Here is a 47,800-nt window from a genome sequence, read left to right as displayed (position 1 = left end):
CGCCATCAGAGATGTGTATAAGAGACAGCGTCCGCGCTGTTCGGCGAGCTCTCGGAGATCCACGTCCTCCACGGCCCCGGCGAGGCGTTCGCGCACCTCGATCACCTCGCGGACGCCGGCGTCGTCGAGCCCGAGGGGACCGCCTACCGACTGATCGACCCGGAGCCGGACGTCGACGCGCTGTTCCCGACTACCCCCCTCGACGACGCGGTCGACGGGTCGGAGGGGTAGTTCGGGGCCGCGGCGTCTCCCCGTCCCTGTTTCCCGCCGTCTCCCAGCCCCCGTTTTCCGCCGTTCCCCGGCCCCCTTTCTCGCCGAAAGCTATTCCTCCGGGACGGCGTATCCACGGACGTGAAGCGGGACACCCTCCTCGCGGTCGTCCTCGCCCTCCTCGCGGTCGTCGCGCTCGGCGTCGCCGCTGCGACGCTCGACTCGGCCGTCAGCCTCGGCGGCGGCGGGTTCGGCGGCGGCGAGGGCGACGCGCCCAGCGCCGGCGACGAGTCGGGCGACCCCGGCCTCTCGCCGTCGCCCGGCGGCGAGCTCTCGCTCGCGACGCAGCCGGTGTGCTACGAGTTCCTCCGCGAGCCCCCGGCGCTGATACTGCTCTTCGGGGTTCTGCTCGGGATCGCGGCGATTGCCTACCGGGACACGCGCTCGCCGCTCGCCGCCTTCGCGGCCGCCGGCGCGGTCGGCCTCCCGGTCGGGCTGCTGTGGGCGGCGCTGGCCACCTGCGGAACGGGGTCGACCGAGGCCGAGTTCGATATCGGCGTCGCCGGTCCCGACGAGGGGATCCTCCCGGAAGGCGCCGCCGGCGGCGGGGGAGCCGGCGGGGGCGAGGGGGCGGCCTCGGCGCCGGAGCTCCTGTTCGCGCTCGTCGTCGTCGTCGCCCTCGTCGCGAGCGTCGGAGTGCTCCTCCTCGCGGGCGGCGACGACGAGGCGAACGGGGGGTCGACGGCCGCCGCCGGGGACGACCCCGGAGAGCCGGAGCCCGACCTCGCCGCGGTCGGGCGGACCGCCGGCCGGGCCGCCGACCGGATCGAGGCGTCGGACGCCGACAACGAGGTGTACCGCGCCTGGCGCGACATGACGAGGGTCCTCGACGTGGACCGGCCCGCCTCCTCGACGCCGGCGGAGTTCGCGGCCGCGGCGGTCGACGCCGGCGTCGACGAGGAGCCGGTCGAGGACCTCACCGGCGCCTTCGAGCGGGTTCGGTACGGCGGCGAGGACGCGACCGACGACCGCGAGCGGCGGGCGGTCGAGGCGCTGCGGCGGATCGAGGAGCGACACGGCGGCTCGGCGGCTCCCGGAGGTGATCAGTAGTGCGCCCGCTCGCGCTCGTCGGCGTCGCCGCGGTCGCGGTCGGGTTCGTCGCCGTCGCGAACCGGTCGATCGCGGCCGCGATCGACCCCTCGACCGTCGTCGTCACCCTCATCGGCGCGCTCGCCGTCGCGCAGGGGGCCCGGTACGCGAACGAGCGCCGCGGCCGCGACCGGCGGACCGCCGACCCCGGCGAACCGGAGCGGCGGGCGCCCGCGACCGTGCCCGGGGCCGAGCTCGACGAGCGGATCGATCGGATGACGGCCGCGTCCCTCGGGGGGTACGCCTCGCGCCGCGAACTCCGAGAGCGGGTCCGGGGGGTCGCGGTCGCGGCGGTCGCCCGAGAGCGGAACTGCTCGACCGGAGCGGCCGACCGCGCCGTCGAGCTGGGAACCTGGACCGACGACCCGACCGCCGCCGCGTTCTTCGCTGGCGACGCGTCGTATCCGGTCGGCGTCCGGGTCCGCGCCGCGCTCCGCGGCCGGTCGCGGTACGGGTACGGGCTCCGCGCCGCTATCGACGCGGTCGAGCGGCTCGACCCCGACGGTTCTGACAGCCCCGACGGTTCGGCGGGGGCGGCCCGATGAGCGCCGGAGTCGACGCCGCGGGCGATGAGGCCGCGACCAGTGACGCCGCGGGCGGTGACGGCGGAGACGACGGCGATCCGATGACGGCGGACCCGACGACTGCGGACCCGATGACCGAGCGCACCCCCCTCAGGCGGTCCGAGACGGCGAGGTGGGACGGGATCGCCGGGGTCGCCCTCGCGCTCGTCGGAATCGGCGTCGTCGCCCGGCAGCCCGGGCTCGTGTTGACCGGCGCGGTCGGCGTGGGATACGCCGTCTACGCCCGGATCGGCGAGGCGCGCGAGGCGACGGTCGAGATCGAGCGGACCGTGAGCGACGACGGGCCGGAGCCGGGCGACGAGGTGGTCGTCACGGTCCGGGCGCGCAACGTCGGCGACGCCCCGCTCCCGGACCTCCGGCTCGTCGACGGGGTGCCGCCCGGGCTGGCGGTCGTCGACGGCCCGGCGCGGATCGCGACCGCACTTCGACCGGGCGCGACGGCGGCCTTCGAGTACACCGTCCGGGCGAGCCGGGGGGAGCACGAGTGGGAGCCGACCCGGGCGATCACGCGGGACGCGGCCGGCTCCCGAGAGCGCACGACCGCGCTCGCGACCCCCACGCGGATCGTCTGCACGCCGGAGCTGTCGGCGGGCGGCGACCTCCCCCTGCGGGGGCTGACGACGATCTACCACGGCCGCGTGCCGACCGACGTCGGCGGCGCCGGCGTCGAGTTCCACGCCACCCGCGAGTACCGCCGCGGCGATCCGGTCAAGCGGATCGACTGGAACCGGCGGGCGCGGACCGGGGAGCTGGCGACGCTCGAGCTCCGCGAGGAGCGGGCCGCGACCGTCGTCCTCCTGATCGACGCCCGCGAGTCGGCGTACGCCGCGAGCCGGCCCGACGCCGACACCGCCGTCGAGGCGAGCGTCGAAGCCGCCGGGCAGGCGTTCACCGCGCTGCTCGACGGCGGGGACCGGGTCGGGATCGCGGCGCTGGGCCCGCGCGACTGCTGGCTCGCGCCGGGAGCGGGCACGGCGCACGCGGCCCGCGGTCGCGAGACGCTGGCGACCGACCCGGCGCTGGCGCCGACCCCGAGCGAGGGGCAGTTCTACCAGTCGCTGTGGCTCCGGCGGTTCCGACGGAGACTCCCGGCCGACGCGCAGGTGCTCTTTTTCACCCCGCTGCTCGACGACTACGCGGCGTCGCTCGCGCGGCGGATCGACGCCCACGGCCACCTCGTCACCGTCCTCTCGCCGGACGCGACCGCCGGCGGCACGCCCGGAACCAGACTGGTCGCGTTCGAGCGCCGCGAGCGACTCCGGGAGCTGCGCGCGGCGGGGATCCGCGCCGTCGAGTGGAGCGACCGATCGTTCCCCGTCGCGGTCGCGCGGGCCACCGGGAGGTGGTCGCGGTGAGCCGGGGGGCGACGACCGGCGATCGGGAGCCGCCCGACGCGCCCGAGGACCGCGAGCGCGACGCACGCCCGCCGACGAGCGCGGTCGTCGCCAGCCTCGTCGCCGGCGCGGTCGCGGCGCTGTCCGCGTTCCTCGCCGCGCCGACCGGCGGGGCGCTGGTGGGCCTCGCCGCGGCCGGCCTCCTCGCCGGATCGCTCCGGCGGTCCCCTCGGGTCCTCTCGTGGGCGGCCGGGGTCGGCGTGGCCGGAATCGCGCTCGCGGGGTACCTCCGCGGCGCGGTCGAGCCCCTGCTCGCGGCCGGGGTCGCGCTCGCGCTCGCGTGGGACCTCGCGGACCACGGGATCGCGCTCGGCGAGCAGGTGGGGCGGGAGGCCCGGACCCGCCGGAACGTCGCCGTCCACGCCGGGACGAACCTGCTCGCGGGCGGGCTCTCGGTCGCGGTCGTCTACGGGGTCTACCTGGCGGCCGCCGGGAGCCAGCCGGTCGCCGCGCTCGCGCTGCTGCTGTTCGGGGCGGTCGCGTTGGCGTCCGCGCTGCGGTGACCGCCGCCGATCGCGGGTCCTTTTGTACTCCCTCGCCGACGCTGCGGTATGCACACCGCAGCGACCGCAGCGACCGCGGCGACCGCGGCGACCGCGACGGCCGCGCCGACGAGGTGGTCGGCGTGACGGACCTGGTGACGTTCGGCGAGACGATGCTCCGGCTCTCGCCGCCGCGCGGCGAGCGGCTGGAGACCACCGAGACCCTCGGCGTGCAGGCGGGCGGCGCCGAGAGTAACGTCGCGGTCGGCGCCGCGCGGCTCGGGGCCGACGCCGTCTGGCTCTCGAAGCTCCCGGAGTCGCCGCTCGGCCGCCGGATCGTCGGCGAGCTCCGGAGCCACGGCGTGCGGACCGGCGTGTCGTGGGCCGACCCGGAGACGAGCCGACTCGGGACGTACTACCTCGAACACGGCGGCGAGCCGCGCGGGACGACCGTGATCTACGACCGCGCGGACGCCGCGATCACGACGGTCACGCCCGCGGAGCTACCGACCGGGGCGCTGGAGGCGGCCGAGCGCTTCCACACGACCGGGATCACGCCCGCGCTCTCGGAGCGGGCCGCGGAGACGACGACGGCCCTGCTCCGCGCCGCGGGCGAGGCCGGGACGACGCGGTCGTTCGACCTCAACTACCGGTCGAAGCTCTGGGACCCCGAGACCGCCCGCGCGGCCTACGAGGACCTCTTCGAGCACGTCGACACGTTGTTCGTCCCCCGGCGGGACGCCCGCGAGGTGCTGGACCGGGAGGGCGACGCGGTCGAGATCGCCCACGGGCTCGCCTCGGAGTTCGGCTTTAAGACGGTGGTCGTCACCCGCGGCACGGATGGCGCGGTCGCGCTCCGGAACGGCGCGATCCACAAGCAGGGCGTCTTCGAGGCCGACACCTACGACGCGATCGGCACCGGCGACGCGTTCGTCGCCGGCTACCTCGCGAAGCGCGTCGACGGGGGCAGCGTGGCCGACGCGCTGGAGTGGGCCGCCGCGGCCGCCGCGCTGAAGCGCACCGTCGACGGCGACCTCGCGGTGATCACGCCCGGCGACGTCGAGACCGTCGTCGACGGCGCGGGCGGGATCGACCGGTAGTGTTACTTATAAACAACTCTGCGGTGGCGCGTGCCGCCGAGCGCCCGCAGGGCGCGAGGTGCACGCGCGAGGGAGTCAGCCGGCCGGAGCGAAGCGAAGGCCGGCTGACGAGGCTGGGGAGGTGTGAGGCTGCGGTGGCGGTGCGGGGTGGGACTCAAAGGGGCAGCCGGTGAGGCGGGCGCAGGGGACGCAAGGACCACAGGGAGTGAGCGAAGCGACCGACTGAGGACCGCAGCGAGCGTGCGCCCGCCTCACCGGCTGGGGCTTTGGGGCGTTCACCGTCGATCCGCGATCAGACATTTATAAACGAGCGGCTGGGGCTTTGGAGGTGTTCCCCGTCGATCCGTCGAGAGCAACGATCATTTATAAGCGAGCGCAAATCTCCTATAACCGCTCGCCGTCGTAGTACTGCTCCTCCACGCGCCGATCGAACAGCCGCGAGATCAACGCGGTTAGCGGCCCCTCGACGCCCTCGCCGTCGCCGTCGACGCGCAGCCCGTCCACCGTCTCGACGGGCCGGAGCTCCCACGTCGAGTTGGTGAGGAAGACCTCGTCGGCCTCGCGCACGGCGTCCGGCGCGTACGTCCCCTCCTCGACCGGTATCCCCTCCGCCTCGGCGATCTCGATCACGGTGCGGCGCGTCACGCCGGGGAGGATCGGCCCGTCGAGCGAGGGCGTCTTGAGCGCGGTGCCGTCGGCGAAGAAGAGGTTCGAGGTCGCCCCCTCGGCGACGTTCCCGTCGGGGTCGAGCATGAGCGCCTCGTCGGCGCCGGTCACGCGCAGCTCCAGCCGCGCGAGGATTCCGTTGAGGTAGTTGTGCGTCTTCGCGTCGGCCGGGAGCGCCCGCGAGGCGGGCTTGCGGGTCTTCGTCGTCTGGAGCGCGGCGGGGCCGTCGTGGACCGGCTCCGAGTCGACCCCGCCGCGGGGGAGCGGCTTCGCGATCACGACGACGGTGGGGTCGACCTCGGGCTGCGGGTCGAGCGTGCCGGGCTGGACCCCGCGAGTCACGGAGAGCTTCACGTACGCGTCCGCGAGGTCGTTCGCGGCGAGCGTCTCGTCGACCCGGGCCCGCAGGTCCGAGTCCGCGATGCCGTGGTCGAGGCCGAGCGTCTCGCAGGTGTCCGCGAGCCGCGCCGCGTGGTCGTCCCACCGAAATATCTCGCCGCCGTACGCGCGCAGCGTCTCGAAGGCGGCGTCGCCGTAGGCGAACCCGCGGTCTTCGACCGAGACGGTCGCCGCCGAGGCGGGGACGACCTCGCCGTCGACGTGGTAGCGGAGTTCTTCACTCATGCGTCTCGCACACCTCCACGAAGTTCCGCACCAATGCTTTCCCGCGCGGCGTCAGGATGCTCTCGGGGTGGAACTGCACGCCGATATGGGGTTTCTCGCGGTGACGGACGCCCATCACGACCTCGCGCTCCTCGTCCGTGCGCGCGGTCTCGACCAGCTCGTCGGGGAGGTCCTCGCGCTCGACGCACAGCGAGTGGTACCGGCCGACGCGGAGCCGGTCGGGGAGCCCCGCGAACACGCCCGCGCCGTCGTGGGTGATCGTCGAGGGTTTCCCGTGGACGACCTCGGGCGCGTGACTCACCCGGCTCCCCCGGCTCGCACACAGCGCCTGGTGACCGAGACAGACGCCGAACACCGGGCGGTCGAGCTCGAACGCGTCGATCGAGACGCCGGCCTCCGCCGGGGTGCCCGGCCCCGGAGAGACGACGACGCCGTCGGGGTCGAGCGCGCGGATCCCATCGACGTCGACCGCGTCGTTGCGCCGCACCGCGACCGCGCCGGCGACCTCGCCGACGTACTGGACGAGGTTGTACGCGAACGAGTCGTAGTTGTCGACGACGAGAACCCGCGCGTCCGAATCGCCCGCGCCGGGTCGCCAGCCGGCCCCCGCCGACCGATCGGCGTCGTCAGTCATCCGCGTTCCCCTCCTCGACCGCCATCCCGCCGGCCGCGAGCGCCTCGTCGACCGCGGTCACGAGCGCCCGGGCCTTCGCGAGCGTCTCCTCGTACTCCGCGTCGGGCTCGGAGTCGTGGACGATCCCGGCGCCGACCCGCAGGTGGTACTCCGCGGCGCGTCGGACCAGCGTGCGGATGACGATGTTGAGCGTCGCCCGCCCGTCGAAGCCCGCGGCGAGCATCGAACCGGTGTAGGGGCCCCGACGCGTCTCCTCCAACTCGTCGATGATCTCCATCGTCCGCGGCTTTGGCGCGCCCGTGATCGTCCCGCCGGGGAAACACGCCGCGATCGCGTCGGCGAGCCCCACGTCCGACCGCGCCTCCCCCTCGATCAGGCTCACGAGGTGCATCACCTCGCTGTACCGGTCCACGCGGCGGTACTCCGCCACGTCGACCGTGCCGAACCGCGAGACCTTCCCGAGGTCGTTGCGCTCCAAGTCAACGAGCATGGCGTGTTCCGCGCGCTCCTTCGCGTCGCCGGTCAGCTCCGCCTCCATGTCGGCGTCCGCTCCCGCCGTTTCGCCTCGGGGACGGGTGCCGGCGATGGGCTCCGTGACGAGACGGGTACCGGAGTCGCCGCACTCGGCCGGAATCCGCTCCAACAGCAGCTCCGGGCTCGCGCTCACGAGGTCAACGCCGGACGGGCCGTCGTCTCTCTCGTCCGCGCCACCCTCGCTCGCGCCCTGCTCCCGCGAGAACTCGATCAGCCCGGAGTACGGCGCGGGGTTCACCCGCCGGAGGGCGTCGTACGCCTCGACGGGGTGGACCGCGGCCGGCGCGCGCAGTCGCTGGGAGACGTTCGCCTGAAAGGTGTCGCCGTCGCGGATATACGCCTTCACCCGACTGACCGCCTCGGCGTATCCCTCCCGGCCGACGTCGCTCTCGAAGGTCGCCGTCGACGCATCCGGATCGGGTGCCGACCCGACCGCGGGGTCACCCGACTCGATCCGGTCGATCAGGTCGCCGGCGCGCGACGCGCCCTCGTCGAACAGGGCGTCGAGCGCGTCGCGGTCGCCGTCGGGGTCGTCGAGCCCCTCGAGAACAGGCGGGCAGGCGGTCACGCGGAGGGTGACGGCCTCGGCGGCGTCGGACGCGGGACACTCCCACGCCGCCACGCGGTCGAACACGCCAACTTCCAGCCGGGGGAGTCCCCGGTCGTCGACCGCCCCGGGACCCGCCGGCGCCGACTCCGCGAACGACTCCAGCTCGCGGGCGGCGTCGTACGAGAGCCACCCGAACGCGCCGCAGGGATAGGGGACGTCGCAGTCGCCGCGCGCGAGGGCCTCACCGTCGATGACCCCCTCCAGCGCCGCGAGCGTGGGGCTCGGCCGTCGGTAGTCGCCGGTGGACCCACCACTCCCGCCCTCGGACGCGATCACCGCGTCGCCGGAGACTGTGAGCCGCTCGACCGGGTCGACGCCGAAGTACCCCCAGCCGGACTGGCCGCCGGTGGTCTCGTAACAGAAGCCCCCGGGGCCGTCGCGAGCGCGCCGGTAGGCCGCGAAGGGGTCGTCGACGGCGACCCGGCGCTCGACCGGGACCCGGGCTCCCGCGGGCGCCGCGGCGGCGACCTCGCGGAACCGGTCCCGGTCGGTGTGTACCGATCGCTGCATGTCTCTCGGTACGGCGGGGCCGACGAAACAGTTGCGGTCGGTCGCCTCGGAAACGGTTGCGGTCGGTCGCCTCGGAAACGGTCGCAGTCGGTGGCCTCAAAACTCCTTCGCGCGGTCGATCCACGTCGCGGCCCGCTTCTCGCCGACGCTCGTCCCCTCGGCGACCGCCTCGGTGTCGGCAGCCGCGAGGTCGGCGACGGTCTCGATCCCGATCTCGGCGAGCCGCTCGGCGTAGGCCGGCCCGATGCCCTTGAGTTCCTCGACGTCCGCGCCCGCTTCGTCGTCGACCGCACCCGCTTCGTCGTCGACCGCACCCGCCTCGTCCTCGACCGCACCCGCCTCGTCCTCGACCGCACCCGCCTCGTCCTCGACCGCACCCGACTCGTCGGCGTCGACCGCGACCTCCTCGTCGGCGATCCCCGCGGCCTCCGCCGGTTCGGCCGCCTCGGACGGGTCCTCGGCGGCCCCCTCCTCGTCGACCAGCGAGTCGGTCGAGGCGGCCGCCTCCGTGTCGGTGGCGACGGGCTCGTCGCCGTCCGACTCGTCGTCCGATCCCTCGTCCGCAGCGGCGTCCTCGGACGCGGCCGACGGCTCGGGCTCGGCTTCCGGCTCGGACGCCGGCTCTGCCTCCGGTTCCGGCTCCGGCTCCGGCTCGGACGCCGACTCTGCATCCGGCTCGGGCTCCGGCTCAGACTCGGCCTTCGACTCCGACTCCGGATCGCGCTCGACGGTCACTTCGGGGTCCGATTCCTCGCGTTCGGGGGGACCGCTCCCGAACCCGAGCTTCTCTTTGAGCTTCTGCAGTAGGGCCATCGACGGCAAATACGAACGTCGGATATTTAAAAGCCCTCGCCGCGGGGACGTATCGCGGGTCTCTGTTGCCCGGGACGTACGCGAGATTCCCCGACACCTCCGATCGCTCTCCTACCCGTTCGATCGCTCCAACACCTCGCGTACCGGCTCCGTCCACCGTCGACCGCGTCCCGCTTATTTATAAGGATCGCCGGCACGCACGGGAAGTATGAACGCTCTCAACCCGGTCATGTGGTCGGTCCACGTCGGCTTCGCGGTGCTGTGGACCGGCGGCGTGTTGTTCGTCGCGCTGGCGGTGCTACCGCCCGCGCTGCGCGGCGAAATCGACGGCGGCGCGCTCGGTTCGATCGTCGGCCGCCTCCGGTGGATCACGCGGATCGCCGCGCTCGCGTTCGTCGCGACCGGCGGCCACATGGCGGGCACGCTCTACAGCGTCGAGTCGCTCACCAGTAGCACGCGCGGTCACCTCGTGTTGACGATGATCGCCTTGTGGTTCCTGATCACCGGTCTCGTCGAGGCCGGCAGCGGAAAGCTGACCGACGGGCTCGACGCCGGGAAGCTCCGCGAGCCCGCCCGCGACGCGAAACCGTTCTTCTACGGCGCCGCGGGGCTCTCGGTGGCGCTCGTCGTCACGGCCGGCCTCCTCGCGAGCCCGAACCTGTTCTGACGGGCGCCGCGCGAGCCGCCCGGAGGTCGCCCAGGGGGTTCCGACCCGTCGCCGCTCACTCCAACTCCGCCCGCAGCGCCGCGTTCATCGCGTCCACCGGCGCGTCGGCGCCGGTCCAGATCTCGAACGCCTCGACTCCCTGGAACAGCAGCATCCACGCGCCGTCGATCGTCGTCGCGCCCGCGGCAGCCGCCTCCCGCAGGAGGCGAGTGTCGATCGGCGCGTACACCGCGTCGAGCACGGCGAGGTCGCCGTGGAGGTGGTCGGCGGGCACCGGCGTCGCCTCGGGCTCGTCCATCCCGACGCTGGTCGCGTTGACCAGCACGTCGGCGCCGGCGACGCGGCCCTCGAGGTCGTCGAGCCCGCCGCCGGTCGCGCCGGGGACCGCCTCGGCCAGCTCGACCGCTCGCTCCGCGGTGCGGTTCGCAACGTGGACCGCGGCGCCCGCGTCGGCCAGCGCGAACGCGGCCGCCCGCCCCGCGCCGCCGGCGCCGACGACGACCGCGTCCCGCCCGTCCAGTCCGACGCCGTGATGAGAAAACGCCCGTTTCACGCCCGTGGCGTCGGTGTTGTGACCGCGCGGGCGGTCGGCGTCGCCGTCGCGGACTGGGGCGAAGTCGACCGTGTTGACCGCGCCGATCCGCTCCGCGAGGGGCGCCGGGTCGACCGCGTCGAGCGCGTCCTGCTTGAACGGGACCGTGACGTTGAGGCCGGCGACCCCGAGCGCGCCGGCCCCCTCGATCGCCGCGACGGCGTCGTCGGGGGCCGGTTCGAACGTCACGTAGCGCGCGTCGATCCCGAGCGACCCGTAGCCGGCCTCGTGCATGGGCGGCGACAGCGAGTGGCCGACCGGGTTCCCGATCAGTCCGTACACGTCCATGCCCGCTCACGCGGCCGCAACTGACAAAAGAGGCGCGGTCGACCCGAGGAGACCGCGGGAATCGGGCGCGGTCGACCCGAGGAGACCGCGGGAATCGGGCGCGGTCGACCCGGGCGACGGCGAACGCACCGACGAGACGACGCCTCACTCCCCGTCCGTCTCCCGGTCCGCGTCGATCACGTCTTCCAGCGTCTCCGTGCCCACGTCGCTCGCGAGCTTGACGCCCACGAGCGAGACCACGATACCCCCGACGATGAACGCCGCGAGCTGCTGGACCGGAGTGACGGCGACGCCCCCCATCTCGAACGGGTCGTGGATCGCCTCCTGGGCGAGGAAGTAGCCGGCGAACCCGCGGACGACTAAGGAGACGGCGGCGATGACGAACGGGAGGTTGAGGTACGGCGTCCGAATCCCCTCGTCGCGGATCAGCTCGTCGAGCAGTCGCCCGACCGCCGCGGTGACGCCCGCGACCGCGAACCACGGGACCGCGGCGTACGTGAACTCCACCGCCTCCACCAGGGCCGGGGCGTCGCCCAGCTCCGACGCGGAGAGCACGCCGAAGAACCCCCCGACCAGCGCGAGCCCCCCCGCGACGACGTACGTCACGACCGACACCTGCCCGGCGTACAGCGCCTCGCGGACCCGCTCGGGCATCCCGGCGACGAACCGGTCGATCGCGAGGCCCTTGTACAGGAGCGCGGCGCCGAGCAGCCCCGCAACGCCCGCGATCGCCTCGCCGGCGGAGAACCAGTAGAACAGCGCGGGCACCAGCAGCAGCGCGACGCCGAACGGCACGAGGATCGTCGACCGGAGCTGCTCGTCGGCGAGGAACTGCTTGAGCAGGTAGTAGGTCGACTCGATGTCGCGGGCCTGCCGGACCACCACGCGGTCGACGGAGTCCACCGGGATCCGCGACTCGACGATCGGGAGCACCTGCTCGTCCTCGGCGGAGTCGACGACGGCGATCGCGGCCCGGGGGTCGTACCGGTCCACGAGGTCGTCGAGCTGGGCGGCGATCGAGCGGTCGGCGCCGACCGCGGTGTCGCTCTCGGCCGACACGACCGCGACGACCGCCTCCTCGCGCTCGTCGCGGAGGTCGCGGGCGACCCGCAACGATTCGAGCAAGCAGTTGACGCTGGCGTCCTCCGGGTCGCTCAGCCCGGCGTCCGTGACGAGCGAGCGGACCGCCTCCCAGCCGGCGACCGGCATCGGGACGTTCGTGGCCCGTCCGATCGCCCCGGATCGGTCGATACAGATGACCAGCGTCGTCACGTTCCGACTGTCGATCCGCCCGGATAAAAAGCTCCCCGTCGCCGGGGGATCGGCGCGGACCGTTCGCCCGCTGGCCACACCCCGCTTACCGCAGTTCGACGTCCACGTCGCCGCCCTCGTTCGCGAACACGCTCGCGACGCCGTTCCCGGCGGCGAACGCGACGCGCTCGGCCCCGATTCCGAGCCGCTCCGCGATCCCCCGCTCGGGCGTGAACTCGCGGACCTCGGGCTCCGCGTCGATCAGCTCCGCGAGGCGGTCCTCCACGTCGTCCTCGGTCCCGAGCTCGTCGACGAGCCCGATCTCGGCGGCGTCGCTGCCGAGGTAGACGCGCGCCTCCGTCTCTCGGATCGCCTCCGGATCCATGTCTCGGCCCTCGCTCACCGTCTCGACGAACTGCTCGTAGTAGCCGTCGATGATCCCCTGCAGGTACTCGCGCTCGTCCTCCTCGATCTCCCGCAACGGGACGCCGGCGTCCTTGTACTCGCCGGCGGTGAACTGCTCGTAGGAGATGCCGAGCTTGTCGGCCAGCCCGGCCGCGTTCGGGCGGGAGCCGACGACGCCGATAGAGCCGACGAGGCTCGCGTCGCGCGCCCACAGCTCGTCGCAGCCGCTCGCGATCCAGTAGCCGCCGGACGCGCAGGTGTCGGTGGCGTACGCGAGCGTGGGGCCGTCGAACGCGGCCGCCGCGCGCCGGATGTCGTCGCTCGGGAGCACCTCGCCGCCCGGAGTGTTGAGCTCGACGACGAGCGCCTCGACCTCCTCATCCTCGTCGGCCGCCTCGATCTGCTCGACCACGTCGTCCGCGGTCGCCCCGCCCGGGCCCGAGAGCGGTGACGGGCGGCCGGTGTCGCGGGTGATCGGGCCCGAGACCGTCACCTTCGCCGCGTTGTACTCCTCGGTCTCGCCGAACCGACCGCGGGTGAGTCGGGCGAGGAGTCGTTTGCCCGCCACCGTCGCCGTCGCTCCGATCACGGCGGCCGCGAGGAGGTTCCGTCCGGTCGAACGCGCATCGCTTGCCATGCACCCGATTAGACGTGCGGCCGTTTATATATGCTGTCGGCCGTCGCCGACGGTCTGTGACCCCCGCAGGTCGCCGGGAACGGCGTCGCGGGTCCGACTCCGGTTCGGAACGCTGCGGCCGAACTCCAGCGCTTGACACGCTCCAAAGACCGAGTTTTTGTACCCTTACGCTGATTGACGCCACAGGGATGGCAGGGAACGAGGACGAGGACGCGTTCGTTCAGTACGGCATCGACGACAAACCCCCGCTGGGGAAGTCGCTCCTTCTGGGTGCCCAACACTACCTCACGATGGTGGGCGCGAACATCGCCGTGCCGCTTCTCCTCGCCGGCGCGATGGGGATGCCCGACGCGGTCATTCCGCGTTTCGTCGGCACGTTCTTCGTCGTGTCGGGGATCGCGACGCTCGCGCAGACGACGCTCGGCAACCGCTACCCGATCGTGCAGGGGGCGCCGTTCTCGATGCTCGCGCCCGCGCTCGCGGTCATCGGCGTCGTGACGGCGAACCCGCCGGAGGGTATCGTCGCCTGGCGGGCGGCGCTGCTCCAACTCCAAGGCGCGATCATCGTCGCCGCGCTCGCCGAGGTCGCGATCGGCTATCTCGGACTCGTCGGCCGATTGCGAAAGCACCTCTCTCCGGTCGTCATCGTGCCGGTCATCGTCCTCATCGGCCTGTCACTGTTCAACGCGCCCGAGATCACCACGACCGATCAGAACTGGTGGCTCGTCGGTCTGACGCTGGCCACCATCGTTCTGTTTTCGCAGTACCTCGGGGAGCGGTCTCAGATATTCCAGCTGTTCCCGGTCCTCCTCGGGATGGTGGTCGCGTGGATACTCGCCGCGGCCTTGTCGGTCTTCGGCGTCGTCGGGGCGGATGCGCCCGGTTACGTCGATCTGGCGAGCGTCGCCGCGGCCGACCCGGTCCACCTCATCTACCCGCTTCAGTGGGGCGTCCCGAGCGTAACGCCCGCGTTCGTCATCGGGATGCTCGCCGGTGTCGCCGCCTCGATCGTCGAGTCGATCGGCGATTACCACGCGGTCGCCCGCCTCTCCGGCATGGGCGCTCCCAGCAGCGAACGGATGACACACGGCATCGGGATGGAGGGACTCATGAACGTCTTTTCCGGGGTGATGGGTACCGGCGGATCGACATCGTACTCCGAGAACATCGGTGCCATCGGTCTGACCGGCGTGGCCTCGCGGTACGTCGTCCAGATCGGTGCCGCGCTCATGATCGTCGTCGGGTTCGTCGGCTACTTCGGACAGCTCGTCGCCACCATTCCGAGCCCGATCATCGGCGGCCTCTACATCGCCATGTTCGCACAGATCGTCGGCGTCGGGCTCTCGAACCTCAAGTACGTCGACCTCGACTCGTCGCGCAACATCTTCATCATCGGAATCGCGCTCTTCTCCGGGCTGGCCGTCCCGGAGTACCTGCGGAGCGTCGGGAGCGCGGACGCCTTCCAACAGGGACTGGCCGACAGCGTCCTGCTCGGTCCCCTCCTCGGCGTCGACGTCGTCGCGAACACGATCTACGTCATCGGGTCGACGGGCATGGCCGTCGGGGGCATCGTCGCGTTTTTCCTCGATAACTCGGTCGCGGGGACCGCCGCGGAACGCGGGCTCACCGCGTGGGAGGAGGCGACCGAATCGGACGCGGAGTTCACGTCCGCGTACGATCGCTACGTCTCCGACGAGGAACCGACCCGCGCGGACCGACCGTGACCGCGCGCTGAGCCGGCGCTCTGCACGTCGCGAAAGAGCCGCAGAAACGTCTCTGTGACCGGGCTTACAGCAGGCCGGTCTTCTGGAGCTTCATCAGGTCCTCGGTGTCGAGCGTCTCGCCCTCCTTGAACTTCTGGTAGATCTCCTCGGCCTCTTCCTTCTCTTCCTCGCGCTTCTCGGCGCGCTCGTCCTTGCGCTCCTTCTCCTCCTCCTTGTCGAGCTCGCGCAGGCGCTTCTGGACGCGAACGAAGTCCTCGTGGTGCTGGTCGGCGGCCTCCTGGGCCTCGACGAACAGCTCGTGCATCTCGTCGGCCTCGTCGCGGATGTCGTCGGCCTCGCGGTAGGCCTCGATCATCTGGTTGTGGTGCTCCTGGGCCTTGTCGGCGAGCTCCGTCACCTTCTGGTGGTGCTGGGATGCTTCGGAGCGAACCTCCTCCGCCTCCTCGACGAGGTCGTCGAGCTCGCTGGTGTCGTCGACCTTCTCCTTCTTCTCGGCGAGCTTCTCGCGCTTCTCGTCGATCTTCTCGATGAGCTCGCGCTCGTCCTCGGCGTCGAGGACCTCCGTCTGCTGACGGAACTCGAGGTCCTCGATCTCCGATTCGAGCTCCTCGATGGACTTGCCGGAGCCGAGCTCCATGTCCTGTTTGAGCTCCTCGACCTCGTCGAACAGTTCGTTGGCTTCGGCGTTGAGCTCGTTGCGCTTGTCCTTGTGCTCCTGGACCTGCTCGTTGAGCTCGTCGCGCTTCTCGCGGTGTTCCTGGGCCTCGTCGACCTTCTCGCGCGTCTTCGCGTTGAGGTCGTCGCGCTTGGAGGCGCGCTCGGAGGCCATCTGGTTCAGCTCGTTTCGTCGGTCGCGCAGCTGCCCCGCGCGTTTGATGAGCTGACCCTTCGACCCGTTGTCAAGGTCGTCCTCAGAAAGGTCCACGTTGTCCGCCTCGTCCATCGCCTCGATATCGTACTGTTCGATGACTTCTTCTTTCGTTACCATTTTTTATCTCTCCATCACCGCTCCGGGGATGGCGAGCGCTCGCCGTCGTGCGTCGAGCCGTACATAAGAGCTCCCGTTCATTTCAGCGTGCGATCCCACCAGCGCCGGAGGCGTTCTGGTACCAGATACTACCGTGGGCCGATATATAAATACTTCGGTGATTCGGGTGTACACCGGTAGCACGGACCGTGTACTCCCGGATCCGTGATTACCGATCACATACCAACCGATATGTATCAGTCGCCTGCAACCTCGTACGAGAGCACGATCCCGTCGTCGAGCCGCTCGGTGCCGACCAGGTCGAGCCGCGGGAACGACTCGGTGAACCCCTCCCCGTCGGCGAGCGTCGGGGCGTCGCGGCCGCCGATCACCAGCGACCCCACGTACACGTGGAGCTCGTCGACGAGCCCGGCGGCGAAACACGAGGCGATGACCTCGCCGCCGCCCTCGACCATCAGCCGGCCGACGCCCCGCGCCGCCAGCGCGTTGATTCCCGACGCGAGGTCGACGTGGCCATCGTCACCGCTCTCGTGGTCCTCGCTCTCGTCGCCCCCGCTCTCGTCGGCTCCGACCACGAGGATCTCGGCACCGGCCTCTTCGAGGGCCTCCCGGCGCTCGACGGGCGTCGCGGGCGAGACGAGCAGGTAGGTCGTCGCCGCGTCGTCCAGGATCCGGGCGTCGGTCGGCGTCCGTCCGGTCGAGTCGGCGACGACGCGAGCTGGGTTGCCGGGGCGGCCGTTCCGGAGGCGCTCGACGCGCCGGTCCTCCTCGTCGAGCGTGAGGTGCGGATCGTCCGCGAGGACGGTCCCGACCCCGACCAGCACCGCGTCCGCGGCCGCCCTGACGCGGTCGACGCGGTCGAAGTCCTCAGCCCCCGAGATCCGGAGCTGCTCTCGGCGGCGCGTCGCGAGCTTCCCGTCGACGCTCTGTGCCGCGTTGACGACGACGTGCATACGCGAGCGTCGCTCGCGCGGGGAATGGTCGTTTCGGTCGGGGACGGGGCCCGACTCAGCCCTACTCGGTCGCCCACAGTCCCGCCGCCACGACGGCCGCGAGCGCGAGCGCCCCGGCGAGCAGCCCGAACGCGGGCCGGAAACCGGACGCGTCGGCGACGGCGCCGACGGTCGCGGGGGCCAGCGCGCCGGCGCCCATCAGCAGGGTCCGGACGGCGCCGAGCCCGCCGCCGGCCAGCCGGTCGGGGAGCGCCTCGATCAGGTACGCCCCGCGGACGGGACGGAAGCCGTGCGACCCGAGGCCGAACGCGACGACGAGGACGCCGAGGGCGACCGGTCCCGCCCCCGTTTCGTCTCCCGCTCCGGCGACGGCGACGGCACCGACGAGGGCCGCCGCCGCCAGCGCGAGCGCCGCGACCATCACGGGGAAGCGGCCGAGGCGGTCGGAGAGGTCGCCGGAGACGAGCTGGACGAAGGTGACCGCGAACAGCGCGGAGTACAGCAGGTTCGCTGTCGCGCCCGACAGCCCGGCCGCCTCCGAGAGGTACAGCGGGAGGAAGGCGACGGCCCCGTTGTACGCGAACGAGAAGGCGATCGTCACGAGCACGAACGCCGTGATCCGGGGGTCCTCGAACAGCGCGAGGTAGCCTCGCGCCCCCGGCTCCGGGCCCTCCCGCTCCGGACCGCGGTCGGCGTCGGCCGGGAGCCGGCCCGGAACGCGGAGGGAGAAGGCCGCCGCCAGCGCGAGCGCGACGACGCCCGTGACGACGAACAGGCCGCGCCAGTCCGCGCCCGGGAACCGCGAGAGGAGCGCGGCGAGCGCGGGCGGCGCGGCGACGAAGAGCGTGACCGCCGCGGGCGCGGCCACCCCGCCGAGCGCGCCGAAGGTGTCGTGGGCGCCGAGCGCGCGGCCGGTCCGGACCGGGTACACCCGCGAGAGCAGCCGTATCGCGACCGTCTTGTGCGCGCCCGTCCCCGCGCCGATCACGAGCATCGCCCCTGCCAGCACCGCGAAGGGGGTGTCGAAGAGGAGCGAGAGGGCGCCGACGCCCGCCACCGCCGCCCCCGCCGCGATCACCCGGACCGCGCCGACGCGGTCGGCGATCGCTCCGCTCGGGAACTGCAGGAGGGCGTAGACGGCCATGAAGCCCGAGAACGCCGCGCCGACGGCGGCGTTGCTCACTCCGTAGCTCGTCTGCAGGGGCCCGAACAGCGGCGGGAACGCGTACCGCACGAACTTCCCGAGAAACCAGATCAGCGAGGTGAGCACGAGCACGTCGTACTCCCTGATCCGGCCGAGGTTCATCGCCCGGGAATACCTCGGTGAGGCTTATAAGCGACCGGAAGCGCCCGGATGCTGCCGGTCGTCGATCGACGGGGCTCCGGCGACACGACTATTTATAAACGAATACCGCGGCGGCGACTGATGCGGGCGACCGAAGGGAGCCTCGCACGAGCCGCGAGGCTGTGGCTTTGGAGGTGTTCGCCGCAAAGTCATCATCAGCCACTATTCAATCTCTCACGTAGAGCGGTCGACACCGTTTTCTCGCCGACCGCCGATCCACGGACCGTGTCCGATCCAACCGCTCACCACGTCGGAATCACCGTCTCCGACCTCGATCGCGCCGTCGACTTCTACACCGAGACGTTCGGCCTCGACCTCCTCTCGGAGTTCGCTGTCGGCGGCGACGCCTTCGCCGAGGCCGTCGCCGTCGAGGACGCGTCGGCCGCGTTCGCCCACCTCGACGCCGACGGCGCAGTCATCGAACTCGTCGCGTACGACCCCGCCGGCGACTCGACCGCGGACCCCGAACTGAACCGCCCGGGCGCGGTACACCTCGGCCTGTCCGTCGACGACGTGGAAGCCTTCTACGCCGACCTCGCCGACGACGTGGAGACGCTGAGCCCGCCGCGGACGACCGAGAGCGGGACGACGATCCTGTTCGTCAGGGACCCGGAGGGGAACCTGATCGAAGTGCTCGACGCCTGACCGGTGCGGGATCGTCGCCCGCGCCGCCGCCTCACTTCACCTTCGTGCCCGGTCCGGCGTCCTCGTAGGTCGTGAGGAGGTCGGCCTCCTCGCCGGCCGCGAGCACCATGCCGTTCGACTCGACGCCGAACAGCTCCGCCTTCTCCATGTTCGCGAGCACGACGACCTTCGTTCCGGGCAGGTCGTCGACGTCGTGAAGCTGTTTGAGCCCCGCGACGATCGTCCGGGTCTCCGCGCCGAGGTCGACGCGGAGCCTCAGGAGGTCGTCGGCTCCCTCGATCCCCTCCGCCTCCTCGATCCGGCCGATACGGATGTCCAGTTCCTGGAAGTCGTCGAAGCTGATCCGGTCGTCGCTGAGGGGTTCGATGTCGGTCATGTCGGGTTCGTCAGTGGTGTCGTCGCTCGTGTCGCTCTCGCCGTCGTCGCCGCTTTCGCTGTCGCCCTCTGCCTCGCCGTCGGCGCTCTCGTCGTCCTCCGCCTCGGCGACGCGCGCCTCCAGCTTCTCGTTCAGCGCCTCGACGCGCTCGTCCTCGATCTGCGCGAACAGCTCCGTCGGCTCGGCGAGGTCGCCGGCGGGGCCCTCGCGGGCCGCCTCGACGGTGACCTCGTGAACGGAGCCGTCCTCGCCGAGCTGGGCCCAGAGCCGCTCCGCCTTCTCGGGGGCGATCGGCTCGAACAGGACCGCGATCGCCTTCGCGATCGCGACGCAGTCGTGGATGACCTGCGCCGCTTCCGCGGGCTCGTCGTCGACGAGCTTCCACGGCTCGCTGCGCTGGATGTACTCGTTGCCGTACCGCGCGAGGTCCGTGACGGCGTCGCCGACCGCGCGCACGGAGTAGTCGTTGACGGCGGCCTCGAAGTCGGCGATCGCCTCGTCGATCCGCGCAGCCACCTCGTCGCTCGTCGCGTCCGCGATGGGCGCGTCGTCGTAGTTACGGTGGGCGAACAGCAGCGAGCGGTAGAGGAAGTTGCCGACCGTCCCCACCAGCTCGGTGTTGACGCGGTCGCGGAACTTCTCCCACGAGAAGTCCACGTCCTGCTGGAACCCGCCGTTGGTCGCGAGGTAGTAGCGCAGCGGGTCGGGGTGGAACCCCTCGTCGAGGTACTCGTCGGCCCAGACCGCTCGGTCCCGACTCGTGGAAAACCCCTTGCCGCCGAGGGTGACGAACCCGCTCGCCATCACCGCGCGCGGCTCGGTGTGGGCCGTCGCCTCCAGCATCGCGGGCCAGAAGATCGTGTGGTGCTGGATGATGTCGCGGCCGATCACGTGGACGATCTCGCCGCCCTCGGGGTGCGCGTCGCTCGCGCCCTCCTTCCAGGCAGCCTCCCAGTCGAACGCGTCGGCGCCGACGCGATCGGTGTACTGCTTCGTCGAGGAGATGTACTCGATCGGGGCGTCGACCCAGACGTATAAGACGAGGTCGTGGTCGGCGGTTTCACCGCCTCCCCGAGGCGACTCCGTCGCCTCGCCACCGGGGTAGTCGATCCCCCAGTCCATGTCCCGCGTGATACACCAGTCCTGGAGCCCCTGCTCGATCCACTCGCGGGGCTGGTTCCGGGCGTTCGAGGTGCCCTCCAGCCGGTCGAGGAAGCCGGAGAGGTAGTCGGCGAACGCGGAGACCTCGAAGAACTTGTGGGTGCGCTCGCGGTACTCGGCGGGGTTGCCCGTGATCGTCGATTCGGGGTCTTCGATCTCGCCGGGTTCGAGGTGGCGCTGGCACCCCTCGTCGCACTCGTCGCCGCGAGCGTGCGCGCCGCAGTACGGGCAGGTCCCCTCGACGTACCGGTCCGGGAGGAACTGGTCGTCGACGGGGTCGTACGCGACCATGATCTCCTTCTCGTAGAGGTGGCCACCCTCGTCGAGGTCGCGGACGAGCTGCTGGGTCACCGCCGTGTTCGTCTCGTCGTGGGTGTGGCCGTAGTTGTCGAACTCGACGTTGAACTTCGGAAACGTCGCGGCGTACCGCTCGTGCCAGTCGAGCGCGAACCGCTCGGGCGAGACCCCTTCCTGCTCGGCGTTGACCGCGACGGGGGTGCCGTGCATGTCCGAGCCGGAGACGAACGCGGTCTCCTGCCCGAGCCGTTCGAGCGCGCGGCTGTACACGTCGCCGCCGACGTAGGTGCGCAGGTGGCCGATGTGGAGGTCGCCGTTGGCGTACGGCAGCCCACAGGTCACCACCGCCGGGTCGTCGGTGGGGAAGTCCTCGTGGCTCATGTGGTGTGTGTATCGAGTTGTCGTGGATACGGGCCTAAAGCCCGCTGGTTTCCGGGTGGGAGCGAGTCGGATCGATCGCGCCGCCGGGAAGCCGCGCCGCCGGGAAGCCGCGCCGACGGGTCGAACGGCGTCGCACGCCCCCTCTCGGCACCGGTCCCGAGGGGAGGCGACTCAGGGCTCCATCGGCCGCTCGACGCGGCCGGTGAGCCGGTCCGGATCGAGCCGGTAAAACTGGAACTCCACCTGACTCGTCGGCTCGCCGAAGATGTCGACTATCGGTATCTGCTTCGTGCGTTCGAGCCCGGCGAGCGACTCCGTGGAGAGCGACTCGTCGGTCGTTGACACCAACCGGCCGCTTGCCACCACGCTCCGCCACCGCCCGTCGCGTTCGCCGTAGGTGACGAACGTGGTTCCGCGATCGGTGGGGTTCGCCTTTCCGCTCTCCTCGTCGACGGCGAGACGGAAATAGAACACCTCGTCGACCGGATCGTACCCGTACGAAACCGGGACCGAGTGCGGGGGATCGTCGCCGGGCGTCGACAGGGAGAGCACTCCCGTCCCCGACCGACCGAGGAACTCGTCGCGCTCGTCGTCCGCCATCCGAACCGCGTCTGGACGAGTCATACGTGACGTTGGTCGGGCATGCTAATGAATGCCGGCCACGGACCGGGGAGAGAGCAGAATCCGTCGGCCCGTCCGCCTCGCCGACACGATCTCGCCGACACGATCTCGCCTACACGATCTCGCGGACGATCGCGGCCGCCTCCGACGCGGTCGGCGCGAGGAGGTACGCGATCGGCTCGACGCCGACGGCGCCGGTCTGGTAGAGGACGAGCGTGTCGGCGCCCTCGAGACGGTCGGGGGCGCCGACAGCCTCGGCGACCGCCTCGCGGGTCGGGCGCTCGGCGTCGAACTCCACGGCGGGACGGTCGGCGGCGAGCGCCTCGACGATGGCGGGATCGTACCGGACGTTCACCGCGCCGCGGGCGGTCACCCCCGCCTCGCGCGCGGCGAGGAGGACCGTCGCGACGTGTTCGCTCACGCCGAACTCGGGCTCGCCGGGGACCATCGCCTGCCCCTTCACGTCGACGAGGCGCCCGGGGACGGCCGCCACGTCGTCGATCGTCCGCGCGTCGTCGAGGCACTCCGCGACGTTGGCGCCGACGTTCGGGATGAGCCGCGCGAAGCCGGAGGCGTTCGTCAGCGTGCGGAGCCCGCGACGGACCGAGGAGAGGACGCGCTCGCGCTCGCGGAGCCCGCTGTCCGGGTCGTGGACCGAGAACTCCACGTCGGCGTCGGCGAGCGCGGGCATCGCCTCCTCGTGGAGGTCGGCGAGGAGGTCCCCCTCCTCGAGCCGGCGGATCAGCACCTCGATCTCGACGAGCGCCGCGACTGGGGTCACGTCGCCCGCGGCGAGCCCCTCGCCCACGCGCTCGACGAGTTCGCGGACGCGCTCGTCGGCGACCACCCGATCGTGGCGCGCCACGTCGCCGTGGGCGTACTTCGAGACCGCCGACTGGGAGATGCCGAGCGCGTCGGCGACCTCGCGCTGGGTGAACCCCCGCTCGCGGAGGTCCTCGGCCAGCATCGAGCGCACCGTCGGGAGGAACTCGTCGACGACGACCTCCTCGATGAACTTCATGCGTCGTCCCCCGCGGGGTCGGTGTTGTCCTCGCCGTCCGCGCCCCCTTCGTCGCCGTCCGCGCCCCCTTCGTCACCGCCCGACTCGTCCCCGTCGCGGTGGAACTCCGGGTCGGAGCCGATCCGGGAGGCCTGCGGGCCGTCCTGGTCCTGGTACTTCGAACCGCGCTCGACGCCGTACGGGCGGTTCGCGGGCGATTTGAGCTCGGTGAAGATGAGCTGCGAGACGCGCATTCCGGGCGTGAGCGCGACGGGCGCGGTGCCGAGGTTCGACAGCTCGAGCGTGATCTGCCCCTTGTACCCAGGGTCGACGATCCCCGCGGTGGCGTGGATGACGATCGCGAGGCGCCCGAGCGACGACCGGCCCTGCACGGTCGCGAGCAGGTCCGGGGGGATCTCGACGCGCTCCGTGGTGGTCCCGAGCACGAAGTCGCCCGGGTGGAGGATGAACTCCTCGCCCTCGGGGACGCGCGTCTCCGTGACGTACTCGCCGACCTCGTCGGCCTCGGTTGGGTGGATGCAGGGGATGTTCGTGCGCTGGAACTCCAGGAAGCGCTCGCCGAGCCGCAGGTCGACGCTCGCGGGCTGGACCTGTTGGTCGACGTCGTCGAGCGGCTCGACCACCAGGTCCCCGTCCGCGAGGCGGTCGAGGATGTCCGCGTCCGACAGGATCATGTCGGGAGAGGGTCGCCGACCGGGTTAAAAACTCCCGAAACGGCGGACGCCCGCGAACCCCGCGTCCCGTCGGTCCTCACACCGCCGCCAGCAGGAGCCCGAGCAGCGCGAGGACGCCCGCGACGGTCCCGGCGACCCCCCGGTCCAGGTCGTGGTACGCCTCCAGTCCGCCGACGACCACGACCCACTGGACCGCGATCACGACCGCGGAGGCGATCAGGAGCGGCCCCCGCATCGCCGACATGGCCGCGACGATCTCGTTCGCGATCGCCTCGATCGTGGTCCCGTCGACCGTCGCCGTCGCGAGCGCGTACCAGACCGCGGCGAGGCCGACGGCCAGCCGAGCCACTTCCGCGGCGATCGCCCACGCCGCGACCACGAACGAGTCGCCGACCGAGCCGGCGCCGCCCGCGAGGCGCGCCCCGCCGTGGAGGACGAGCGCGAAGACCGCCCACCAGATCGGCACCCCGACCACCGCGTAGCCGAGGTAGCCGTTCGCCGCGCTCCGCAGTTCCTCGCCCACGTCCACGTCGACCCGCTCGGGTCGGTCGCACCGCTCGGCGAAGACCGAGTCGTCGTCCTCGCCGAACGTCTCGCAGGTCGAGTCCGACGGACGGTCGGGGTTGTCGACCGTCACCTCGCGGTCGATCGTCGCGTCGAAGGCGGCCCCGAGGGCGAGGATCCCGAGGGTGGACGCGAGGGCGACGAGGAGGACGACTCCGATCGCGAGGCCTCGACCGCCCGGCTCGAGTCGGCGGAAGCCGGCGCGAGAGCGGTCGAGGAGGCCGCTGACGAGTCCGGAGAGGGCGGCGAGCGGGGAGGGCATGCGTGAGCGATATGTGAGATCGGACAAATGTCTTGTCCATCGATCGCTCCGAGACCGGACGACTAGTTATAAATCGATCTGCGGTGGCGTCGCCCGCGGCTGGGGCTTTGGAGGCGTTCGTCATCTATCTTTCTTCGAGGAGAGAATCCCGCCGTTTACGGCGGGAGTGAAGCCGACAAGTCCTCTACAGACCACGTTCTGACGCTGATGCGGATATTTATGTAGCGTCACGCCGGAGCATGACGTACACCGAGGCGGTTTCACCGCCACCTAAATGCACAATATCGTGACTCCGAGAATCACAACGTTCGAGACACCCTCTCGAACCGCTGTGGTGTCTCGGTCAAGATAACTCTGAGTCCCCCCTGCCGGGGGATAGGAGTAACGGCGGTGTGGCCCCGTCCTCAGAAATCTTCGATTTCTGATGGGCTGCACGAGAACAGCGTTCTCGTGAACGCCATCGGCTCGTCATGCCGACGAGTCGTCAACCAGCAAATATCCCAACCCAGCGGTGCGGTACCGTGGGAAGCCCCGTCGTTTACGACGGGAAGGAGGTCACCTCCCGCCAATCGTCAATATACGCCCAAGTGGCCCTGTTGAATTCCTATTTTTCAGATATATTGTCGTCAGAAACATCCGGTCGCTAAAGAGTGCTTGTTGATCGGAGGAGATTCGACAGGGGGTATCGCTGATCCGCTATTTCCCTTTGATGTGACAATTGTCTGTCGCCGCCTTGCAGCGATTCTCTAGAGCCACTGCCATCCAAGACCGTGTATCACGATAACAGCCAGTACCCCAAAAGCCCCCAGACCCGCCATGTAGAGAATCATTATAACTCCCATTTGTTTTGTTGTCATCTCACCTTCAAGCATATCTGAAATTCCCATGCGACTACATACCAATCTAACTTGATAAATCCACACAGATTCATCTCCTGCTGAATAGTATATGTTTCATAGCAACTCCTCTGGAAACGTACGCAGCTCCCTCGGGGCGAGGTGCAGTGTATTTGTCCGGTAGTCTGTCGGTTCGCGGTCTGTACTGAGCGACTAAGGGTGAAACTATCGCCCGCGGAGGATTTCAACAGCGCCGTCCAGCTGGTTCGCCCCGATCGCTCTCACTTATTAGTACCGTCCGACCGAACACTCACGTAATGAGCCGCAACGACGAGGTCGCCGCCCTCTTAGAGGAGTTCGCCGACCGGCTCGAAGCGACCGGGGTCGAGTACAAGCCGACCGCCTACCGCCGCGCCGCGGAGAACGTCCGCGAGCACACCGCGCCGATCGAGAACCTCGCGGGGGAGGGCGAGGACGCGGTCGCCGAGATCGACCGCGTCGGCGACGCGATCGCCTCGAAGATCGTCGAGTACTTCGAGACCGGCGGGATCGAGGAGCTGGAGGAGCTCCGCTCGGAGCTCCCCGCCGACATCGAGGCGCTGACCGCGGTCGAGGGCGTCGGCCCGAAAACCGTCGGGAGCCTCTACGAGGCACTCGGGATCGTGACGCTCGACGAGCTGGAGGAAGCGGCCGAGGCGGGCGAGATCCGGGAGGTCTCCGGCTTCGGCGCGAAGACCGAGGAGAACATCCTCGACAACATCCCGTTCGCGCGCGAGGCCCGGAAGCGTACCCGGCTCGGCGACGCCCGCCCGGTCGCGGACGACGCGCTGTCGTACCTCGACGACGTCGACGCGGTCGCGTCGGTCGAGGTCTGTGGCTCGATCCGGCGGTGGAAGGACACCATCGGCGACATCGACCTGCTCGTCGCCAGTAACGCGCGCGAGCCGATCGTCGAGGCGCTGACGGAGTGGCCCGAGGCGGACGCGACGATCGAGGCGGGCACCGGGAAGGCGAGCGTCCGCGCGAGCGGCACCCGGGTGGACCTCCGGATCGTCGACCCCGACGAGTTCGGCGCTGCGCTGCAGTACTTCACCGGCTCGCGGGCGCACAACGTCGCGGTGCGCAACCGCGCGATCGACCGCGGCCTGAAGCTCAACGAGTACGGCCTGTTCGACGTCTCCGACATCGACGGGGCGGACGCCGCGGGCGGCGACGGAGCGGACACCGACGACCGGCGAGTCGGCGAACGCGTCGCGGGCGCGACCGAGGACGGCGTCTACGAAGCGCTCGACATGGAGCCCGTCCCGCCCGAGCTCCGCGAGGACAACGGCGAGGTCGCGGCGGCGGCCGTGGGCGAGCTCCCCGACCTCGTCGAGACCGAGGCGCTCCGCGGCGACCTCCACACCCACACCGACTGGTCGGACGGCGGGTTCTCGATCGCGGAAATGATCGAGGCGGCCGCGGAGCGCGGGTACGACGTGCACGCGGTCACCGACCACGCCGCTGGGCCCGGGATCTTCGGCAACACCGGCCTCGACGAGAGCGAGATCGCGGCGCAGGCGGAGGCCGTCGCGGAGGCGATCGACTCGGTCGACGGGGCCGTCCCGGTCGGCGAGGGCGGCGGCGCCGACGCCGATATCGAGGTCCTCCACGGCGTCGAGGCCAACATCGACGCCGAGGGGGCGATCACCACCGACGACGAGACGCTCGCCGACCTCGATATCGTCGTCGCCTCGCCGCACTCCGCGCTGGGGCAGGACCCCGACGCCGCCACGGAGCGGCTGGTCCGGGCGGTCGAACACCCGCACGTCGACGTGCTCGGCCACCCGACCGGACGGATCATCAACAGCCGCCCGGGGATCGCGCCCGACGTGGCCGCCGTGGTCGAGGCGGCCGCCGCCGCCGGCACGGCCATCGAGGTGAACGCGAACCCGGCCCGGCTCGACGCCGACGGCGACACCGTCCGCGCCGCGGTCGACGCGGGCGCGACCATTGCCGTCAACACCGACGCGCACTCGCCTCGCGAACTCGACAACGCCCGGTACGGGGTCCACACCGCCCGACGCGGGTGGGCCGAGACGGCGGACGTGCTCAACGGGCGCGATCCCGACGGGCTCCGGGCGTTCCTCGACGACTGATGCCTCCCGGCGACGGTGGCGCGGCCGCCGGTGGTGAGCCCCCTCGCGTCCTCCTCGACGCCATGTGCGGAAAGCTCGCCACCTACCTCCGGATGTGCGGCTACGACGCCGCCTACGCGCTCGACCGCGGAGCCGAGGCGGACGACCGAATCCTGTCGCTCGCGGCCGCCGAGGACCGGACCCTGATCACCCGCGACCGCCAGCTGGCCGCCCGCGCCGACGGCGCCATCCTCCTGACCGAGCGCGACGTGCTCGATCAGCTCCGGGAGGTCGCCGAGGCGGGGCTCCCCGTCGAACTCGCCGCGGAGCCGACGCGCTGCGGGGCCTGCAACGGCCCGGTCGAACGGGTCGGTCCGGCCGGAGCCGCCGTCGGTCCCGACGAGCGCCCCGAGTACGTGCCCGACGACGTTGGCTCGTCGCCGGCGTGCGACGCGTCGGGCGACGATCACGACGCCGACTCCCGCCCCGCGTGGCGCTGTCGCGACTGCGGGCGCTGGTTCTGGAAGGGGAGCCACTGGGCGTCGGTCGCCGAGCGGCTCGACGCGGTGTGACCTCCGACTCCCGAGCGAAACGGGTTTGCCCGTGACCCGCTTACGGTCCCCTAATGGACCGCGATCAGGCCGTCGCCCGGCTGGAGGCGCTCGTCGACCGCGTCGAGCGCGAGACGATGCCGGTCCCCGTCCGCGAGGTGTGGGCCTTCGGCGACGTGGCGCTCGGACTCGACCCGGTCGATCGGCTCGACGTCTACCTCACCAAGGACGTGATCATGGGCGGCGACACCGAGGCGGCTGCCGACTTCGCGGCCGAATACGGCGTCAAGGGCGTCGGCACCTCCGTCCGCGCCGAGTGGGCCGCGGCGCACCCGGACCGCGTCCGCACGAGCGACAACGGGTACGCCGCGCCCGAGAAGTGCCTCGCGGCCGAGCTCGTCGACGATGACGAGCCGATCCACCTCGAGGTGTGTAACGCGGGCTTCGAGGACAACGTGCGCCAGCGCCTCAAGGGGGCGCTCGCCCGCGACGCCTACGAGGAGGTGCTCGACCCGCGCGGCGTCTGCCTGTGGGTCGACGGCACCCGCGACGAGGAGGCGTTCGACCGGCTGCGCGACGCCTCCCTCGCGATGCCGACGCTGCCCGCCGCGCTCGGCATGCTCGGCGCCGACGAGGACGTGGCACGCGAGGCCGCGGACGTGCTCAAACGGCAACGTGCCGAACAGGAGGGCGCGTCGGTGCGCGGCGACATGATCTGAGTCGGGTCGAGCGATCCGACCGGGTCGAGCCGGTCGAGCGAGCCGACCGGGTCGACCGGGCCGAGTGAGTTTATAAGTAGTCGCCCAGCAGCGGCTCGACGCGCTCGCGGGTGTCCTCCGGGATCGCCTCGGTCGGCGTGTTGACGGTGCCGTCGAGCGAGGTGTGCGCGTCGCACTCCAGGTCGTCGGGGAGCGTCCGGACCGCCTCCTCGACGGCGGCCTTGATCGCCTGCTGGTTCTGCTCGGCGTTCTCGAGAACCTCCTCGAGGGTCACCTCGCTGTCTTCCTTCCAGACGTCGTAGTCGGTGACCCCCGCGATCGTCGCGTACGCGATCTCGGCCTCGCGGGCGAGCTTCGCCTCCGGGATCGCGGTCATGCCGACGAGGTCCCAGCCCTGGCTCTTGTAGAACTCCGACTCCGCGCGCGTCGAGTACTGCGGGCCCTCGATGCAGACGTAGGTGCCGCCCTTCACGACGTTCGTGTCCCCGGCCGAGCCCTCGCCGTCGTCGCTCTCGCCGTCGCCGCCCACGGCCGACTCGGCCGCGCCGGTGAGGTGGTCGACCAGCTCGGGGCTGTACGGGTCCGCGAACGGCTGGTGGACGACGACGCCGTCGCCGTAGAAAGAGAGGTCGCGGCCCTTCGTCCGGTCGTAGATCTGGTCGGGGACGACGAGCGTGCCGGGCTCCAGCTCCTCTTTTAAGCTCCCCACCGCGTTCGACGCGAAGATGTGGGTGACGCCGGCCTGCTTCAGCGCGTACATGTTGGCGCGGTACGGGAGGTCCGTGGGCGAGACGCCGTGGTTCGAGCCGTGGCGCGGGAGGAACGCGACCTCCGTCCCGGTGTCCGCGAACTCGCCGATCGTGATCGCGTCGCTGGGCTCGCCGTAGGGCGTGTCGTACTCGACCTCGCGCACGTCGTTCAGCGGGAGCGCCTCGTAGATGCCGCTGCCGCCGATGAAGCCGATGGTGCTCATACCCGGAGTGCGCCCGCCCGGTACTTATACGGAGTGAACGCGGTCGGCGACACGCGATCGGCGGGCCTCACAGCAGCCACCGCACCGCCGCGAGCGCCAGGGTGCTCACGGCGAGCAGGTGGACGAGGACGGCGCCGACGGCGGCCCCGCCGACCTCGCGCATCTCGCGGAGCCGGATCGAGAGCCCGAGACCGACGAACGCCAGCGTGAACAGCGCGTCCGAGACGCGCCCGATCGACTCCAGCGCGGCCGGCGAGAGGAGCCCGCTGTTCGCGACCGCGGCGACCGCGAGGAAGCCGAGGAGGAACTTCGGGAACTCCGCCCACAGCCGGCGCACGCCCGGGTCGGTCGCCGACCGCGCCGTGTACGCCAGCGAGTAGGCGACGGCGACGCCGCCCAGCAGGGAGTTGCGCGCGAGCTTCGTCACGGTCGCCCACTGGCCCGCCTCGGGCGAGTGGGCGAACCCCGCGGCCGCGACGGGGCCGGTCGAGAACATGCTCACGCCGGCCCAGACGCCGAACTGCCGGCCGGTGAGCCCGAGCCACTCGCCGGCGATCGGGAACGCGACGAGCGTGACGGCGTCGAACAGGAGGACGGTCGCCGCCGCGAACGTGATCGCCGAGCCGCGCGCGTCGAGCACGCGCCCGATCGCGACGACCGCGGAGACGCCGCAGATGCTCGCGCCCGCGGCCAAAAGCGAGGGCGTCGTCCCGTCGAGCCGGAACAGGAGCCGGGCGATCGCTTCCGCGAGCAGCAGCCCGCCGCCGACCGCGACGACCACGAGTCCGAGCACCGTCGGTCCCGCAGCGAGGAACTCCTCGACGACGACCGCCGCGCCGAGCAGGACGATCCCGGTCTCCAAGAAGAGCTTGTCGACGCCGACGCCGGGCTTCGCGGCGTCGGGCGTTCCCGCGGTGTTGCCGAGGAGCGCGCCGAGCGCGACGGCGACCACGAGCGGCTGGAGCCCGTCGACCGCGCCGGCGACGAGGTGCGAGAGGACCGCGCCGGCGGCCAAGAGCCCGAGTCCGGGGAGGTACGGGCGAGCGGCGTCGACGACGCCCATCAGAAGAGGCCCGCGGCCTGGCCCGCGGCGTGAGCGCCCACGACGGCGAGGCCGAGGGCGAGCGCCTGCCAGCCGCGGTCGAGCGCGAGCCAGCGGTCGACGATCGGCGAGTCGGTCCCGACGGCGTCCGCCCGATCGTCCGGAGCGGCGGCGTCCGATTCCATGCGTGGGGATCGCCGGGCTCGATATTTATAAGGACTGACTCGCCCGTTTCGGGCGTGAGACGCGGCGGACGACGGACCGAAAGAAGCAGGGCGCGGGGCGGTCTCGTGTCCACAATCGATGCCCACCACGCAGATCAAAGACCCCGTCCACGGCTACGTCGAGCTGCCGGACGCGCTCGTCGAGGGCGTCGTCGACACCCGGCCCTTCCAGCGGCTGCGGTACGTCCGCCAGCTCTCGGCGACCCACCTCGTCTACCCCGGCGCGAACCACACCCGGTTCGAGCACTCGCTCGGCGTCTACCACCTGGGCCGGACCGTCTTCGAGAACCTCCGCCGACAGTCGTACTTCGCTCGCGGCGCGACCGCGGACGAGCTGGAGGAGATCCAGCGCACCCTGGAGTGCGCCTGCCTGCTCCACGACGTGGGACACCCGCCCTTTTCGCACCTCTCGGAGGGGTTCCTCGACGAGGGGATCCTCCGGGAGCGCGTCGCGGAGACCGGGCTGGTCGACGCCTTCGACGCGGCCGGCGTCGGCGGCGCCCCGCTCCGCTCGGCGAACCCGCACGAGCTGCTCGGCTGCGTGATCATCGTCGAGGAGTACGGCGACGCCCTCCGCGCGTTCGACGTGGACCCCTTCGAGGTGTGCGCGTACGTGCTCGGCTACAGCCTCGCGTACGAGCGCGGCGAGCCGTGGCAGTACGGGGTCGGCGCCCAGCTGCTCCACTCCCCCATCGACGTGGACCGGCTCGACTACATCACCCGCGACAACTACATGACCGGCGCGGGCGTGTTGAGCTTCGACGTCGAGCGCATGGTCGACGCCTACACCGCCCACCCCGAGGAGGGGCTGGCGCTCTCGGAGAAGGCGCTGTCGACCATCGGCAACTACCTCGAGGGGCGGATCGCGCTGTACATGTGGGTCACCCAGCACCACAAGTCGGTGTACGCGAACCGGCTCCTGCAGGCGATGCTCGGCGAGTACGAGGCCGAGACGGGCGAGAGCCCGGTCACGGTCGACGGTATCTTAGACCGGGAGCTCGACGACAACGGGGTGCTCGAGCGCCTCCGGGTCGCCGCACGCGAGAACCCCGACTCGACGCTGGCGTCGATGTACGACCGCTTCCGCGGGCGGCGCTTCCCGGCCACCTGCTGGAAACACCGGATCGCGCTGGCGGACCGGATCGGCAGCGATCTCGACGGCGGAGAGGGAGAGGACGGCGGAGAGGGCGAGGACGGCGGAGAGGGCGAGGACGGCGAGGACGACGGAGAGGGTGAGGACGCCGGAGGCGGACGCGCCCCCGACCTCGACGAGTTCACGGCGTGGCTCACCGAGGGCGACGACCGGTTGGAGTCTCTCCTCGCGGACGCCCTCGACGTGCCGGCACACGAGGTGTGGATCGACCGCTCGTACGTCCCCGCGTACGACCCCGACGAGCTGGAGGACATCCCCATCGCGTACGGCGGAACGACGCGCTCGGTGGGCGACTGGGGACTGTACGGCGACCGCGCGTTCGACGTGCCGATCCCCTTCGTGTTCGTCCCCGACGGGACGAAGCGGCGGGCGATCCGCGTGCTCAGGGAGGCGTTCGAGCGGGAGGTCGGCGAAGAGGCGCCGGCCTGAGCCGAGGCTGACGGGCCGCCGGCTGTTCGGTATTTAAATAATCGCGCGAGAACGAGCGGTGAGCGGCGTCGGCGAAGGGTCGACCGTCGTCAGTGAGGGGTCGACCGTCCCGGTCGCGAGGCGACCGTTATCGGCCCGGGGCATTCCCCGCGGCGCCTGCCGCCTCGCCCGCGCCCTCGGCCGCGTCGCTCGCGCCCGCGGCGACGTCGCTCCCGCCGGGCGTCATGCCGCTGATCGTCTCGCCGAGCCCGCCGGCGGCGTCGCCGGCCGAGGAGCCGACCTCGGCGAGGATGTCTTGCACGAACGCGGGGGCCTGCGCGGCGGCGTCCGCGGGCGGGCCGACCTGCAGGACCGTCTGGGCCGCGTCGGTTGCGAGCGTTGCCATCGTGACCGGATCTGCTTCGAACATTGCAACTCGTCGTAGCGGGTGATTGGATAAAAGGGAGGGCGGCCCTGCAGCCGACTTTGGCGCGATTGTACCCGGATTAAACCGGTCACAGCCGGCTCAAACCGGATAGCGACGCCGCGCCGCGCAGTGAGCGGTATCGAGCGGCGATCCGGCCGGGTTCGCGCGGTGCGCGCGCCGACCCAACCGGATCAGTCGCGCGCCGACCCAACCGGATCAGTCGTCGGCTTCGGCGGGGACGCGGCCGTCGCCTTCGCCGGCCTCGGCGTCGGGGCCCTCGTCGTCGACCCGCGGGAAGTTCTCGATCGTCGCCTCGCGGAAGGCCGCCTCGTCGAACTCGTGGTCGCCGTCGAAGAAGTCGAGGACGGTCTGCACGTCGGTCATCGCGTTTTTCAGCGCCGTCGAGGCGCCCGGGGAGGGCGTGATGTTGAACAGGATCCCGTCGCCGGTGATCTTCGCCTCGCCCATGTCGAGCTCCTTGTTCTCCGTGTCGACGATCTGCGGGCGCACGCCGCCGTACCCCTTGGCGCGCTCGATGTCGTCGACGTCGACGGTCGGGACGACCTTCTGGACGTTGGGGAGGAACGCGCGCTTGCCGACCTTGGGGAGGTCATACACGAGGTTCCGGACCACGTACGGGAACAGGATGCGGTCGGAGAGGATGTTGACGTAGCTGAGGACCGACGCCGGCGAGAAGCCGAACACGTCGGCGAAGTCGCTCACGGTGGAGAGCTCGCCGCGTTCGAGCGCCGGGACGAGCTTCGCGGTGGGACCGAACCGCGTGACGCCGTCGTCGTGGACGTCGGCGTCGCCGTGGACCGCCGCGAACGGGAGCTTCTTCATCTGCAGCGTGTACACCTTCCCGTTCAGCAGGTCGTCCGCGAGGAAGAAGCTCCCCGCGACCGGCAGCAGCGACATGTGCTCGCCGTACCCCATCTCCTTGGCGAACTGGAGGCTGTGCGAGCCGGCCGCGACGACGACCGCGTCGGCCTCGAAGTCGCCGTCGTCGGTCTCCACGGTGAACCCGTCGCGTCCCTCGTCGACGTTCTCGACCGCGGTGCCGAGGTGGACGCCGACGCCCTCCTCCTCGCGGGCGGCGTCGACGAACGACTTCGCGACCGCGCCGTAGTCGACGACGTAGCCGTCGGGCGTCTGGAGCGCCTTGAGCTCCGTGCCCGGGTCGCGGCCCTCGACGACCTTCGGCTCCAGCGCCGCGATCTCGTCGCGACCGATCTCGCGCAGCTTCGGGAAGAGGTCGCCGAACCCGTTCTCGCGGTAGCGCTCCTCCAGCTTGGCGACCTCCTCGTCGCCGACGCCGAGCACCATCTTGCTGCGCTTGCTGTGCATCTCCCGGTCCGGGTCGGTCCCCTCGAGGTAGCCCGCGAGCAGCTCGGCGCCCTCCTTGACCTCCTCGGCCTTCTCGAGGGTGTAGTTCGTCTCGATGTCGCCGAAGTGCAGCGTCTGGGAGTTGTTCGTCCGGTGGGAGTTGATCGCCGCGATCTCCCGCTCCTTCTCGATCAGCGTCACGTCGTCGATGTCGGTGAACTTCGCCACTGTGTATAAAAGCGACGCCCCGCTTATCCCCCCGCCGACGATGATCAGGTCAGTGTTCTCGGACATGCGTGGTGAAAGCTCTCACTCGCCGGAACGAACTCGGCCGTTAACGTTCTTGCTATCTCTCGGCGCTAATCGGCCGCGAGAGGACCTACAGTCGTCGGTTTTGATGTTCGACGAACGTCGAACCGGTCGGCAGTCACGAAAGGACGCGTCGCCGAGGCGCCAGCCGGCGGCTAGTCCTGTGCGATCGGCTCGGGCGGCGGCTAGTCCTGTGCGATCGGCTCGGGCGGCGGCTAGTCCTGTGCGATCGGCTCGGGCGGCGACTCGGGTGCGGGGGCGGGCGGCTCGTGGGTCCCGAACTCGGGATGCGTCTCCTCCATCCAGACGTACACGACCGCGCCANGCTCGGGCGGCGGCTAGTCCTGTGCGATCGGCTCGGGCGGCGACTCGGGTGCGGGGGCGGGCGGCTCGTGGGTCCCGAACTCGGGATGCGTCTCCTCCATCCAGACGTACACGACCGCGCCCGAGAGGAACATCAGGACGGCGGTCAGGTAGAACGCGGCCTCGGCGTTGACGAACTCCATCGAGAGGCCGATCAGGACCGCGCCGACGGCGTAGCCCGAGTCGCGCCACATCCGGTAGACCCCCATCCCGGCCGATCGCCAGGTCGGGTGGGCCGCGTCGCTCGGCACCGTCATCAGGTTCGGGTACAGCAGCGCCATCCCCAGCCCGGAGACGCCGGCCAGAACGGCCCACGGGAGGTACCCCTCGACGAGGACCATCCCGAGCACGCCCGCGCCGGCCAGGAACATCCCGGCGATGACCGGCGGCCGTCGCCCGATCCGGTCCGCGAGGCCGCCGGTCCCGATCTGGAGGAAGTACATCGCGCTGTGGACGCCGACCACGGCCCCGACCGCGGCGATGTCGAGCCCCTGTCCGAGCAGGTACAGCGGGACGGCGATCCAGAACAGCGTGTCGACGAAGTTCTCGACGTGACCGGCCTGCGCCGCCGCGAACAGCGTCCGGTCGCCGTAGGTCGCCCGCTTTACCACCTCCTTGAACGGGAGGTTCGCGTCGCGGGCGTCGTCGTCGCCCTCGGCCTGCGCGTACTGGACGGTCTCTTTGATCAGGAAGACCGAGATGAGGAACGCCAGCACCACGACGACCGCGAGGAAGTAGAACGGCTCCGGCCGGAGGCTCCACTGGCTGGCGATGACGCCCGTGACCCAGGCGCCGACGGCCACGCCGGTGTAGCCGAACGACTCGTCGATACCGACCGCGAGACCGCGCTGTTCGGGGCTCGCGAGGTCGATCTTGGCGTTGATCGCCATGCTCCACGTCAGCGCCTGGTTGATCCCCAGCAGGACGTTCCCGACGGTGATCCAGCCCCAGCTCGGGGCGAAGATGAGGATGACCGGCAGCGGGAGCGCCGTGACCCACCCGGCGACGAGCACGGGCTTGCGGCCGTACTCCTCGCCCCACTTGCCGGCGTAGAGGTTGAGGATCGACTTCACGACCCCGAAGGAGACGACGAACGAGCCGATCACGAGGAACGACTCGACGCCGAGGACCTCCTCCCCGAGCGCGGGGACGACGGTCCGCTCGGACCCGATGGTCAGCCCGGTGGCGAAGACGAGCAGAACGTGCAGCGAGAACTGCCAGCGGTGTTCGCGGATCCCCTGTTTGACGTCAGTTACCGTACTCATCGGTCACTCGGCCGCGCAGTTGTTCGGCCCCAGCTCCAGTTCGGCCAGTTCGTCCGCCGGAACCGACTCCCGTCCCACGTTCGTGCGCTTGACGCGCTCGAAGTTCGGCGGGTGGTCCGGAACGTCCGACGCGAGCTCCTCGACGAACGCCTCGCGGTCGAGAGCGAGGTCCGCGTTCCGGCTCCGGACCTCGCCGAGCGTCACCGCGTCGTAGCCCAGCTCGCGGAGGACGTCCGTCGCGGTCTGCGAGACGACGCCCTCGGCGCAGACGGTGACGATCCGCGACTCACGGGGGAGCGCGGAGAGCGCCGGCTTGGCGCGGTCGGGGTCGCCGGTCAGCTCGTCGTACACGTCGACGTTGACGCTGCCCGGGATGTGCCACTTCTCGAACTCCGCTTCGTGGCGGATGTCGAGGACGAGCGGTCCCTCGTCGTCGTTTCGCAGCTGTTCGCTGAGCACGTCCGGCGATAGCGTCTGCATCGGTGTTCCGGAATAGCGGGTGTGCGGGCATACCGTCACTGCCGGACATGACCGGCACTGTTAATCAGCGGCAGTTCCAAACTCCCACGTATGAGTCTGTACGAGGCCTCCATCCGAGTCAAACACGAGTGCCCGTACCGAGAGATCTCGGAGCGGCACCCGGACCTCACGATACGCGAGTGGCCCCTGAGCGACTGTCAGGTGCTCGAGATCACGACGGAGACGACGCCGACGGACGAGCTGCTCGAGGACATCGAGCGGATCGGGACCGTCCTCCACGAGTCGGAGGGCGACGGCGGGTACCACGTCGTCACGCAGTCCTGTCTCTGTTCGCTCGAACAGTCCGTCGTCGACCGGTTCGAGCGACACAACTGCCTGTATCAGGCGCCGACGATCTACCAGCAGGGCTGGGAGCACTACACGGTGGTCGCGTTCGACGCCGACGACGTGCACGCGCTGCTCGGGAACCTGCGGTCCGACAGGGAGATCGAGCTGCTCTCGAAGACCTCGATCTCGGAGGCGCAGGTCCCGCACAGCATGCTGGCGCCGGCGAACCAGCTGTTCGAGGACATCACCGACCGACAGCTGGCGGCGCTCCAGTTGGCGCTCGAGCGCGGCTACTACACCCAGCCGCGGAAGACCTCGCTGCGGGATCTCGCGGACCTGACGGCCGTCGCTCGCTCCACGTACGAGGAACACCTCCGGAAGGCGGAGAACAAGCTGCTCACGAATGCGGGGCAGTACCTGCGGCTGGTCACCGCGACGTCGACGGACGACCCGCTGGAGGTGGAGGAGACGGCACGGGCCGCGCCGTGAGCGACGTCGAGAGCTTCGTCCGGTTCTGCGACAGCGAGTTCGGGACCGCCGTCATGGACCGCGAGGCGGCGTACGTGCGGCGGCACGTCACCGCGGGCGACCGAGCGCGGCCGGCGGTCTGCTTCGCGCACGTGACCAACCAGATGGGACAGACCGAGGAGGACTTCGAGAAGGGAGAGGCGGACGGCAGCCGAGACGCGTTAGAGGTGATCGACGCCGCCGCGGCCGCCTGGCGCGCGTCCGACTGAGTTCACGCCCCATCGCGAGCGGCCCGGTACAGCTCTTGGAGCCGGGCGAACAGCGCCCGACCCGTCTCGGTCCGGAGTCGGGGTTCGGTCGTCGCGAAGAACTCGTCGAGGTCGTCGTACTCGCGGAACGCGCCCGGGTCGCCGTCGGCGGGGTCGTACCGGTCGCCGCGCTCGTAGAGCACCGCCTGGAGGCAGACGTCGAGCAGGTCGCACTCCTTGACGAGCACCGCCTCCGGCGACTCGCGCGCCTCGTACGCCTCCCACGCCTCCCGGACCCGGTCGGGGAGCGGTCCGGCGAGGTCGCGCATCGCCTCGCGCTCGGCGGCCGCCTTGGCATCGGGGTCGACCGTGTCAGCCGTCGAGTCGGCGCGGGTCGCGACGTCGCCGGTCTCGGCCTCCGCGACGTCGTGGACCACCGCGAGCCGGAGCGCGCGGTCGAGGTCGAGTCCGGGGAGGTCCGTCCGGAAGCGGTCGCCGAGCGCTAACACGAGGTACGCGACGCCCCACGTATGCGCGGCGACCGACTCGGGGGCGTCGACGCCGCGGAGCTGCCAGCCCGTGCGCCGCTCGTCTTTGAGGGCGTAGGCGTCGAGGAGGGCGTCGAGGGCGAGTTCGTCGGGGGAGTCGGGAGCCTCGGCGTCCGGATCCGGTTCGTCTCCGGCCATCGCGGGCGGTTACTCGGCGAGCGTCCAGGCGTCCTCGCCGGCGCGGTCGGCCACGTCGCGGCGGACCATCTCGTCGAGCACCTCGTCGAGGCGGCCGGCCTGGGCGACCTCCATCTCGATGCGGCCGATGCTGTGGTACTCCTCGAGGTAGTGGCGGACGTCCTCTCGGTCGAACACGTCCTGGTCGGCGCGCTCCATGGCGCCCTCGGTGAGGTCGATCATGTCTTCGAGGAAGTTCCACGGGTAGACGACCCACGTCCACTGCTCGAGCCGCTCCCCGACGAAGTCGGGCTGGAACTCGGAGGTGCCGAGCAGCTGGAGGGTGGCGGTCCGGACCTCGCCGGCGTTCCGGTCGTCGACGTACTCCTCGGCGCGGCGGATCGAGCCGCCGGTGTCCGCGATGTCGTCGATGATCAGGACGTCCTTCCCCTCGACGCTCCCCTCCGGCATGGGGTAGCGGATCCGGGGCTCGTCGCTCTTCTCGGCGGCGCCCACGTAGTGCTCCATCTTCAGGCTCGTGAGGTCGTTGAGGCCGAGGAAATCGCAGATGCACCGCCCCGCGAACCAGCCGCCCCGGGCCAGCGCGACGACCACGTCCGGCTCGAAGTCGGCGCGTTTCACCTCGTTCGACACGTTGCGGCAGAGCCCGTAGATGTACTCCCAGTTTGTGAGGGTGCAGTCGAAGTCGTCCGGGAGATCGCTCATACGGCCGTTCCTCCCACCCGCGCGCTCATAAGGGTTTAGCAACGCCTCCGGAAGGGGGCGACCGCGGCGAGCGACGCGGCGCAACTCACGTAGAATTACTGCGGTGGCGCGTGCCGACGAGCGGCCGGCAGGCCGCGAGTCGCACGCGCGAGGGANGGCGCTTATAAGCGCCGGCCGACGAGGCTGGGGAGGCGCGAGGCTGCGGTACCGTGCGGGCGGTGGGACTCAAAGGGGCAGCCGCGAGGGCGGCGCAGACGACGCAAGCACCGCAACGAGGGAGCGCCAGCGACCGAGTGAGGCGCGCAGCGAGTGTACGCCGCCCTCGCGGCTGGGGCTTTGGAGGTGTTCGCTGTCGATCCGTGCTCAATTATTTATAAACGAGCGGCTGGGCCTTTGGAGACGTTCGCAGCGTCACCGACGGTGACGACGAGAAGCGGAGAAGCACAGAGAGGGATTCTCGAATCCGCGCCAGTTCGGCACAAATCCGCATCGTATCGGTCCCGACACGATTTAGGTGACCCGCCCGCAACGGGTCGGTAATGAGCACTCAGGCCGCGACGGAGGAGCGGACGGTCGTGATCGGGCTGGAGGTCCACGTCCAGCTCGAGACCGACACGAAGATCTTCTGCGGCTGCTCGACGGAGCCCGGAGACGACGAGGAACCGAACACGCGCACGTGCCCGACCTGCCTCGGGCTCCCGGGCGCGCTGCCGGTCCTCAACGAGGCCGCCGTCGAGGCCGCCGTGAAGGTGGGGAAGGCGATCGACGCCGACATCCCCGAGACGACGACGTTCCACCGGAAGAACTACTACTACCCCGACCTGCCGAAGAACTTCCAGCTCACCCAGTACGACGCCCCGATCTGCCAGTCCGGGGAGCTGGAGGTCCGCGTCGACAGCGAGCCCCGGACCATCGGGATCACCCGCGCGCACCTCGAGGAGGACCCCGGGAGCCTCCAGCACGCCGGCGGCTCCATCGAGTCGGCGACGCACACCCTCGTGAACTACAACCGCGCCGGGACGCCGCTGATGGAGATCGTCACCGAACCGGACTTCCGCTCGCCGGCGGAGACGCGCGCCTTCCTGGCGAAACTCGAAGAAGTCCTCGAGTACCTCGGCGTCTTCGACCCGACCCGCGACGGGAGCCTGCGCGTCGACGCCAACGTCTCGCTGGTCCCCGAGCGCGAGGTCGCCGAGGACGGCACGATCACGGACGACGCCCTCGCCGACGTGAACCGCGCCGAGGTGAAGAACATCTCCAGCCACAAGGGCGCCGAGCAGGCGCTCGCGTACGAGGTCACCAGACAGGAGAACGTGCTCCGTCGCGGCCGCGAGATCGAACAGGAGACCCGCCACTGGGACGAGGCGCGCGGCGTCACCGTCTCGATGCGCTCGAAGGAGGCCGAGAAGGACTACCGCTACTTCCGGGAGGCCGACCTCCCGGCGCTGGAGGTGTCGGACTGGAAAGAACGGATTCCGATCCCGGAGCTGCCCGACGCCCGCCGGGAGCGCTTCCGCGAGGAGTACGGGCTCGACCGCGAGTCCGCCTCGAAGCTCACCTCGACGAAGGCGGTCGCCGACTTCTTCGAGGACGTGGCCGAGCAGTTCGACCCCGAGCTCGCCGCGACGTGGGTGGCCGACAACCTGCTCGGCGAGCTCAACTACCGCGAGATGTCGATTACGGACGTGGAAGAGCGCCTCGACGAGTTCACGCGCCTGATCGAGCTGGTCGCCGCCGAGGAGCTCACCGTGAAGAACGCAGAGGAGGTCGTGCTCCGCGAGATGCTCGACGAGGGCGACGACCCCGAGACCGTCATCGAGCGCGAGGGNNNCCCCCTCGCGCCATCAGAGATGTGTATAAGAGACAGCCACGACGGCGACGAGGGCGCGATCAACTTCCTCGTCGGGCAGGTGATGCAGGCGACGGGCGGCAGCGCCGACCCGGGCGAGGTGAACGGGCTGCTCCGCGAGGAGCTGGACGGGTAGCGCCCGTGAGCGCCCTCGTCGAGACCCCGGACCGATGAACGTCTCCGTCGAAGTCGTCGGCGAGGGGACGACCGAGTACGACCTCCCCGACGACGCCACCTACGCCGACCTCATCCGCGAGGCCGGCTACCACCCGCAGGAGGCGTCCGCGCTGGTCGACGGCTCGCCGGTCCCCGGGGACCGCGTCGTCGACGCCGACGAGGTGCGGCTGCTGAGACTTATAAAGGGCGGCTCGGCGGAGGGCGGTCCGACGAACGGCGATCCGGCGGAGGGCGGTCCGGCGGAGGGCGGTCCGGCGAACGACGCGTGAGCGGGGGATCCCCACCGGCGGAGCCGCCTGACGATATCGCGATCGAGACGGCCTCGGCGAACGACCGACTCGATGTCCTCCGCGTGCTCGATGCCGCCATGCTGGAGACCGACCCCGGAGTCGTCGACGCGGCGATCGACGCCGGCGACGCCCTCGTCGCGCGATTTGACAGAACGAACGCGGTCGCCGGCGCGCTGATCGCGACGCGGCCCGAGCCGGACCGCGTCCACGTCGACGCCGTGGCCGTCCGGCGGGCGCGTCGCGGGCGGGGGATCGGCTCCGCGCTCGTCGCCGCGGCGGTGCGACGCGCCGAGCGTGACGCCGCGGTTTCGGTCGTCACCGCGGCGTTCGACGCCGACCTGCGGGCGTTCTACGCGGACCTCGGCTTCGCGGTCCGGCCGGACGGGGACGCGGACCGCCTGTGGGGGCGAGCGGCCGTGGGCGGAGGGAGCGAAGAAACGTCGTCGTGAATCGGCCGCAAGCGGCGCGTCCGACTCGCGGCTGACTGAGCTTTTTCCGTGTGGTATTCGTACACATAGATCCCCCAAGGATGTCCTCTACATTCGGTCCCCGCGAGACGCTCGGTGGTAACGACGTCGAGGCGGTCGACTCGATCGACTGCCCCTGGCTCCGGTCGACCGCGTCCGCGGAAACCCGGGCGGGGAGGAACCGGCTCCCCGGCTACCACCACCGGGTCCGCGTCGCCGTGCTCGCGGCCGAGGTGGAGGCGCTCGAAGCGGAGGTGGAGGCGCTCGAACAGATCGTCGAGTCGAAGGAACAGGAGCGCCAGCAGATGATCGACAACTACGAGGCGATCGTCGCGGCCCGGTCGGAGGCCGAGCCGGACCCAGACGCGGAATCCCCCGCGGCCGATGAGACCGCGGGATGGCGACCGCTGGGCGCGGTCGCGTCCGCCCTGGAACGGGTGGCGGCGCGGTTGCGACGCCCGAACGAGTAGCCGCGCGTCTCGTCCTCGACGGAGGCCTCGCATCCGATGTCCATTTCCGGGTCGGTCCCGTCGTTCCGGGTATGAGCGCTAGTTCGCCCTCGATTTCGGCGGTCCCGTGCCGAACCGTGGTGAGAGAGAGATGAGCGGTAAAGACGAATACTACAACCGGTCGAAACAGCAGGGGTACCGGAGCCGCGCCTCCTACAAGCTGAAACAGATCGACGAGGAGTCGGCCCTGTTCGAGCGCGGCGACACCGTCGTCGACCTCGGCGCCGCGCCGGGCGGGTGGCTCCAAGTCGCCGCCGAGGAGGTGGGGGAGTCGGGCACCGTCGTCGGCGTCGACCTCCAGCGCATCGACGACTTCGAGGAGCACGACGTGGAGACGATCCGCGGCGACATGACCGAGGAGCGCACCCGACACTACCTGCGCGAGGCGGTCGGCGAGCGCGGCGCGGACGCGGTGATCTCCGACATGGCGCCGAACATGACCGGCGAGTACGCCCTCGACCACGCCCGGTCGGTCCACCTCGCGCGGCAGGCGTTCGACGTGGCCGAGGAGCTGCTCGCGCCCGGCGGCGACTTCGTCGTGAAGGTGTTCCAGGGCGAGGACCTCGACGCCTTCCGCGAGGACGTCCGCGCGGAGTTCGAGTACCTCCGGACCGTCTCGCCGCCGGCCTCCCGCGACTCCTCCTCGGAGGTGTACCTCGTCGCTAAGGGGCTGAACACCGCCCCCGTCGCGGCGGGCGATCGGATCGAGGTGACGGTCGAGGAGCGCGGCGACGAGGGCGACGGGATCGCGTACGTCGAGGGGTACTCGCTGTTCGTCGACGACGCCGACGTGGGCGAGACCGTGACCGTCGAGGTCGACGACGCCAAGCCGCGGTTCGGGTTCGCGACGCGGGTCGACGGGGACGGGAGCCAGCACACCGACCAGTAGACGTCGGTCACGAGAGCCAGCACACCGACCGGTAGACGCCGGTCACGAGAGCGAGCACACCGACCGGTAGACGCCGATTGCACCGAGCGTACCGGCGAGTGACCGCCGGCCTCGAGTTCGTTATTAAGGTAGATAATTCGCGTCGAGCGATTATATACCCCCGCGCGAAACCAGCGGCAAATGGATCGCAACGGCACGGGGGAACGGTCGAGCGAGGCGGAGACCGACGGCGAGCTCAGAGTGGGCTCGAACGGCCATCGCTCGGGGGAAGAGCCGTCACAGCCCACGGACGCGGAGGCGACGCGGACGGCGAAAACGACGCGGGCGACGCGGACCGGGAGCGGCGGCGCGCCGATCGAGGCGTTCCGCGAAGTCGCGGCGCGGCTCGCCGACGGCGACCTCGGGGCGCGCTTCCCGGAGGCGGAGGCGAGCGGGGACGCCGCCGCGCTCGCGAGCGACCTCAACGCGTTCGTGGAAGGGGTCGCCGAGACGCTGTCCGCGGCGGAGGGGTTCGGCGACGAGGTCGCGGGGGCCTCGGAACACGTGCGGTCGAACGTGGCGCGGGCGAAGGAGCACAGCGACGACGTGTACGAGGCGGTCGACGGGATCGAGGCGGCGGCGACCCGCCAGCGCGACGACATCGCGGAGGCGACCCGAGAGTTACAGAGCGTCTCGGCGGCGACCGAAGAGGTCGCGGCGTCGGCGGAGGAGGTCGCGACGACGGCCGGAAACGTCGCCGAGCGCGCCGACGAGGGCAACGACGCCGCAGCCGCGGCGATCGAGGAGCTCCGGGTGGTCGACGAGCGCACCGAGACGGCGCTCGACCGCGTCGAGGAGCTTGAGGCGGAGGTCGCGGCGATCGAAGACGTCACGGACCTCATCCGAGACATCGCCGACGAGACGAACATCCTCGCGCTGAACGCCTCCATCGAGGCCGCTCGGGCGGGCGAGGCCGGCGCCGGGTTCGAAGTCGTCGCCGAGGAGGTCAAGAGCCTCGCCGAGGAGTCCCGCGACGCGACCGCCGAGATCGAGTCGTCGATCGGCTCGGTGCACGACGAGACCGACGCCACCGTCGCGGAGATCACGGACATGCGCGACCGGGTCGGCGAGGGCATCGACACCGCCGAGAGCGCCCTCGAAGCGTTCACGGACCTGACCGACGACATCGAGGAGACCACGAGCGGCGTCGAGGAGATCAGCGACGCGACCGACGACCAGGCGGCCGCGATCGAGGAGGCCGTCGACATGGTCGAATCGGTCGGCGGCCTCGCGGACGACACCGCCGAAGACGCCGCCGAGGTGACGACGATCGCCCACACGCAGAAGACGTCGCTCACGGAGGTTGCGGCCGGCGCGTCGACGCTGAACGACCGGACGGGAGCGCTCGACGACCGGCTCGACGCCTACGATCTCGCCGGGAGCGCGGCGGGCGACGACGACACGGTCGTCGAGTTCTGGCACGCGCTCAGGGGGCGCAAGGCGCGGCTGCTCGACGAGTTCGTCGACGAGTTCGAGGCGGTGACCGACGGCGTCTCGGTCCGCCCCTCCTCGAAGGGGAGCTACCGGGGCGTGTTCGACGCCACCCTCGCGGCGGCCGAGCGAGGCGAGCCCCCGGCGATCGCGCACCTCTACGAGATCGGTACCAAGCGCGCGCTCGACAGCGGGGCGTTCGCCCCGGTCGAGGACCTGCTCGCGGAGAGTCGGCTCGACCCCGACGACCTCCTCGACCCCGTCGCGAACTACTACCGGACCGACGGCCGGCTCCACTCGATCCCGTTCAACGCCTCGACGCCCGTGCTCTACTACGATCGGGCGGCGTTCGAGCGCGCCGGGCTGAATCCGGACGACCCGCCGTCGACGTTCGCCGAGGTGCGACACTGCGCCGAGCGACTGGTCGAACGCGGCGTCACCGAGACCGGGATCACGTTCGCGAACTACTCGTGGTTCGTCGAGCAGTGGTTCGCCGAGGCCGGCCAGCCGCTCGTCGACGCCGAGAACGGACGGGCGGGAACGCCGACCGAGGCGTCCTTCGACAGCGAGGCGGGCGAGCGCGTGTACGAGTGGATCGCCGACATGGCGGCCGACGGCCTCTACCACGACCCCGGAATCGAGGCGCGGGGGCGGGCGCGGGAGGCGTTCCACGAGGGGCGCGCCGGGATGCTGATCGGGTCGACCTCGGCGATGGTCGGCGTTCGCGAGGGCGCGTCGTTCCCGGTCGGGACGGGGTACTTCCCGGTGGCCGACGAGCGCCACGGGGTCGTCGTGGGCGGCGGCTCGCTGTGGGTCGCCGATCGGGCGTCGACCGCGCAGCAGCGGGCGGCCGCCGCGTTCCTCGGGTGGCTCGCCGCGCCGGAACAGCAGGCGCGGTGGCACCGGGAGACGGGGTACTTCCCGGTCCACGAGGGCGCCGTCGACCGGCTGGCGCGGGACGGCTGGTTCGACGAGAACCCCGGCTACCGAACGGCGATGGACCAGCTGCTGGACACCGAGGAGTCGCCGGCCACGACCGGCGCGCGGATCGGCCCGTTCGACACCGTCCGGACGCTGGTCGCCGAGGCGTCCGTCGAGGCTCGGGAGTACGGCGTCGGGGAGGCGCTCGACAGGCTCACCGAGAGCGCGGAGCTACAGCTCCGGTCGTACGCGGAGAGCGCGGGAACGGACGCCCGATAGACCGGGCGGTCAGGCGGAGTCGTCGCGCCGGGCCCACTCGCGGAGCGTGAACCGGTCGAACGCGGACTCGGCGGCGACGGTCCACTCGTCCGGGTCCCACGCCGGGTAGAACGTGTCGCCCTCGTAGCTCTCCGCGACGTGGCTGAGCACCATCCGGTCGAGGTGCGGTTGAAACAGCTCGTAGATCGCACCGCCGCCGAGGACGTAGACGGGGTCGTCGCCGCCCGCGATCTCCGCCGCGCGTTCGATCGCCGCGTCGACGCCGTCGGCGACGACCGCGGTCGGCACGTCGACCGAGTTGACGCTCCGGCTCACGACGATCTGGCGGGACCCGGGGAGGTCGTCGCGCATCGAGTCGAAAGTGCGGCGGCCAAGAATCACCGGCGAGCCCGCGACGCGCTCTCTGTACTGTCGGACGTCGGCCTCGATGTGCGGCCACGGTACCTCGCCGTCCCGGCCGATCGCACGGTTCTCCGCGAGCGCCGCGACGCTAACGAGTTGCACGACTCCCGTAGGAGCGCGGGCGACAAAAAGCGGTCGGGCGGGAGCAACGGGGGCGGGACGCGGAGAGGCGAGAACGGCCTGCGCTACTCCGCGAGCCCGAGGAGGTCGAACGGGTAGCCGTTGCCGTCGGCGTCGGCCTGCTCGTAGACGACGCGGGCGGCCGCCACGTCCTGGATCGCGAGGCCGGTGGAGTCGAAGACGGTGACGCCGTCGACCCCGGCGTTCCGCGTCCCGCCGGCGGCAGCGTCGCTCCCGGACCCGGCACCGGCTCGACCCGGGCGGTTGCCGACGACGATCTCGCCGATCTCGCCGTAGATGTCGTCGTCGGTCAGGTTCCCCGCGGCGTAGGGGACGTTGATCTCGCCGGAGTGGGTGCACTGCTCGTGGTCGTCGATGACAATCGTCGCGTCCGAGAGGAGCCCGTCGGCGAGTTCGTGTTTGCCCGCCGCGTCCGCACCCATCGCGTTGACGTGGGTGTGATCGCCCACGTCGCCGGGTCCGACGATCGGCTCCTCGACGGGGGTCACCGTCGAGAGCACGTCGCAGTGGCCGGCCTCCGAGACCGAGCCCGCGCGCACGTCGAACCGGTCGTCGAAGGCGTCGATGAAGTCGGCGACGCGCTCCTCGTCGAGGTCGCTCACGACGACCTCCTCGATGTCGCGGACCGCGGCGATCGCCTCCAGCTGGGTGTACGACTGGACGCCGGCGCCGACGATCCCCAGCGAGGTCGCGTCCGGGACCGCCAGCTCGTCCGTGGCGACCGCGGCCGCCGCACCCGTGCGTTTCATCGTGAGCGTCGTGCCGTCGAGGATCGCGAGCGGGAACGCCGTCTCGGGGTCGGAGTAGATCATCGTCCCCATCACGGTCGGGAGGTCGTGGTCGGCGGGGTTGTCGGTGTGGACGTTGACCCACTTGATCCCGGCGGCGTCCCAGCCGTCGTCCTCCGCGGTGTCCTCGGTTCGCACGTCGAGGTAGGCGGGCATCGACCGGAAGTCGCCGTTGTACTCCGGGAGGTCGATGTACGACTTTGCCGGCATCTTGGCGTTCCCGCGCTCGTAGGCCGTGAAGGCGCCGCGGACCGCGTCGATGACGCGGTCCATGCGGGCGTTCTCGTCGACGTCGTCGGCGTTCAAAAGCAACGTCTGCATATCGCAATCTTTGCCGGACGGGTACTTAGGTTTTCAAACACGCGGCGAGCGACGTCGACACTCGTCGAGAGGCGCGCCGTCGCGACGAGACAGACGGTCTAAGTGAGAATTAATCACAGTGTCGAGCGCATTACAATACGCTCCCGTTCCGTCCGTATCCGTATGTACGGCCGCGAGCTCGCCGTCGCGTGGCTCTGTGTGGCGATCCTCCTGTCGACGCTCGCTCTCGCCGGGGGCGTCGTCGGAGGAGCCTCAGCCGCCGGAGCCGACGGTGAGGTCCACGTGACGAACGTCGAGTTTGCAGACACTGACGGCGACGAGGAAGACGATTCAGACGAAGAAGGCGATGATGACGATTCTGACGAAGAAGACGACGGTGACGAGGAGGAGAATTCCGACGATGGATCTGAGGAAGACGATTCAGACGATGAAGGCGATTCCGACGAAGAAGGCGATGATGACGATTCCGACGAAGAAGGCGATGATGACGATTCCGACGAAGAAGGCG

Annotated in this window: 48 protein-coding genes and 1 pseudogene; 22 read left to right on the top strand and 27 right to left on the bottom strand. The window is 70.9% G+C overall.

Annotated features, from left to right (window positions below; genetic code table 11):
- Positions 1–21: 21 nt before the first annotated feature.
- The 6 genes and pseudogenes from C468_RS19015 to kdgK1 all read left to right on the top strand — a co-directional run.
- Positions 22–231: pseudogene (locus C468_RS19015) on the top strand (MBL fold metallo-hydrolase); the annotation flags it as partial.
- Between the two features lie 120 nt (positions 232–351).
- Positions 352–1,320 (top strand): DUF4129 domain-containing protein, encoded by a 969-nt coding sequence (locus tag C468_RS11390; RefSeq protein ID WP_008849041.1) that lies wholly within the window; start codon positions 352–354, stop codon positions 1,318–1,320.
- A complete protein-coding gene (locus C468_RS11385; protein ID WP_008849040.1) occupies positions 1,320–1,904 on the top strand; it encodes a DUF7269 family protein in 585 nt (194 codons plus the stop codon). The genes C468_RS11390 and C468_RS11385 overlap by 1 nt, the downstream gene beginning before the upstream one ends.
- Positions 1,901–3,298: a DUF58 domain-containing protein gene (locus C468_RS11380; RefSeq protein WP_008849039.1), complete on the top strand. Its 1,398-nt coding sequence runs from the start codon at positions 1,901–1,903 to the stop codon at positions 3,296–3,298. Before C468_RS11385 ends, C468_RS11380 begins: the two co-directional genes overlap by 4 nt.
- Positions 3,238–3,840, top strand: a complete 603-nt coding sequence (locus C468_RS11375; protein WP_008849038.1) for a DUF7519 family protein — start codon at positions 3,238–3,240, stop codon at positions 3,838–3,840. Before C468_RS11380 ends, C468_RS11375 begins: the two co-directional genes overlap by 61 nt.
- A gap of 113 nt (positions 3,841–3,953) precedes the next feature.
- Positions 3,954–4,919 (top strand): bifunctional 2-dehydro-3-deoxygluconokinase/2-dehydro-3-deoxygalactonokinase, encoded by a 966-nt coding sequence (gene kdgK1, locus C468_RS11370; protein WP_193788257.1) that lies wholly within the window; start codon positions 3,954–3,956, stop codon positions 4,917–4,919.
- A 384-nt stretch (positions 4,920–5,303) separates the two neighbouring features.
- Here the strand turns inward: kdgK1 and C468_RS11365 are convergent, their stop codons facing one another.
- The 4 genes from C468_RS11365 to C468_RS11350 all read right to left on the bottom strand — a co-directional run bounded on the left by C468_RS11365 (position 5,304) and on the right by C468_RS11350 (position 9,310).
- On the bottom strand, positions 5,304–6,209 hold the full coding sequence (locus C468_RS11365; protein WP_008849036.1) for an aminotransferase class IV: 906 nt from the start codon (positions 6,207–6,209) through the stop codon (positions 5,304–5,306).
- Complete coding sequence (locus C468_RS11360; RefSeq protein ID WP_008849035.1) at positions 6,202–6,843, bottom strand: anthranilate synthase component II; 642 nt, start codon at positions 6,841–6,843, stop codon at positions 6,202–6,204. The genes C468_RS11365 and C468_RS11360 overlap by 8 nt, the downstream gene beginning before the upstream one ends.
- Positions 6,836–8,497, bottom strand: coding sequence for an anthranilate synthase component I family protein (locus tag C468_RS11355; RefSeq protein ID WP_008849034.1), 1,662 nt, complete (start codon positions 8,495–8,497; stop codon positions 6,836–6,838). The genes C468_RS11360 and C468_RS11355 overlap by 8 nt, the downstream gene beginning before the upstream one ends.
- 96 nt (positions 8,498–8,593) lie before the next feature.
- Positions 8,594–9,310, bottom strand: a complete 717-nt coding sequence (locus tag C468_RS11350) for a helix-hairpin-helix domain-containing protein (protein WP_008849033.1) — start codon at positions 9,308–9,310, stop codon at positions 8,594–8,596.
- Positions 9,311–9,518: 208 nt separating this feature from the next.
- Here C468_RS11350 and C468_RS11345 point away from each other — a divergent pair, with 208 nt between their 5' ends.
- Positions 9,519–9,977 (top strand): hypothetical protein, encoded by a 459-nt coding sequence (locus C468_RS11345; protein ID WP_008849032.1) that lies wholly within the window; start codon positions 9,519–9,521, stop codon positions 9,975–9,977.
- A 55-nt stretch (positions 9,978–10,032) separates the two neighbouring features.
- On the opposite strand, the gene C468_RS11340 is transcribed toward C468_RS11345, so the two are convergent.
- The 3 genes from C468_RS11340 to sppA all read right to left on the bottom strand — a co-directional run bounded on the left by C468_RS11340 (position 10,033) and on the right by sppA (position 13,150).
- The gene (locus C468_RS11340) at positions 10,033–10,857 is read right to left on the bottom strand and encodes a shikimate dehydrogenase (protein ID WP_008849031.1); all 825 of its coding nucleotides are present in this window, start codon (positions 10,855–10,857) and stop codon (positions 10,033–10,035) included.
- 144 nt (positions 10,858–11,001) lie between these two features.
- Complete coding sequence (locus tag C468_RS11335; RefSeq protein ID WP_049912191.1) at positions 11,002–12,129, bottom strand: DUF373 family protein; 1,128 nt, start codon at positions 12,127–12,129, stop codon at positions 11,002–11,004.
- 85 nt (positions 12,130–12,214) lie between these two features.
- A complete protein-coding gene (gene sppA, locus C468_RS11330) occupies positions 12,215–13,150 on the bottom strand; it encodes a signal peptide peptidase SppA (protein ID WP_008849029.1) in 936 nt (311 codons plus the stop codon).
- Positions 13,151–13,338: 188 nt separating this feature from the next.
- Between sppA and C468_RS11325 the strand changes: the two genes are divergently transcribed.
- Complete coding sequence (locus tag C468_RS11325) at positions 13,339–14,874, top strand: uracil-xanthine permease family protein (RefSeq protein ID WP_008849028.1); 1,536 nt, start codon at positions 13,339–13,341, stop codon at positions 14,872–14,874.
- A 64-nt stretch (positions 14,875–14,938) separates the two neighbouring features.
- Here C468_RS11325 and C468_RS11320 read toward each other — a convergent pair whose 3' ends face one another.
- The 3 genes from C468_RS11320 to C468_RS11310 form a co-directional block, all read right to left on the bottom strand.
- Entirely contained in the window at positions 14,939–15,862 is a 924-nt protein-coding gene (locus C468_RS11320; RefSeq protein ID WP_008849027.1) for a coiled-coil protein, read from the bottom strand.
- Between the two features lie 236 nt (positions 15,863–16,098).
- Positions 16,099–16,815, bottom strand: coding sequence for a 2,5-diamino-6-(ribosylamino)-4(3H)-pyrimidinone 5'-phosphate reductase (locus C468_RS11315; protein ID WP_008849026.1), 717 nt, complete (start codon positions 16,813–16,815; stop codon positions 16,099–16,101).
- A gap of 61 nt (positions 16,816–16,876) precedes the next feature.
- Positions 16,877–18,121 carry an MFS transporter gene (locus C468_RS11310; RefSeq protein ID WP_008849025.1) on the bottom strand — a complete coding sequence of 415 codons (1,245 nt, stop codon included), beginning with the start codon at positions 18,119–18,121 and terminating at the stop codon, positions 16,877–16,879.
- Between the two features lie 264 nt (positions 18,122–18,385).
- On the opposite strand from C468_RS11310, the gene C468_RS11305 reads away from it, so the two are divergent.
- On the top strand, positions 18,386–18,805 hold the full coding sequence (locus tag C468_RS11305; RefSeq protein ID WP_008849024.1) for a VOC family protein: 420 nt from the start codon (positions 18,386–18,388) through the stop codon (positions 18,803–18,805).
- Between the two features lie 31 nt (positions 18,806–18,836).
- Here C468_RS11305 and metG read toward each other — a convergent pair whose 3' ends face one another.
- The 6 genes from metG to C468_RS18665 all read right to left on the bottom strand — a co-directional run bounded on the left by metG (position 18,837) and on the right by C468_RS18665 (position 25,049).
- Positions 18,837–21,020 carry a methionine--tRNA ligase gene (gene metG / locus C468_RS11300; protein WP_008849023.1) on the bottom strand — a complete coding sequence of 728 codons (2,184 nt, stop codon included), beginning with the start codon at positions 21,018–21,020 and terminating at the stop codon, positions 18,837–18,839.
- Positions 21,021–21,191: 171 nt separating this feature from the next.
- Positions 21,192–21,644, bottom strand: coding sequence for a pyridoxamine 5'-phosphate oxidase family protein (locus C468_RS11295; protein WP_049912190.1), 453 nt, complete (start codon positions 21,642–21,644; stop codon positions 21,192–21,194).
- A gap of 109 nt (positions 21,645–21,753) precedes the next feature.
- On the bottom strand, positions 21,754–22,662 hold the full coding sequence (locus tag C468_RS11290) for a thiamine-phosphate synthase family protein (RefSeq protein WP_008849021.1): 909 nt from the start codon (positions 22,660–22,662) through the stop codon (positions 21,754–21,756).
- On the bottom strand, positions 22,659–23,336 hold the full coding sequence (gene dcd, locus C468_RS11285) for a dCTP deaminase (protein ID WP_008849020.1): 678 nt from the start codon (positions 23,334–23,336) through the stop codon (positions 22,659–22,661). Before dcd ends, C468_RS11290 begins: the two co-directional genes overlap by 4 nt.
- A 76-nt stretch (positions 23,337–23,412) precedes the next feature.
- Complete coding sequence (locus C468_RS11280; RefSeq protein WP_008849019.1) at positions 23,413–24,162, bottom strand: YIP1 family protein; 750 nt, start codon at positions 24,160–24,162, stop codon at positions 23,413–23,415.
- A 746-nt stretch (positions 24,163–24,908) separates the two neighbouring features.
- Positions 24,909–25,049, bottom strand: coding sequence for a hypothetical protein (locus C468_RS18665; protein WP_169330910.1), 141 nt, complete (start codon positions 25,047–25,049; stop codon positions 24,909–24,911).
- 266 nt (positions 25,050–25,315) lie between these two features.
- Between C468_RS18665 and C468_RS11275 the strand changes: the two genes are divergently transcribed.
- The 3 genes from C468_RS11275 to C468_RS11265 are packed head-to-tail and all read left to right on the top strand — an operon-like array spanning position 25,316 to position 28,385.
- Complete coding sequence (locus tag C468_RS11275; protein WP_008849018.1) at positions 25,316–27,136, top strand: helix-hairpin-helix domain-containing protein; 1,821 nt, start codon at positions 25,316–25,318, stop codon at positions 27,134–27,136.
- The gene (locus C468_RS11270; RefSeq protein WP_008849017.1) at positions 27,136–27,687 is read left to right on the top strand and encodes a Mut7-C RNAse domain-containing protein; all 552 of its coding nucleotides are present in this window, start codon (positions 27,136–27,138) and stop codon (positions 27,685–27,687) included. The genes C468_RS11275 and C468_RS11270 overlap by 1 nt, the downstream gene beginning before the upstream one ends.
- A gap of 53 nt (positions 27,688–27,740) precedes the next feature.
- Complete coding sequence (locus C468_RS11265) at positions 27,741–28,385, top strand: DUF7095 family protein (protein WP_008849016.1); 645 nt, start codon at positions 27,741–27,743, stop codon at positions 28,383–28,385.
- 70 nt (positions 28,386–28,455) lie between these two features.
- Here the strand turns inward: C468_RS11265 and mtnP are convergent, their stop codons facing one another.
- From mtnP to C468_RS18660, 3 genes are all read right to left on the bottom strand, one after another.
- A complete protein-coding gene (gene mtnP / locus C468_RS11260; RefSeq protein WP_008849015.1) occupies positions 28,456–29,358 on the bottom strand; it encodes an S-methyl-5'-thioadenosine phosphorylase in 903 nt (300 codons plus the stop codon).
- A gap of 67 nt (positions 29,359–29,425) precedes the next feature.
- Positions 29,426–30,421: a YeiH family protein gene (locus C468_RS11255; protein ID WP_008849014.1), complete on the bottom strand. Its 996-nt coding sequence runs from the start codon at positions 30,419–30,421 to the stop codon at positions 29,426–29,428.
- Positions 30,421–30,585, bottom strand: a complete 165-nt coding sequence (locus C468_RS18660; protein ID WP_008849013.1) for a hypothetical protein — start codon at positions 30,583–30,585, stop codon at positions 30,421–30,423. The genes C468_RS11255 and C468_RS18660 overlap by 1 nt, the downstream gene beginning before the upstream one ends.
- A gap of 118 nt (positions 30,586–30,703) precedes the next feature.
- Between C468_RS18660 and C468_RS11250 the strand changes: the two genes are divergently transcribed.
- Positions 30,704–32,206: an HD domain-containing protein gene (locus tag C468_RS11250; protein WP_008849012.1), complete on the top strand. Its 1,503-nt coding sequence runs from the start codon at positions 30,704–30,706 to the stop codon at positions 32,204–32,206.
- 127 nt (positions 32,207–32,333) lie between these two features.
- Here the strand turns inward: C468_RS11250 and C468_RS11245 are convergent, their stop codons facing one another.
- The 4 genes from C468_RS11245 to C468_RS11230 all read right to left on the bottom strand — a co-directional run bounded on the left by C468_RS11245 (position 32,334) and on the right by C468_RS11230 (position 36,355).
- Positions 32,334–32,615: a hypothetical protein gene (locus C468_RS11245; RefSeq protein ID WP_008849011.1), complete on the bottom strand. Its 282-nt coding sequence runs from the start codon at positions 32,613–32,615 to the stop codon at positions 32,334–32,336.
- A 213-nt stretch (positions 32,616–32,828) separates the two neighbouring features.
- The gene (locus tag C468_RS11240; protein ID WP_008849010.1) at positions 32,829–34,232 is read right to left on the bottom strand and encodes an FAD-dependent oxidoreductase; all 1,404 of its coding nucleotides are present in this window, start codon (positions 34,230–34,232) and stop codon (positions 32,829–32,831) included.
- A 353-nt stretch (positions 34,233–34,585) separates the two neighbouring features.
- The gene (locus C468_RS11235) at positions 34,586–35,875 is read right to left on the bottom strand and encodes an MFS transporter (protein WP_008849008.1); all 1,290 of its coding nucleotides are present in this window, start codon (positions 35,873–35,875) and stop codon (positions 34,586–34,588) included.
- A 3-nt stretch (positions 35,876–35,878) separates the two neighbouring features.
- On the bottom strand, positions 35,879–36,355 hold the full coding sequence (locus C468_RS11230) for a rhodanese-like domain-containing protein (RefSeq protein ID WP_008849007.1): 477 nt from the start codon (positions 36,353–36,355) through the stop codon (positions 35,879–35,881).
- Between the two features lie 90 nt (positions 36,356–36,445).
- Between C468_RS11230 and C468_RS11225 the strand changes: the two genes are divergently transcribed.
- Together C468_RS11225 and C468_RS19010 are read left to right on the top strand one after the other, a co-directional pair.
- Positions 36,446–37,171 (top strand): helix-turn-helix domain-containing protein, encoded by a 726-nt coding sequence (locus C468_RS11225; RefSeq protein ID WP_008849006.1) that lies wholly within the window; start codon positions 36,446–36,448, stop codon positions 37,169–37,171.
- A complete protein-coding gene (locus C468_RS19010; RefSeq protein WP_008849005.1) occupies positions 37,168–37,419 on the top strand; it encodes a hypothetical protein in 252 nt (83 codons plus the stop codon). The genes C468_RS11225 and C468_RS19010 overlap by 4 nt, the downstream gene beginning before the upstream one ends.
- Positions 37,420–37,421: 2 nt before the next feature.
- Here C468_RS19010 and C468_RS11215 read toward each other — a convergent pair whose 3' ends face one another.
- Both C468_RS11215 and C468_RS11210 read right to left on the bottom strand, forming a co-directional pair.
- Positions 37,422–38,084: an HD domain-containing protein gene (locus C468_RS11215; protein ID WP_008849004.1), complete on the bottom strand. Its 663-nt coding sequence runs from the start codon at positions 38,082–38,084 to the stop codon at positions 37,422–37,424.
- Positions 38,085–38,093: 9 nt separating this feature from the next.
- Positions 38,094–38,789: a phosphoribosyltransferase gene (locus tag C468_RS11210; RefSeq protein ID WP_008849003.1), complete on the bottom strand. Its 696-nt coding sequence runs from the start codon at positions 38,787–38,789 to the stop codon at positions 38,094–38,096.
- Positions 38,790–39,328: 539 nt separating this feature from the next.
- Here C468_RS11210 and gatB point away from each other — a divergent pair.
- The 6 genes from gatB to C468_RS11180 all read left to right on the top strand — a co-directional run bounded on the left by gatB (position 39,329) and on the right by C468_RS11180 (position 45,640).
- Positions 39,329–40,774: an Asp-tRNA(Asn)/Glu-tRNA(Gln) amidotransferase subunit GatB gene (gatB, locus tag C468_RS11205; protein WP_008849002.1), complete on the top strand. Its 1,446-nt coding sequence runs from the start codon at positions 39,329–39,331 to the stop codon at positions 40,772–40,774.
- 34 nt (positions 40,775–40,808) lie between these two features.
- Positions 40,809–41,084, top strand: a complete 276-nt coding sequence (gene samp2, locus C468_RS11200; RefSeq protein WP_008849001.1) for a ubiquitin-like small modifier protein SAMP2 — start codon at positions 40,809–40,811, stop codon at positions 41,082–41,084.
- Positions 41,081–41,554, top strand: coding sequence for a GNAT family N-acetyltransferase (locus tag C468_RS11195; RefSeq protein ID WP_008849000.1), 474 nt, complete (start codon positions 41,081–41,083; stop codon positions 41,552–41,554). The genes samp2 and C468_RS11195 overlap by 4 nt, the downstream gene beginning before the upstream one ends.
- Before the next feature lie 80 nt (positions 41,555–41,634).
- Positions 41,635–42,042, top strand: a complete 408-nt coding sequence (locus tag C468_RS11190; RefSeq protein WP_008848999.1) for a hypothetical protein — start codon at positions 41,635–41,637, stop codon at positions 42,040–42,042.
- 130 nt (positions 42,043–42,172) lie between these two features.
- Positions 42,173–42,970 carry a 23S rRNA (uridine(2552)-2'-O)-methyltransferase gene (locus C468_RS11185; RefSeq protein WP_008848998.1) on the top strand — a complete coding sequence of 266 codons (798 nt, stop codon included), beginning with the start codon at positions 42,173–42,175 and terminating at the stop codon, positions 42,968–42,970.
- 180 nt (positions 42,971–43,150) lie between these two features.
- On the top strand, positions 43,151–45,640 hold the full coding sequence (locus C468_RS11180) for a methyl-accepting chemotaxis protein (RefSeq protein WP_008848997.1): 2,490 nt from the start codon (positions 43,151–43,153) through the stop codon (positions 45,638–45,640).
- A 9-nt stretch (positions 45,641–45,649) separates the two neighbouring features.
- On the opposite strand, the gene C468_RS11175 is transcribed toward C468_RS11180, so the two are convergent.
- Positions 45,650–46,144, bottom strand: coding sequence for a dihydrofolate reductase (locus C468_RS11175; protein ID WP_008848996.1), 495 nt, complete (start codon positions 46,142–46,144; stop codon positions 45,650–45,652).
- An 83-nt stretch (positions 46,145–46,227) separates the two neighbouring features.
- A complete protein-coding gene (locus C468_RS11170) occupies positions 46,228–47,292 on the bottom strand; it encodes an alanine dehydrogenase (RefSeq protein ID WP_008848995.1) in 1,065 nt (354 codons plus the stop codon).
- 162 nt (positions 47,293–47,454) lie between these two features.
- Between C468_RS11170 and C468_RS18385 the strand changes: the two genes are divergently transcribed.
- Positions 47,455–47,800: hypothetical protein (locus tag C468_RS18385; protein WP_008848994.1), on the top strand; the 346-nt coding region annotated here is incomplete at its 3' end.

The sequence above is a fragment of the Halorubrum kocurii JCM 14978 genome, assembly GCF_000337355.1.
GTDB lineage: Archaea > Halobacteriota > Halobacteria > Halobacteriales > Haloferacaceae > Halorubrum > Halorubrum kocurii.
This window is presented reverse-complemented; position numbering and strand designations above follow the sequence as displayed.

What these genes read in the sequence shown, in the direction of transcription:
- C468_RS11380 (WP_008849039.1), top strand. Translation starts at nt 1,901, where the DNA reads ATGAGCGCCGGAGTCGACGCCGCGGGCGATGAGGCCGCGACCAGTGAC.
- C468_RS11365 (WP_008849036.1), bottom strand. Translation starts at nt 6,209, where the DNA reads ATGAGTGAAGAACTCCGCTACCACGTCGACGGCGAGGTCGTCCCCGCC.
- C468_RS11360 (WP_008849035.1), bottom strand. Translation starts at nt 6,843, where the DNA reads ATGACTGACGACGCCGATCGGTCGGCGGGGGCCGGCTGGCGACCCGGC.
- C468_RS11355 (WP_008849034.1), bottom strand. Translation starts at nt 8,497, where the DNA reads ATGCAGCGATCGGTACACACCGACCGGGACCGGTTCCGCGAGGTCGCC.
- C468_RS11350 (WP_008849033.1), bottom strand. Translation starts at nt 9,310, where the DNA reads ATGGCCCTACTGCAGAAGCTCAAAGAGAAGCTCGGGTTCGGGAGCGGT.
- C468_RS11345 (WP_008849032.1), top strand. Translation starts at nt 9,519, where the DNA reads ATGAACGCTCTCAACCCGGTCATGTGGTCGGTCCACGTCGGCTTCGCG.
- C468_RS11340 (WP_008849031.1), bottom strand. Translation starts at nt 10,857, where the DNA reads ATGGACGTGTACGGACTGATCGGGAACCCGGTCGGCCACTCGCTGTCG.
- sppA (WP_008849029.1), bottom strand. Translation starts at nt 13,150, where the DNA reads ATGGCAAGCGATGCGCGTTCGACCGGACGGAACCTCCTCGCGGCCGCC.
- C468_RS11325 (WP_008849028.1), top strand. Translation starts at nt 13,339, where the DNA reads ATGGCAGGGAACGAGGACGAGGACGCGTTCGTTCAGTACGGCATCGAC.
- C468_RS11320 (WP_008849027.1), bottom strand. Translation starts at nt 15,862, where the DNA reads ATGGTAACGAAAGAAGAAGTCATCGAACAGTACGATATCGAGGCGATG.
- C468_RS11315 (WP_008849026.1), bottom strand. Translation starts at nt 16,815, where the DNA reads ATGCACGTCGTCGTCAACGCGGCACAGAGCGTCGACGGGAAGCTCGCG.
- C468_RS11310 (WP_008849025.1), bottom strand. Translation starts at nt 18,121, where the DNA reads ATGAACCTCGGCCGGATCAGGGAGTACGACGTGCTCGTGCTCACCTCG.
- metG (WP_008849023.1), bottom strand. Translation starts at nt 21,020, where the DNA reads ATGAGCCACGAGGACTTCCCCACCGACGACCCGGCGGTGGTGACCTGT.
- C468_RS11295 (WP_049912190.1), bottom strand. Translation starts at nt 21,644, where the DNA reads ATGACTCGTCCAGACGCGGTTCGGATGGCGGACGACGAGCGCGACGAG.
- C468_RS11290 (WP_008849021.1), bottom strand. Translation starts at nt 22,662, where the DNA reads ATGAAGTTCATCGAGGAGGTCGTCGTCGACGAGTTCCTCCCGACGGTG.
- dcd (WP_008849020.1), bottom strand. Translation starts at nt 23,336, where the DNA reads ATGATCCTGTCGGACGCGGACATCCTCGACCGCCTCGCGGACGGGGAC.
- C468_RS11280 (WP_008849019.1), bottom strand. Translation starts at nt 24,162, where the DNA reads ATGCCCTCCCCGCTCGCCGCCCTCTCCGGACTCGTCAGCGGCCTCCTC.
- C468_RS18665 (WP_169330910.1), bottom strand. Translation starts at nt 25,049, where the DNA reads ATGGGAATTTCAGATATGCTTGAAGGTGAGATGACAACAAAACAAATG.
- C468_RS11275 (WP_008849018.1), top strand. Translation starts at nt 25,316, where the DNA reads ATGAGCCGCAACGACGAGGTCGCCGCCCTCTTAGAGGAGTTCGCCGAC.
- C468_RS11270 (WP_008849017.1), top strand. Translation starts at nt 27,136, where the DNA reads ATGCCTCCCGGCGACGGTGGCGCGGCCGCCGGTGGTGAGCCCCCTCGC.
- C468_RS11265 (WP_008849016.1), top strand. Translation starts at nt 27,741, where the DNA reads ATGGACCGCGATCAGGCCGTCGCCCGGCTGGAGGCGCTCGTCGACCGC.
- mtnP (WP_008849015.1), bottom strand. Translation starts at nt 29,358, where the DNA reads ATGAGCACCATCGGCTTCATCGGCGGCAGCGGCATCTACGAGGCGCTC.
- C468_RS11255 (WP_008849014.1), bottom strand. Translation starts at nt 30,421, where the DNA reads ATGGGCGTCGTCGACGCCGCTCGCCCGTACCTCCCCGGACTCGGGCTC.
- C468_RS18660 (WP_008849013.1), bottom strand. Translation starts at nt 30,585, where the DNA reads ATGGAATCGGACGCCGCCGCTCCGGACGATCGGGCGGACGCCGTCGGG.
- C468_RS11250 (WP_008849012.1), top strand. Translation starts at nt 30,704, where the DNA reads ATGCCCACCACGCAGATCAAAGACCCCGTCCACGGCTACGTCGAGCTG.
- C468_RS11245 (WP_008849011.1), bottom strand. Translation starts at nt 32,615, where the DNA reads ATGTTCGAAGCAGATCCGGTCACGATGGCAACGCTCGCAACCGACGCG.
- C468_RS11240 (WP_008849010.1), bottom strand. Translation starts at nt 34,232, where the DNA reads ATGTCCGAGAACACTGACCTGATCATCGTCGGCGGGGGGATAAGCGGG.
- C468_RS11235 (WP_008849008.1), bottom strand. Translation starts at nt 35,875, where the DNA reads ATGAGTACGGTAACTGACGTCAAACAGGGGATCCGCGAACACCGCTGG.
- C468_RS11230 (WP_008849007.1), bottom strand. Translation starts at nt 36,355, where the DNA reads ATGCAGACGCTATCGCCGGACGTGCTCAGCGAACAGCTGCGAAACGAC.
- C468_RS11225 (WP_008849006.1), top strand. Translation starts at nt 36,446, where the DNA reads ATGAGTCTGTACGAGGCCTCCATCCGAGTCAAACACGAGTGCCCGTAC.
- C468_RS11215 (WP_008849004.1), bottom strand. Translation starts at nt 38,084, where the DNA reads ATGGCCGGAGACGAACCGGATCCGGACGCCGAGGCTCCCGACTCCCCC.
- C468_RS11210 (WP_008849003.1), bottom strand. Translation starts at nt 38,789, where the DNA reads ATGAGCGATCTCCCGGACGACTTCGACTGCACCCTCACAAACTGGGAG.
- samp2 (WP_008849001.1), top strand. Translation starts at nt 40,809, where the DNA reads ATGAACGTCTCCGTCGAAGTCGTCGGCGAGGGGACGACCGAGTACGAC.
- C468_RS11190 (WP_008848999.1), top strand. Translation starts at nt 41,635, where the DNA reads ATGTCCTCTACATTCGGTCCCCGCGAGACGCTCGGTGGTAACGACGTC.
- C468_RS11185 (WP_008848998.1), top strand. Translation starts at nt 42,173, where the DNA reads ATGAGCGGTAAAGACGAATACTACAACCGGTCGAAACAGCAGGGGTAC.
- C468_RS11180 (WP_008848997.1), top strand. Translation starts at nt 43,151, where the DNA reads ATGGATCGCAACGGCACGGGGGAACGGTCGAGCGAGGCGGAGACCGAC.
- C468_RS11170 (WP_008848995.1), bottom strand. Translation starts at nt 47,292, where the DNA reads ATGCAGACGTTGCTTTTGAACGCCGACGACGTCGACGAGAACGCCCGC.